The organism is Nocardia sp. NPDC004573 (assembly GCF_053602135.1).
Map to the genome: position 1 here is coordinate 390534 of NZ_JBSGDA010000003.1, position 56254 is coordinate 446787.

The following is a 56254-nucleotide window of genomic DNA, read 5'->3' on the forward strand; positions in this document are numbered from 1 at the left end:
CCGACTACCGCGCCAGGGAAGTCGACATCGACGGCTGCGTCTATCGCGAGGGCCTGTCCGCGGTCCGGATCGAGGGCGGCGTGGCGGGCAACGTGGTACCGGATGCCGCCGAGTTGGAGGTCAATTTCCGTTTCGCTCCCGACCGCACCGTCGACCAAGCCGTGGAGCACGTGCGCGAGGTCTTCGCCGGGCTCGAGCTCTCGTTCGAGGTGATCGACTCGGCGCCGGGCGCACTGCCCGGGCTGACGGCTCCGGCCGCCAAGGACCTCATCGCCTCGGTACAGAGCCACGGCGGCGGTGGTGTGCGCGCGAAGTACGGCTGGACCGACGTCTCGCGTTTCGCGGCCCGCGGCATCCCCGCCGTCAACTTCGGGCCCGGCGATCCCAACCTCGCGCACAAGCGCGACGAGCACGTTCCCGTGGAACAGATCACCGCCGTCACCGCCATGCTGCGCAGCTACTTGAGCGGCGCTCCGGACTGAGCGGCTCGGCGCGGATACGCGCGGGCAGGGTCGCCGTATTCGATGCGGCCGGGTCCGCAACGATCCGGGTCGGTGCGCCGTCGTCCATGCCGCCGCCTCCGCGTCGACCGACGAGATCGCGCGTGCCGTCCTCGCCGCGCTGCCCGCGGATCCGAGCCGCGACGTGCGCGCCGACCACCGAGATTCCGACCGCGTCTCGTTCTTCCTTCCCCCGGCTGAACGCCGGACGACTTCTCCCATCCAGCCCGTGAGTCCTCCTTGCCGGACGGTAGCGTGGAACGCATGTCCACCGACGCCGCGGACCGTGAGGTCACCCACAAGCCGAAGTCGACACCGAAGTTCCGCGGGCCGATCATGTTTCGCCGCGACCGCGCGGACGGTGTGAGCACCGCCGACCGGAACTTGCTGGACAAGCGTGGCGATACCGACTGGGTGCACACCGATCCGTGGCGCGTGCTGCGGATCCAAGCCGAGTTCGTCGAAGGCTTCGGCGCGCTGGCCGAGGTGCCGCGGGCGGTGACCGTCTTCGGTTCCGCGCGCACGTCGGCCGACCATCCGGAGTACCAGGCCGGCCTCGCTATCGGCGCCGCGCTGGCGCGGGCGGGCTTCGCGGTCATCACCGGCGGCGGACCGGGCGCGATGGAGGCGGCCAACCGCGGCGCCTGCGAGGCGGGCGGCTACTCGATCGGCCTCGGCATCGAGCTGCCGTTCGAGCAGAGCCTCAACGACTGGGTGGATCTGGGCATCAATTTCCGGTACTTCTTCGTCCGCAAGACGATGTTCGTGAAGTACTCGCAGGCGTTCATCTGCCTGCCCGGCGGTTTCGGCACGCTCGACGAGTTGTTCGAGGCGCTGACGCTGGTGCAGACGCACAAGATCACCCGATTCCCCATCATCCTGTTCGGTACCAGGTACTGGTCCGGGCTGGTCGATTGGTTGCGCGATTCGCTCGGCGGCTCCGGCAAGATCTCCCCGGGCGACCTCGGCCTGCTGCATGTGACCGACAGCGTGGAGGAGGTCGTGCACATCATCCAGGCCGCCGCGGAGGCGGGCGGCGCCGAGGACGCGATCGGGACGGAGGATCAGTGGTGAGCGATCGGCCTTTCGCCGTCTGCGTCTACTGCTCGGCGAGCACGACCGACCAGGACTACCTCTCGCTGGCCGCCCGGGTGGGCACCGAGATCGCCCGGCGCGGTTGGCAGCTGGTGTCCGGCGGCGGGCACGTCTCGATGATGGGCGCGGTGGCCACCGCGGCGCGTGCGGGCGGTGCGAACACCATCGGCGTGATCCCGAAGCACCTGGTGCATCGGGAGGTCGCCGACGTCGACGCCGACGAGCTGGTCGTCACCGACACGATGCGCCAGCGCAAGCAGGTCATGGAGGACCGCGCCGACGCGTTCCTCACCCTGCCCGGCGGCATCGGCACGCTGGAGGAGTTCTTCGAGACCTGGACCGGCGGCTATCTGGGACAGCACGAGAAACCCGTCGTTGTGCTGGATCCCAACGGTTTCTTTCGCGGGTTGTTCTCCTGGCTGGACGAGTTGTACGAGCGGAAGTTCGTGCCCCAGACAGCCTTGTCCCGCATTACCGTGGTGACCGATCTCCCGTCCGCCTTCGCGGCACTGGAGGCGCCGCCGACCCAGTGAGGAGAGCTGAAGACGTGAGCACCGACGCCCGCTCGACGGTGAGTTTGTTCGACCTCGCCCGCAACCTGCCCGCGATGGCCCTGGACGCGCCCGGCATGCTCCGCAATGCCCTGAGCATGTTGGTGACGCCGGATGCCAAAAGCTCGGTGGGGTTGTATTTCCAGCGCAACGCCCACCGGCATCCGGAGCGCCTGTTCCTGCGTTTCGAGGGCGCGACCTACACCTACGGGGCGGCCAACGCGCAGGTCAACCGGTATGCGAGCGTGCTCGCGGCGCGCGGGGTGCGGCGCGGCGACGTGGTGGGCGTGCTGATGACCAACCGGCCGGAGACGCTGTTCGTCGTGTTGGCGACGGTCAAGCTCGGGGCCACCGTGGGCCTGCTCAATCACCATCAGCGCGACCAAGTGCTGGCGCACAGCCTGGGTTTGCTCGACAGCGTGCTGAACGTGGTCGGCGCCGAATGCTCCGACGCGGTCGGCTCGCTGCCCGAGCCGCCCACCAACGTCCTCGCCGCCGACGAACTCGATCGGGCGGCCCGCGACGCCGACGATGCCGATCCGGCGAGCTGCGCGGAAGTCACCGCGCGCGAGCGGGCTTTCCTCATCTTCACCTCCGGCACCACGGGATTGCCGAAGGCCAGCGTGATGACCCATCTGCGCTGGACCAAGAGCATGGCCGGACTGGGCGGCCTCGGAATCCGCCTGCGCGCCGGCGACACCCTGTACTGCTGCTTGCCGCTGTATCACAACAACGCGCTCACCGTCGCGTTGTCCGCGGTCCTGGCCTCCGGCGGCGCGCTCGCCCTCGGCCGGGCCTTCTCCGCGTCCCGCTTCTGGGACGAGGTCATCCGCGAGCAGGCGACGGCGTTCATCTACATCGGCGAGTTGTGCCGCTATCTGGTCAACCAACCGGCCAAGCCGACCGATCGGCAGCACTCGGTCCGGCTCGCCGTCGGCAACGGGCTGCGCCCGGAACTGTGGGACGAGTTCAAGTCCCGGTTCGGCATCGAGCGGATCGTGGAATTCTACGGTGCGAGCGAGGCGAACATAGCGTTCGTCAACGCCTTCGGCGTCGACCGCACGGCGGGCTTCGGTCCGCTGCCGTATGCCGTCGTGGAGTACGACGAGGAGACCGGAAAGGCCAAGCGCGACAAGGACGGACGCCTGCGCCGGGTCGGGACCGGTGGTGTCGGGCTCCTGCTGGCCAAGGTGACCGACCGCTCGCCGTTCGACGGTTACACCGACAAGGCCGCCTCCGAGGCCAAACTGGTCCGCGACGGCTTCCAGCGCGGGGACGTCTGGTTCGACACCGGGGATCTGGTCCGTGCGCAGGGCTGGCATCACATCGCGTTCGTGGACCGGCTGGGCGACACGTTCCGCTGGAAGGGGGAGAACGTGGCGACCACCGAGGTGGAGGGCGCGCTGAGCAAGGCGGAGTCGATTGCCCAAGCGGTGGTCTACGGCGTGGACATCCCCGGCGCCGACGGCAAGGCGGGCATGGCCGCGGTGACGCTGCGTCCCGGCGCGGAATTCGACGGGGCGGCGGTGGCGAAGCTCGCCTACGAGCAGTTGCCCGGGTATGCCGTCCCGCTGTTCGTCCGCATCGTCCACGAACTGGAGCAGACCTCGACGTTCAAGAGCCGCAAGGTCGAACTGCGCAAGCAGGGCTACACCCCGGACCCCGACAGCACGTTGTACGTACTCGCGGGCCGCACCGAGGGCTACGTCCCCGCCTACGACGACTATGCCGCAGACGTGGCCGCGGGCCGTGTGCCGAAGAGTTGACGGGCCATCCGCCGGGAGGGTTCGGGCGTAGGACTGCGCGCTGATCCCGCGTGACCGGACTGGTACGGTCTGGGCATTAGGAGATGCGGGAAGCCGACGCAGATCCCTGTCTCCTGATCTGTAGGGCCGGAATTCGCGGAGAGGCGGGAGAGCGACATGTTCAGCTCGACCGCGGCGCCGCTTCCCACACTGTGCGGGCGGCCGGTGGCGACGGATCGAGCGCTGGTGATGGCGATCGTGAATCGCACGCCCGACTCGTTCTACGACCGAGGCGCCACCTTCACCGACGCGGCGGCCATGGACGCGGTGGCGCGCGCGGTGGACGAGGGCGCCGATCTCGTGGACATCGGCGGCGTGAAAGCCGGTCCGGGCGATGCGGTGGACGCGGCGGAGGAGACGCGCCGAGTGGTGCCGTTCGTGGCGGCCATTCGCGCGAAGTACCCGGAGCTACTGATCAGCATCGACACGTGGCGTTCGGAGGTGGCGCAGGCGGCGGTGCGCGAGGGGGCGGACCTGATCAACGACACCTGGGCCGGCGCCGATCCCGATCTCGTCTCGGTGGCCGCCGCGCATGGCGCGGGTGTGGTGTGCAGTCATACCGGTGGCGCGGTGCCACGCACCAGGCCGCATCGCGTCCGCTACGCCGACGTGGTGGGCGAGGTCACCGAGACGCTGGTGCGCGCCGCGGAGAACGCCCTGGCGGCCGGGGTGCGCCGGGATTCGATTCTGATCGATCCGACCCACGACTTCGGGAAGAACACTTATCACGGTCTCGAACTGTTGCGCGGAGTCGAAGTTCTTGTAAAAACCGGATGGCCAGTCTTGATGGCGCTGAGCAACAAGGATTTCATCGGGGAGACTTTAGGTGTCGGTCTTTCCGAACGGCTGGAGGGCACATTGGCGGCGACAGCGTGGTCGGCGGCGGCAGGCGCCCGAGTCTTCCGTGTTCACGAGGTCGCCGCGACCCGGCGGGTCGTGGACATGATCGCCGCGATCCAGGGCATCCGGCCCCCCGCACGAACCTTGCGAGGTCTGGCATGACATTTCAACACCGTGAGCCCGCTTGGGCGACGACCAATACCTGGGATTCCCCCAACTGGCGAGTGGACGAACTCGTCGCCGCCAAAGCCGGGCGCACCGTGTCGGTGGTGCTGCCCGCGCTGAACGAGGAACGAACCGTGGCCGATGTGGTGGCCAGTATCCGGCCGCTGCTCGGGACGTTGGTCGACGAGCTGATCGTGCTCGATTCGGGGTCCACCGACGCCACCGCGGAACGGGCACGTGGCGCGGGCGCCGAAGTGATCAGTCGCGAGCAGGCGGTGCCGGAACTGGAACCGGTCCCCGGCAAGGGTGAGGTGCTGTGGCGCTCACTCGCGGTGACCAGCGGTGATCTGATCGCCTTCGTCGACTCCGACTTGATCGATCCGGATCCCGCCTTCGTGCCGAAATTGCTCGGGCCGCTGCTCACGGTCGATGACATGCATCTGGCCAAAGCCTATTACCGCAGGCCGCTGCGGCAGGGCGGTGCGGTGGACGCGCACGGCGGCGGCCGCGTCACCGAATTGGTCGCCCGCCCCCTGCTGGCCGCGCTGCGGCCGGAACTCTCGCAGGTGTTGCAACCGCTCGGCGGCGAGTACGCGGGCACCCGCGAACTGCTCACCTCGGTGCCGTTCGCGCCGGGCTACGGCGTGGAGATCGGGCTGCTGCTGGACACCTACGACCGGCTCGGCATGTCCGCGATCGCGCAGGTCAATCTGGGCGTGCGTACGCATCGCAATCGGCCGCTGGCCGACCTCGGCGTGATGAGCCGCCAGATTCTCGGCACCGTCCTCGGCCGCAGCGGCATCCAGGACTCCGGTGCGGCGCTGACCCAGTTCCCCTTGATCGGCGACGAGTTCACTGCCCACCGCACGGAGGTCTCCCTGGCGGACCGCCCGCCGATGAGCACGCTGCGGCCCGCATGCGCGGCGGCCTGAACCGCGCCACCACCGGGATGCGCGGCTCCGGTCAGGCCCCTTCGGGATGCGGATCGCGCATATAGCCGGCCTCGATCAGGGTGCGGAAGGCCGCGTACTTGTAGACGCATTCGGAGGGTTCGCAGATCCGGTGGCGCTGCATGAGTTCGTGGGCCTCCGCCACGGTCAGCGGCTCGACGGGCACGTGCTGTGGCCGGCCGATCGGGCAGGTCGGCAGCAGCGGCGCGGGCATCCGCTCCACGAGCGCTTGCTGGGCGACGCCGACCCGGCGTCTCCGGTTCGCCGGTCCGTAGAGCAACCCGATGGTGGCGACCAGGCTCGCTGCGCCGGCGAGCGAGCAGAGGACGGCGATCTGGGTGGCGGTCACGGCGCTTTCTCCTCTCGGTGGTACAGGCCGGGCGCAGCGTGGCGGGGCCGAAGCGCGAACGCACCGTCACCTACTCGTGGTTAATTTTTAGCAAATCAAGTGTGGGCCGCGGTGGCGCGTCGCGCAAGGGGAAAATGCGGGGTCCGCCACCGGATGTGTGGCTCTGTGGCCGGGTATTCCCGTCGGCCGATGGTCCAATCCGCTTGGATGGATAACTTCTAGCAATCAGCGGTGGATGGGGCCATTGATACGGTCGAGTGGCAGACCGGAAGCGCCGCCGCGCTCGGCCAGGATCTGCGCGGCGATGGAGATGGCGGTCTCGTCCGGCGTCCGCGCGTCGAGGTCGAGCCCCACCGGACTGCGCAGCCGGCCGAGCTGGTCTTCCGTGACGCCGGCGGCCCGTAGCCGCTCGACGCGCTCGGCGTGCGTCCGGCGGGATCCGAGGGCGCCGACGAAGCCGATGTGCGGGCACGACAGCGCCGTCAGCAGTGCGGGCACGTCGAATTTGGCGTCATGGGTGAGCACGCAGACCACGGTCCGCTGGTCGATCCGGCCCGACTGCTGCTCCTCGGCCAGATACCGGTGCGGCCAAGCCACGACGACCTCGTGGGCGGCGGGGAACCGAGCGGCGGTGGCGAAGGTCTCGCGGGCGTCCACGACGGTCACCCGGTAGCCGAGCGAACGGCCGGTGCGGCTGAGCGCACGCACGAAATCGTTCGCGCCCGCCAGGATCATCCGCGCCGGGGCGGCGAAGACCTGGACGAACGTCCGGGGTCGCGGTGAGCTGTCCGCCGCGCATTCGTCGGCGCCCACCACACCGCAGCGGCCCGCGTCGAGCAGCGCCCGCGCGTCGCGGTCGACGCCGTGCCAGGGTTCGCGATCGCCGGGGGTGAGCAACTTCCATTCGGGTGCGCCGTCCAAAGTGGTCGCCACGGCTACGGGAGAGCCTTCCCGGATTCGCTGCCGTAGCGCCGCGAGCAGCGGAAGCCGCTCGCCCGAGACGCGCTCGACGAACACTTCGATCTCGCCGCCGCAGGTCAACCCCACCGCGGGTCCGTCGGAGTCGGCGTATCCGAACCGATCGGTCACCGCGTAGCCGCCGTCCAACACCTCCCGCGCCGACGCGACGACGGCGGCCTCGACGCACCCGCCGGACAGCGAGCCGTGGACCTCGCCGGACTCGGTGACGATCATCGCCGCTCCCGGTTCCCGGGGACCGGGGCCGGTCGTGTCCACCACGCGGGCCAGTGCGACCGGGCCGTGCGGCAGCAGGGTGAGCAATTGCCCGAGGATCGCGCGCACCGGAACCGGTCCTTTCCCGAAAGGGTCCGGCCACAGCGCATCGGGCCCGAGACAGTCGGCGGATCCCCGCCGTACCGTCAGCCTAGTTACTTGAAAACTTTTCGGCGCGGCAACGACGACGCGGGGGCCGCGCCACGTTCGGTTCCGTCGTCGTCGGAAGCCCCGTCGTCCCGGGTGTCGTCGCGCTCGGGGTGGGTTTGCTCGACCTCCGGACCCGCGGAATCCGCCGCCTCGGCGCCGTCGGCGGGTGGCTCCTCTGGCTTCGGCTCGTCGTCCGGCTCGGGCGAGGTGGCCGATTCTTCGTCGGCGAGCCGGGCCTGCAGGTCGGCGACGGTCAGATGAGCCTTCGATCCCGCCGGCCGCAGCAGCACGCTGAGGAGCAGTCCGAGCAGGCCCAACGCCAGGACGGCGCCGCCGATGAGCAATAGTGGATTCACGATTCCTCCTTGCCGGACACCTCACGTGTCCGTTTCGCGGAGTTGTAGATGGGACGGGACGGCGTCGGTCTCGAAATACGCCGTGAAGATCTCGGCCGCCTGCTCGGCGGTGAACAGCTCGTCGGGATAGACGCGCGGGGTGGGCACGCAGGACGGGACCGGCACGTCGACCTCGGGCGGGCCGAGTCGGTCGCCACGCAGGCCCACGGTGAAGCGGTGCGACCTGCCGCCGACGGCGGTGCGCACTTCCAGGGTCAGCGCGTCCGCCGAGCCGGTGCACTGCAGATACTCCCGCCCCGGCGCCGAGCTGAGCGCCGGGTCGATGTCGGCGGGCCGCATCGGCTCGGCGAGCCGGGTCATGTTCATCGAGTAGCGGTGGAAGCCGTCCAGCCTGCCCAGTGGGCGCAGAAAGCTGTCGATGGCCTCGTCGCGGCCGACGAAGACGCGCAACCGGTCGCTGTAGGTCACCCGGTGGGTGGTCACCGCCGGATTACCGGTTCGGGCCGCGCGGCCGTGCGGCCGGTGCCGGAATACGGAGAGAAGGGACACGGAACTCGCAGACATCGACTTTCGATCACGCATAAGAGTTCACCTATCACATGCGGTTATCGTCCAGCTATTCAATCATCTGTGTATGAACCCGCTTGCGCGAGGTGTGGTGATCTGGGACACATAGGCGTAAGGCCGCGCGGCTGACGTGGCTCAGCCTTTGTGATCAGCTTTATCGGCCAGTGAGGTGGTTTCTCCGTTGGACGGCTCGCGCGGTAAGCGCAGCGCTGCCCCGCGGTGGTGCACCCGCTCCTTACGGTGTCCGATCATTTGCTGAATCCCGTTGTGCCGGTGCGACCGACGCGTCCCTGAGTGGAACCGTGCCGGCGGTCGAATCCCGCTGCTGGATAGTTCCGGAGCGGACGACCGAAGGATCAGCGGCTCGGACGAGCGAAACGCTGGGCGCGGGCGCGTTGCCTCTGCCGCACGGGAACCGGTTGTCCGCCCCGCGCGACACGCGATCCGCGTGAACCGATGCCGCCGCGTGTGAGGGGTCACTCGTAGGAGCCGAAGCTCAGCGGCGCACACCCGTTGCGGACGACCTGTTTTCGGGGTCGTGCCGATAGACCGGCGTGAGCAGTTCGGCCTCCAGGGGTTCGCCCGTGGCACGGTCGAAGCGACAGGCGATCAGGACCGAGAACAGGTGATTGCTCGCCCGCTCGTGCAGCGTGGCCAACCGGGTGGCGAGCAGCCGGATCGCGCCCAGCGAGCCGGGCGGATGCATGCCATCGATCATCAACACGCTGCCGCGCCCGTCGGGCCGGGGAAGCCTGCCCAGATAAGCGATGTCGTGCGGTTCGGGTCCACCCGGCCGGTACACCCGCCGGGCCGCCCGGTCCTCGATTCCCCGCCGCGCGTCACCCATCCTCGCCACCGCGCGGCGCAATCGCGGATCGGCGGCGACCAGCTGACGCAGACTGGGCGACAGTTCCGGGCCGCCGAGCACGATCAGACCATCCCGCCGCAGGTCGATCGGGCGGCCCGGTAGGAAATGCTCGACCGCGACACTGAAGCCGAGTTCGCGCAGGAGCTCGGCCAATCGCTGCGGCGCCGCGGGATCGGGCGCCCCGATCACCCGCCCGGCGCGCACCTCGGGGACGAGCACGGTGAGCGAACCGTGCCCGAAGAACAGTCCCTCCGGCGCTGGTCCCTGCGTACTCACCTGGTGGATGCGGGCACGGGAAAGGCCCGCCGCCGCACCGATTCTCGCGAACGTCCATCCTTCGGCATGGAGCTCTCGGATCACGGCACGCCGAATCCTGGTCAGTTCGTTGATGGTCTGCTGGGCCGCCGCCACCCCGTCGGTGGCCGCTTTCAGTCGCTCGACCTTGTCCTCGATCGCGAACACGCGCGCCACGTCATCGGCCGACATGTGCGAAGTCTAGACAGCTGAACAGCGCAATGCGTCTAGTCTTCTTGACGGCTCAGGTGGCATCGGTGTCGATCGGGGGACGTTCGTTGCGGTCCAACGGCTTATCCAGCTTGGGCATCGGATAGTCCGGCATCCCGCTGTTGGTGCTGTACAGGTCCTTCGGATCGGGCAGCGCGCTGTCCAAATTCCGGAGCAGCGAATCGTCGCCGTTGAGAAGGTGTTTGGTCACCATCGCCCGTGGTGTCATGCCGCGCAGTTCGTTCAAGTCGGCCAGCGGCTTGCGCAAGTCGTCGAACTCCGGCCCGAGCTCCTCACGTAGCTGCGAGGTGGCGCCACTCGCGTAATCGCGCACCTGCCGCAGGCTGCGCGTGGTCCAGCGCACGGCACCGGGCAAGCGCTCCGGGCCGAGGATCACGAGGGCGGCGACGAGCAGGATGACCATCTCGCTCCAGCCGATGTTGCTGAACACGTAATCAGGCTACCTGGCGATCCGACCTGCGATTCAGTCGGATTCCAGGGTCACCGGCACGTCCACCTGCCTGCCATCGCGGATCAACTGCACGTTCACCGTCTCGCCGATCTTGCGCGACTGCACCGCGACGACCAGTTCGTCCGGACCGGTGACCTCGCGATCGCCGACCTTCACGATCACGTCGCCCTCCACGATCCCGGCCCGCGCCGCCGGGCCGCCCGCCACGACGTCCGCCACCGCCGCGCCGCTCATCACCTCGTTGGCCACCTGCTTGGTGCGCGCGCTCAGACCGATGGTCGGGTGGTGCATGACGCCGTCGCGGATCAAGGTCTGCGCGACCTCGATCATCTTGTCCACCGGGATCGCGAAGCCGAGACCGACCGAGCCGCCGGTCTCGCTGCGGATGGCGGTGTTGATGCCGATGACCCGGCCGTCCATGTCCACCAGCGCGCCGCCGGAGTTGCCCGGGTTGATCGACGCGTCGGTCTGCACGGCGTCGATCACGGCTTTGGTGTCGCTGCCCTCGCCCTCCAGTTTCACCGGCCGGTGCAGGGCGCTGACGATGCCGGAGGTGACCGTCTTGCTCAGGCCGAGCGGCGAACCGATGGCCAGCACGTCGTCACCGACCTGCACGTTGCCGGATTTGCCGAGCTGGGCGACGGTGAGATTCTTCACATCGACCTTCAGCACGGCCAAGTCGGTCTTCGGGTCGCGGCCGACGATCTGGGCGGGCACCCGGGTGCCGTCGGAGAACTGCACCTGGATCGCGGACCGGTTGGACTTGTCCTGGGCGGCCATCGAGATGACGTGGTTGTTGGTGACCACGTAGCCGCCGCCGTCGATCACCACGCCGGAGCCGGTGGCGCCGTTGTCGCCGACGGTGACCCGGATGGAGACGACCGAGGGCAGCACGGCGTTGGCGACCTGCGCGATGAGGCCGTGCGGGCGGGTGCCGTCACCACTCTGCTCCAGTGTCACCTTGCGCGAGGTGAGGGTCGAGGCGGTATCCGCGGTCAATCGCCCGACCAGCCCGCCGAGCAGGCCGATGACGACGGCGACGAGCGCCAGCAGGGCCAGCGCCTTGGGGGCGACCCGGGAGCCGAACAGCACTTCGCGGGCGCTCAGCTTCGCGGCCTGCGGAAGCGTCTGCTGCTCGGGTGTGGGCACCGCGGGGGCGCCAAGGCGCGCGACCGCCTCGGGATCACGCCATGGATCGGCCGGTCCGGCCACCGTGGCCGGACCGCCGGCCGCGTCGGGATCGCGCTGGAGCAGTTCGCTGGAGCCTTCCGGGCGGCCGAAGGCCTCGGCCAGCACCGCGTCGGGCGGACGATTCTGCGGCTCGGTACCGGATTGCGATGCCGAACCGGACTTGCGCAGCGGCAGCGGCTCGGCGAACGAACCGGAGAGGCCGGACGGCCTGCGGAAGGCGCGCGCGGTGTGCGTGTCGACATGCGGCCGGTAGACCGGGCGCGGGCCGAGCACGGGTGCGTCCGGAGGACGGAGATTCCCGCGGTCGGCCGCCGAATCCGAGGTGTCGGCCGATCCGGAATTCGTCGATTCGGTGGTCACTCGGAAAACTCTACTTGCGCCACCACGTGGTCCACCGGGTCGTGGTGAACGAATCGGTGAGAAACCCGAAAACCGCCTCGTTGCGCCCGGACTGGCCGGTGGCCGGCGAGGGCGTTGTGCCGCTGGAGGCGCCGCCCGGCAGTTCCGCGAGCGGAATTCTGGTCAAGCTGTCGTGTAGTCCGGTCGGAATCGCGACCTGGCCCGCGTGCCGCAAGGCGATGCGCGCCTGTTGCTGGGCATCGACCTCCGCTGCGCACTCGGGGCACAGCGAGAGGTGCTGAGCGGCACGCAGATAGGCGTTCATCCGCAGCTCACCGTCCACGTACGCCGCGACCGCCTCACTCGCCAAATGCTCGGTGGGGCGAAAACGGGGCGGACGACGACCGGACGTGCTGGAGTCGCCACTCATTCGGTGCTCACCCTTTCAACCGACATCGACCGATGTTCGGGCGATGCCGGCGTCCGACGAATCACCCTATGTTCGCGTCAGCGGCGAACCGCTGCTCACTTCCATTATGCGCAAGGTAGTCGCGCAGAGCCTGGCGTCCACGGTGGATCCGACTGCGCACAGTGCCCAGTTTCACGCCGAGCGTAGCGCCGATCTCCTCGTAGGACAGCCCCTCGATGTCACACAGGACCACGGCCGCGCGGAACTCCGGCGCGAGCGAATCCAGAGCCGATTGCAGGTCCGGATCCAGCCGGGCGTCGTGGTAGGCCTGCTCCGGCCCTGGGCCCTCGGCGGGGACCCGGTCGTAGTCCTCGGGCAGCGCTTCCATCCTGATCCGGTTGCGGCGGCGGACCATGTCCAGGAACAGGTTGGTGGTGATGCGGTGCAGCCACCCCTCGAAGGTGCCCGGCTGGTAGTTCGACAGCGAACGGAAGACCCGGATGAAGGTCTCCTGGGTGAGGTCCTCCGCGTCCTGCGCGTCGCCGGACAGGCGGTAGGCCAGCCGATAGACCCGGTCGGCGTGCTCGCGCACGAGTTCATCCCAGGTGGGCATCGCCGCCCGGTCACCGGTGGCATCGAAGGCAGCGGTACCGGTCAGCTCGGCCGCGTCCTCGACGGAGTCGGCTTCGACCGGCAGGATCTGCTCGGGCAGGGTGGCGTATTCGCGCGCCGCATCGACCATGTGGATGGGGCTACCTCCTACTAGGGACCGCAAACGTCGGGACTCGCTCGGCCCGGATCTGCGGACCGTCACGTAGGGATACAACCGACAACTGGTATGTCGTTGTTCCCGCGTCCCGTGTAAACACGGTCGGTGGTCTTGCGTTGCCCATACTCTTTCTGGTCCTGATATGGCCGGGTTATGGAGATCCTGAGGGTCACCTGAGAAAACCGGCGGCGGAAATGGCGGGCGGCGCGTGTTGTCCGGAACGCCGAGATCACCCGCCCGGCGTTAGCCTCATACCCGTGGCATCGAATCTGGAGCGGAATCTCGCCTACGTGGAGGAATCCGTCGTGGAAGACGAAATCCTCGTCAGCGCGCGGGAACGGGCCACCGAACTCGGCGTGGTACCCGTGCCGCCCTCGGTGGGCGCGCTGCTGAGCATGTACGCGCAGCTGCTCGGCGCGCGGGCGGTCGTCGAGGTCGGCACCGGCGCGGGCATCAGCGGGTTGTGGCTGCTCGACGGCATGCGCGAGGACGGCACGCTGACCACCATCGATTCCGAGCCGGAACATCAGCGCGCGGCCAAGGAGGCATTCCGCGCCGCCGACATCCCGCCGGCCCGCACCCGGCTGATCAACGGGCGCGCGCTCGACGTACTGCCCCGGCTGGCCGACGGCGCCTACGACCTGGTCTTCATCGACGCCGCGCCGCTGGAGCACCCCGAGTACGTCGCCCAAGCGGTGCGTCTGCTGCGCGACGGAGGCGCGATTCTCCTGCACAACGCGCTGCTGGGCGGACGGGTACCCGATCCGGCGCAGCGTGATCCGGCTACCCAGGCGGTGCGCGCGGCGACCCGCGCCATCGCGGAGAACCCGGAACTCACCTGTGTGCTGATTCCGGTCGGAGACGGATTGCTGTGTGCCTCACGAGGTTAAGGATTCGCGCGCGAGTCTGATTCCACTCCGGAATCCGGGGTATGCGCTGAGAAAGAACTCAGTGAGGAAAACAGTTATGCGTGAATTGACTCCCATCGAAGTAGCGGTCATGGGGGACGTGGTGACCGAACGGCGAACGAGTTGGTTGCGGCCGACGATGTTGGCCCTGCTGTTCGTGATTCTGGGCGCCGTGCTGGTGATGGTGGTGGTGAGCAACACCGATTTCGACACCGGCCCCGAGAAGACCACTCCGCCACCGGGACCCTGCGAACCGTTCTGCACCCAGAACGTCGCCCCGCCCGCGCAGTAATCCCGCCGCCGACAGGGGCTCCCGGTGCGGCCGAATGGGCCTGGCACCGAAGTTTTTCCGGAATTCGAGCCGCCGTGCTCACTTCTCATCGCACACGTGCCCTCCGCCAGCGGCGGGCCGACTTCGCGAAAAAACCACCGAAAAGCCACGGTTCGGCGCAAGACGCAGCGAAACGCCGATGATCACCGATACTGGTGAAGGCATGTTCCGAGTGGATCCGGAAGCGGGTGCGACATGGTGATGATGATGTTCCTCTGGGACGAAGACGAGCGTCGCCCCAAGCCGCTCCATTGGGGCCGGACCATGATCGCTTTCGCCGGGGTGCTGTTGTTCGCCGTGCTGATGGTCTATTTGGTGAGCACCGCCGATTTCGGCAAAGACTCGAAAACGACCGTGCCGCGCACACCCGGCCCCTGCGCGCCGTTCTGCATCGGCTCTCCCGTACCCGAGCCGGGCGCGCCCTGAGACCGCGCGACTAGACCCAGACGCCTTTTCCGACCGTGACGACCCCGCCGTTGCTCACGGCGAAGCGGGTGCGGTCGCGCGCCAGGTCCACTCCGATGATCTCGCCCTCGCCGACGACCACGTTCTTGTCCAGAATCGCGTGCCGCACCACCGCGCCGCGTCCGATCCGCACGCCGGGCATGAGCACGCACCCTTCTACGGTGGCCCCGTCGTCGACCACGACGTTGGCGCTGAGCACCGAGTTGCGGACGGTCGCGGCGGACAGGATGCTGCCCGCGCCCACGATGCATTCCTGCGCAAGCCCGCCCTGGGCGAACTTCGCGGGAGGCAGGTTCTCGGCCGCCCCGCGGATCGGCCAGTGACGGTTGTAGAGGTTGAACACGGGGTGCACCGAGACCAGGTCCATGTGCGCGTCGTAGAACGCGTCGATGGTCCCGACATCGCGCCAATAACCACGGTCGCGGTCGGTGGCGCCGGGCACCTCGTTGTCGGCGAAGTCGTAGACGCCTGCCTGCCCGGACGCGACGAGGGCCGGGATGATGTCGCCGCCCATGTCGTGGTCGGAATCGGCGTTGTCCGCGTCGGCCCGGATCGAGTCCACCAGCACCTTGGTGGTGAAGACGTAGTTGCCCATGGACGCGAACGTGACGTTGGGGTCGTCCGGGGTGCCGGGCGGATGCGCGGGTTTCTCCAGGAACTGCGTGATGCGGCCGGAATCGTCGCTGTCGATGCAGCCGAACGCGCTCGCCTCGCTGCGCGGCACCCGGATCCCCGCCACGGTCACGCCCGCGCCGGAATCGATGTGGTGGCGCACCATCTGCTCCGGATCCATCCGGTAGACGTGATCCGCGCCGAAAACGACGATGTAGTCCGGGTCCTCGTCGTAGATCAAGTTCAGCGACTGCATGATCGCGTCCGCGCTGCCGGTGTACCAGCGCGGCCCGAGCCGCTGCTGGGCGGGCACCGGGGTGATGTACTCGCCCGCGAAACCGGACAGCCGCCAGGTCTGTGAGATGTGCCGGTCGAGCGAGTGCGACTTGTACTGGGTCAGTACGCACAGCCGCAGGAAGCCCGCGTTGACCAGGTTGCTGAGGACGAAGTCGATGAGGCGGTAGGCGCCGCCGAACGGGACGGCGGGCTTGGCGCGGTCGGCCGTGAGTGGAAAGAGTCGCTTGCCCTCGCCACCGGCGAGCACGATCCCGAGTACGTGCGGCTGGCTCCTCACACCTGCCAAACTACCGGGTGGAACGCCTGTGAGTGGCCGCCGCGGAGCCGAACGTCTACTTTGAATCGGTGAGTTTCGGCACGGATGGCGGACGTTCGGCGGTGGATTCCGACGAGCGGGACCGGCTTCGCGTCGCGATGCTGACCCGCGAGTATCCCCCCGAGGTGTACGGCGGCGCGGGGGTGCACGTCACGCAGCTGACGGCGCATTTGCGTCATCTGTGCGAGGTGACCGTGCACTGCATGGGGGTCGAGCGCGCCGACGCCGTGGTCCACCAACCGGATCCGTCGCTCTACGCCGCCAACGCCGCGCTGCAGATGATGTCCGCCCAGCTCCGCATGGCCGACGCGGTGGGCGATGTGGACGTGGTGCACTCGCACACCTGGTACAGCGGTTTGGCCGGGCATCTGGCCGCGACGCTCTACGGCGTCCCGCACGTGCTCACCGCGCATTCCCTGGAGCCGCGCAGGCCGTGGAAGGCCGAGCAGCTCGGCGGCGGCTACCGGCTGTCGTCCTGGTCGGAGCGCAACGCCGTCGAGCACGCCGACGCCGTCATCGCCGTGAGCGAGGGCATGCGCCGCGACGTGCTCGACGCCTACCCCGCGGTGGATCCCGACCGGGTCCACGTGGTGCACAACGGCATCGATGCTACGGTCTGGCATCCCGGCCCGGTGACCGGTGACGAGCCGTCGGTGCTCGACCGGCTCGGTGTCCGGGCGGATCTTCCCATCGTCGCCTTCGTCGGCCGCATCACCCGCCAGAAAGGCGTCGGCCACCTCCTGGCCGCCGCCCGCCACTTCGACCCCGGCATCCAGCTCGTGCTGTGCGCGGGCGCCCCGGACACGCCCGAGCTGGCCCAGGAGGTCACCGCGGCGGTCCAGGAGCTGCGACAGCGGCGCGGGGACGTGTTCTGGGTGCGCGAGATGCTGCCGACCGAGCAGATCCGGCAGATCCTCGCCGCCGCGTCGCTGTTCGTGTGCCCGTCGGTGTACGAACCGCTGGGCATCGTCAACCTGGAGGCGATGGCCTGCGGCACCGCCGTGGTCGCCTCCGACGTGGGCGGCATTCCCGAGGTGGTCGACGCCCGCAACGGACGCCTCGTGCACTACGACGCGGGCGCTGCGGAGGACTACGAACACGGGCTGGCCGCCGCCGTGAACGAGGTGGCGGGCGCCCCGGAACTGGCCGCGCGGCTCGGTGCCGCGGGCCGGGCGCGGGCGATCTCGGAATTCGACTGGTCGCGCATCGCCGCGCGCACGGTCACGGTCTACGACGCGGTCAGGAAAGGCTGAATCCGGCGATCAGGCGGCCGGACGGTAGGTGCCGACGACGACGGACGCGGTCACCTCGACGGACTCCGGCAGCCGCGCCAGACGCTCACCTCCCGCGGCCGCGTGATGCGCGGAGGGGCCCATGCCGACCACGTGCGCGACATCGGTTCCGGCGAGCGTCATCGGATACTCCACGAGCGTCCGGTCGACCGGCTCGAAATGCCCCGCCATCGCGGCGTCGAGCCTGCGGTCCTTGTCGGGATCGACCCGGACCATGTCCAACGGCTCGATCAGCTCTCCGAGATGGCGCTCGGTGGGAGTGACGACGACGAAGCCGCCGTCCGCGGCGAGCACCCTGGCGATCTCGCCGGGATTGCGCGGGGCGAAGACGGAGAGTACGCAGGCCAGCGCGCCGTCTCGGATCGGCAACCCGCGCCAGGCGTCGGCCAGCACCGCCGCCGCGCGCGGGTGGGCGCGCGCGCACCGCCGGACGGCGGGTTTGGCCACGTCCAGTCCGATGCCGACCGCCGGGGGAGCGGCGTCGAGCGCACGGGCGAGGTAATAGCCGGTACCCGCGCCGATCTCCAGCATCGGGCCGTCGCAGCGGCGCGCCGTGGCGGCGCGCGTCACCGCGTCGGCGATCGGCGCGAAGTGGCCTTCGCTCTGAAAGGCGGCGCGCGCGTCGAGCATGGCCGCGGTGTCGCCGGTCATTTTGGTCGACGCACCGGTCAGCAGGCTGACATAGCCTTGCCGGGCGATGTCGAAGCTGTGACCGCTACCGCAGCGCAGTGCTCGATCTCGCGGTTCGAGCGCGAGCGGCGCGGCGTCCTGGTGTGCCCGGAGGCATTCCGGGCAAGCCAGGACGTCGGCCGCGACGGCGAGAGCCGAGTGCTCAGCCGGGGCCACTCAGCTCGTGACGCTCTTCAGTTCGTCACCGAGCGCCGCTGCCTCGTCCGGCGTGAGTTCGACGACCAGACGCCCGCCACCCTCGAGTGGAACCCGCATCACGATTCCACGCCCTTCTTTGGTTGCCTCGAGGGGACCGTCCCCGGTGCGGGGCTTCATGGCCGCCATCCTCTGCTCCCTCCAGATCTGCGCGGTCTGCTGCGCACTTTCTTGGAACTCCAGTTGTCACCAACCAGTGAGCTCGCCGGCGTTTGGCGAGCTACACCCGTCCCATTCTTCCCTATCGCCGATGTGGACGGATAGCTGAGTTCAAAAAGTGACCGGTCGGCCCGTGTCGAGCGAGTCGCTGCCCACCCAGCAATCGGCCAAGTGGTCGTCGACCATTCCGGTCGCCTGCATCAGCGCATACGCCGTGGTGGGGCCGACGAACCGGAATCCGCGCCGTTTCAATTCTTTTGCCAGCGCGACGGATTCGGGGGTGGTCGCGGGCACGTCGGAGCCGGAGCGCGGGCGCGGGCGCGGCGGCGGGGCGAACGACCAGAGCAACTCGTCCAAGCCGATGTCGAGATCGCGGGCGACACGGGCGTTGGCGATCGCCGCGTCGATCTTGCTGCGGTTGCGGACGATGCCCGCGTCGGCCAGCAGCCGGGCGACGTCGTCGTCGCCGAACTCCGCGACGCGCTCGATGGAGAAGCCGGCGAAAGCCGCGCGGAAGGCCGGACGTTTGCGCAGGATGGTCAGCCACGACAGGCCGGATTGGAAGGCCTCCAGGCAGAGGCGCTCGAACAAGGCGTCGTCACCGTGCAGGGGCTTGCCCCACTCGTAGTCGTGGTAGTCCCGGTAAAGCTGCGAGTCCAGTGGCCAAGCGCAGCGGATCAGCCCGTCGTCGGCGGGAGCGCTCACTTCGACTCCGGCGCGATCGGTGTCTGCCAGCGCGCGGCCTGCGCCTCGGCCAGTTGGTGCTGGAGTTCATCGATCCGCGCGGCCAGTCGCGCCAGCGCCCAATCCACCTCTCCGGCTTTGTAGCCGCGCACCACTTGCTGGAAACGCAACGCGCGCACGTCCGCCCCCGTGATCCCGTGCACCGGCAACACGGTGGCCGTCGTCCCCTCCGGCAGCGGCCCGAGCTCCTCCGACCGCCCGAACACCGCACTGGCGAGCAGGAACAGCACCGCGGCGACCAAGCCGACGATCAGCACGTACAGCAGCATGGTGAGCATGGCACGAGCTTATGCGGGGTTACAGGTGACGGGTGGTATCGATGCCGAGTGACATGCCTGCCAGGCCGCGGCGGCGGACGGCGAGTTTGTCGGCGACTTCGAGCAGCGCCTTGGCGGCGGAGTTCTCCGGATCGCGCAGCACGATGGGGGTGCCTTCGTCGCCGGCTTCGCGCAGAGCCTGTTCGATGGGGATCTGGCCGAGCAGCGGCACAGTGGCGCCCACGGCGCGGGTGAGCCGGTCGGCGACGGCCTGGCCGCCGCCGGAGCCGTAGAGGTCCATCCGGGTGCCGTCCGGCAGGTCCAGCCAGGACATGTTCTCCACCACGCCCGCGATGCGCTGGCGGGTCTGCAGCGCGATCGCGCCCGCCCGTTCGGCGACCTCCGCTGCCGCCGGCTGCGGTGTGGTGACCACCAAGATCTCGGCGTTCGGGATCAGCTGCGCGATGGAGATCGCGACATCGCCGGTGCCCGGCGGCAGGTCGAGCAGCAGGATGTCGAGGTCGCCCCAGAACACGTCGGCGAGGAACTGTTGCAGCGCCCGGTGCAGCATCGGGCCGCGCCACACCACGGGCGTGTTGCCCTGGGTGAACTGCGCGATGGAGATCATCTTCACGTCGTGCGCGGTCGGCGGCATGATCATCCGCTCGACCTGGGTGGGCCTGGCGTCGGTGCCGAGCATCCGCGGGATGGAATGGCCGTAGATGTCCGCGTCCAGCACGCCGACCGACAGGCCGCGCGCGGCCATCGCGGCGGCCAGGTTCACCGTGACGCTGGACTTGCCGACGCCGCCCTTGCCGGAAGCGACCGCGTAGACCCGGGTCAGGGAGCCGGGCTGGGCGAACGGGATGACCGGATCGGCCGAGTCGCCGCGCAGCTGCTTGCGCAGTGCGGTGCGTTGCTCGTCGTCCATCACATCGAGGTCGACGGTGATGGCGCCCACGCCGGGCACGTCGGCGACGGCCTTGGAGACCCGCTGCGTGATCTCGGTGCGCAGCGGGCATCCCGCCGTCGTCAGATAGATCTCTATATGGACATCGCTGTCGGCGCCGATCACGACGCTTTTCACCATGCCCAGCTCGGTGATCGGCTTGCGGATCTCCGGGTCGTCGACCTTCGCGAGGGCACCCCGCACATCCGATTCCGTAACGACTGGCATGGCAGGAATTTTAGGCGTGTCAAATTTTGGGCAAGTCCGCGGCCCGGGGTGCGACCCCCGTGCTGTAGGAAGTCTCCCAGGCCATGACGTTCGCGACGTACGCCATCGAGTGGTTGTACCGCAGGATCGCCTTGGACTGTTGCGCCAGGTCGCGCATGTTCAGGCCGCCGTCGCACAGGTACTTCCCGGCCGTCAGAGCGGCGTCGAACAGGTTCTGCGGATCGGCGATGCCGTCGCCGTTGCCGTCGGCCGCGTAGCGCTTCCAGGTGTCGGGCAGGAACTGCATCGGTCCGATCGCGCGGTCGTAGCCGTCCAGGCCGTCGAGCGCGCCGTCGTCGGAGTCCCGGACGACGTGGTTGCCGGTGAGCGAGCCGTCCAGCACGGGGCCGTAGACCGGGCTCAGCGGATTGCCGTCGGCGTCGGCTTTGCCGCCGAACGCGTGGGTGGACTCCACCCGTCCGATCCCGGCCAGCAGCGACCACGGCATGCCGCACACCGGGTTCTCGGCCGCCAGGACGCGTTCCGCGTTCTGGTACGCCGCGACGGCCACACCGGGGACGCCCAACGGCCCGGTCGGCATCGCGGCCCGTGGCCGGCCATTCGGCAGCGCAACGGTTTTCACCAGCGGTGTCGCGGTGGGCGCGGCCTTGGCCATGGCGTGTGCGACGAATTCGGCCGCGGCGACGGGCTCGGCGGCCGCCTGCGGCCGGGCCCCCTGGACGCTCTGGTCATCCGGCGTCTGGACCGCGGCTGCGAGGGGTACGGCGTCGCCGACCTCGGAGGCTGCCGTGACGGATACCAGCCCGGCGGGAACCAGTCCGGTCAGCGCGATGACGGAACTCCGTCTGGCGGTGGCAGGCGGTTGTTTTCGATGACGCCCCACGGTGTGGTGACCCTCCCATGACTCGTTGTGAGCCGTTTGTTACGGACCAAGGGAGAGGCTACCGCATCCGAGACCTTTTTGTTACTGCTTCGTGATCTGATACCAGGTTTGAATCACTGCTGGGGAGACGGTGGGGTGGGAAGCGGGATGACGATGCCGAAAGGCAGGGTTATCCCTGGTTGCGGCGTGGGCGTGGGCGCGGCGTCGGGCACCCGTTCTGGTTCCGGCGCGGGCGGTGTGGCGGTGGCGGGCTCGGTATCGCCTCGGGGTGCGGTATCGGGAGCGGGCTGATCGCCAGGGAGCGGGACGGATTCGGTCGTGGCGAGCGTGGTGTCGGGCTGTGCGCATCGGGCGGCCGCCTGGTCCGGAGCGCCGGGCCGACCGGCGGTTACGGCATCGGCGGGCTCGGCTCCAGGGCCGGGTCCGGCCGGGCGGGGGGTTTGGGCCGGTGCGGCGCCATAGGGCTGCTGCGGGGCCAGTGGTACGCGCGCTGTCCCTGGTAGGTCGGGGAACGGCATCGGTGCGGGAATCGCCTGTCCCACACACGGATCGACCGGTGGAGGCGGGCAGAAGATTCCGCACGGGATCGGCGGCAGGCCCGGGATCGTGATCATCACCGTGGTCGGCGCGGGCCGTGGCCGCGGCCTCGGAGCCAGGCCCGCCGCGCGCGCCTGCTCGTCCGGATCGATGGACGGCGTCTGGGTACGCACCGCGCTCATGTCCGGACTGGGTGAGAGCGTGCCCGGCGCCACCAGATCCGGCGAGATCCGCACCTGCGTCGGCGAACCCCCCGTCCGATACGCCGCCGACCAGCTCAGCACATTCGCCGCGTACGCCATCGAGTTGTTGTACCGCAACACCGCCCGCAACTCCTGGGACCCCTCCCGTAGATCCGAACCCCCCGAACACAGATACTTCCCCGCCGCCAACGCCGCATCGAACACATTGTGCGGATCGGCCACCCCGTCCCCGTTCCCGTCCGCCCCGTAAGCGTTCCAGGTCCCGGGCAGGAACTGCATCGGACCCAACGCCCGCACATACCCCCCGTCCGCCGCCTTGATCACCTCGTTACCCGGCAGACTCCCATCCAACGCCGGACCGAAGATCGGCGCCACCGTCGTCCCCGCCGCATCCGTGCGCCCACCACGAGCATGCCCCGACTCGATCCGCCCGATCCCCGCCAGCAAACTCCACGACAACCCACACCCCGGCGTCGAGGACGCCAACGCCAACTCCGCATTCCGATACGCCGCCAACACCACCTCGGGAATCCCCAACGCACCGCCCGCCGAGGGCAACCTCATCTCCTGCAGCGGAACCAGACCCGCGAACGGCGCCCCTCCGGGCGTCACCGCCCGCAATCGTCGTGGCCCCTCCGCCGTCACCGGCAACAACCCCACCACCCGCGACTCGGCACTCGCCGCCGCCAGCACCTCCGGTGCCCGCGGCGCCGGCTCACGCACCGGCGTCTGCACCCCCGAACCACTCACCACCGCACCAGCAACAACCAAAGCCGAGACCGTTATCGGAGCAGATACACGCATTCGGCCACACCCAATCCTCGACGTCGTGGGAGCGGCTGTCCGGGACATCCCCTGCCCTGGCCGCTCTGGACAACGTTGTCCAGGTTACCCACCAGTCAGGTCCTTATTCGGCATTTCTGGTTGATCATCGGTTACCGACGGTGAAACCGATGTCGGAGCGGGCATTCGGCCGGAGCTTTTCTTGCGGCCGCCCTTTCCTCCGCTTTCCGACCGGATCTCGTGATCAGGGGATTCCGTGGCCTCCATCCGGTCCAGAATCCCTTTCAACTCATCCAATTCCCGGCGCAGATAATCACGCGTGGCCACTTCACCGACCGCGATGCGCAGCGCCGCCAGTTCGCGGGCCAGAAACTCGGTGTCCGCCTTGGTCTGAGCGGCCCGCACCCGGTCCTCCTCCAGGGCGACCCGGTCGCGGTTGTCCTGCCGGTTCTGCGCCAGCAGGATCAGCGGCGCGGCGTAGGCCGCCTGGGTGGAGAACGCCAGATTCAGCAGGATGAACGGGTACGGATCCCAGCGCAACGCGACCACGAAGACGTTCAACGCGATCCAAACCAGCACCACGATCGTTTGCACTGCGAGATACCGGCCGGTCCCCAGGAATCGGGCCACCCGCTCGCTGCTGCGGGCCAAGGCCTCGGCGTCCCATTCCAATCGGAACCGGCCCTCCACCGGCGTCTCCAGGCGCTGGCGGGCCCTGCTGTGACCGAGCCGCACGCCCGGGTCGTTCTCGCTCACGGTCTGTCCTTTCGGGCGGGTGCGGGGCTCCGCGTGGTCACGCTCCGCCCCGCTCATCGGTCTCTTCCTGGTCGCGCCAGTCCTCCGGCAGCAGATGGTCGAGGACGTCGTCGACGCTGACCGCGCCGAGCAAGTGGTTCTCCTCGTCCACCACCGGTCCGCAGACCAGGTTGTAGGTCGCGAAATACCGCGTCACGGCGGCCAACGGGAGTTCAGGGCGCAGCGGCGAAAGATCGGTGTCGAGAATGCCGCCCACCAGGTGGGCGGGGGGTTCACGCAGCAATTGCTGGATGTGCACCGAACCCAGGTAGCGGCCGGTCGGCGTCGCGGTGGGCGGACGGACCACGAACACCATGGAGGCCAGCGCGGGCGTCAGGTCCGGGTTGCGCACCCGCGCCAGGGCTTCGGCCACCGTCGTGGAGGGCGTCAGGATGACCGGTTTCGGCGTCATCAGACCGCCCGCGCTGTAGGGCGAGTGCTCGAGCAGCCTGCGCACCGGCTCGGACTCCTGCGGGTCCATCAGGGCGAGCAACGATTCGGCCTCGCCTTCGGGCAGCTCGCCCAGCAGGTCGGCGGCGTCGTCGGGGTCCATCGCCTCCAGCACGTCGGCGGCCCTGCGCACCTCCAGATGACCGAGCAGCTCGACCTGCTCGTCGTCGGGCAGCTCCTGCACCACGTCGGCCAGACGTTCGTCGTCAAGCGCGACGGCCACCTCGATCCGCCGTTTCTCCGGCAGCTCCCGCAGCTGCTGCGCCACGTCGGCCGCGCGCATGCCCTCGAACCCTTCGAGCAGTTGCGTGACGTCCTGTCCCGGCCTGCCGATCTCGTAGGGCGTCAGGCCGGAGACCCTGGTCCAGTCCACCACGTGCACCGTGCGCCTGCGGCCGAGCCGCCGGTGCCCGCGCACCGCGACCCTGCTGACCAGCCAGTCCCTCGAACGGGTCTGCTCGATGCCGAGATCGACCACGTGGACGTCCACGCCCGTCAGATCCGGCAGGTCCGGGTCCTCGACCCGCACCACCGAGTCGACGATCTGCGCCAGCGCGAGCATCTCGCCCGGACGCTGGGTGAACCGCCGCAGGCTGACCGTGCCGGTGTTCAGCGTGACCACGCCGGGTTCGATCGCGGTGATCCGCAGGATCGGCACGAAAATGCGCCGCCGGGTGGGCAATTCGACGACCAATCCGTGCACGCGGGGCTGCTGGCGGTCGGAGCGGACGGCCACGACGACGTCACGAATCCGGCCGATAGACTCGCCGTCCGGTCCCAGCACCGCCAAACCGGCCAGCCTGGCGACGTACACCCTGGTAGCTGCCATGCTGCCAGGCTAGATGTTCGCGGGCGGGCGTTCGCACCCCGCCACGATCGACGGGAGTGATCATGAAGCCGCGCCGTTCGGTGCTCGCCTGCCCGGGCAGCAACACGAAGATGATCGAGAAAGCCAAAACCCTGCCCGTCGACGAGGTGTTTCTCGATCTGGAGGACGCGGTCGCCCCGGTCGCGAAGGCCGAGGCGCGGGCGAACATCGTCGCGGCGCTGAACGACTCCGGATGGGGAACGCAACTGCGCGTGGTCCGGGTCAACGACTGGACCACCGAATGGACCTACGCGGACGTCATTTCCGTGGTCGAAGGCGCGGGCGCGGCGCTGGACGCGATCCTGCTGCCCAAGGTGACCGACGCGGGGCAGGTGCGCGCGCTGGACCTGCTGCTCACCCAGTTGGAGAAGACCTGTGGCCTGGACGTCGGCCGGATCGGGATCGAGCCGCAGATCGAGAACGCGCTGGGGTTGCGCAACATCGACGCCATCGCCACCGCAAGCCCCCGGGTGCAGACCCTGGTCTTCGGCCCGGCGGACTTCATGGCCAGCATCAACATGCGCACCCTGGTGGTCGGCGAACAGCCGGAGGGCTACGACACCGGCGACGCCTACCACCACATCCTGATGACCATCCTGCTCGCCGCCCGCGCCCACGGTCTGCAGGCGATCGACGGCCCGTACCTGCAGATCCGTGATGTCGAGGGCTTCCGGCGGGCCGCCGCGCGCACGGCCGCGCTGGGTTTCGACGGCAAGTGGGTGCTGCACCCAGGCCAGATCGAGGCGGCGAACGAGATCTTCAGCCCCCGCCAAGCGGACTACGACCGCGCGGAGGAGATCCTCGACGCCTACGCCTTTCACACCTCGTCGGCCGGCGGCGCGCGCGGCGCGGTGATGCTCGGTGACGAGATGATCGATGAGGCCAGCGCCAAAATGGCCGCCGTGATAGCGGAAAAGGGCCGCGCGGCCGGAATGACGCGCACCACGCGTTTCACACCACCGCAGGATGCGCCGGAATAGCAGAATGGAACTATGACGAATCCCTTGGGGAACTCGAGCCGTGCGCGGCCAGGCCTCCCGACGCCACCGTCGGGCTGGCCGGTCGGCTCGTATCCGACCTATGTCGAGGCGCAGAAAGCGGTCGACTATCTGGCCGACAACCAGTTCCCGGTGCAGGACGTGACCATCGTCGGCGTCGACTTGATGCAGGTGGAGCGGGTTCTCTACCGGCTGACCTGGGGCAAGGTGATCGGCGGCGGCGTGGTCTCGGGCGCCTGGCTCGGACTGTTCCTCGGCCTACTGCTCAGTCTGTTCACCACCAGCGGCGCGCTGGGTCCGCTGCTCGTCGGCCTGGTCGGCGGCGTGATCTTCGGCGTCATCTCGACCTCGATCCCGTACGCCGCGACCAGGGGGCAGCGCGATTTCGCGTCCACCATGCAACTGGTGGCGGGCCGCTACGACGTGCTGTGCGATCCGAAGTCGGCCGAGCAGGCGCGGGACATGCTCGCGCGGCTGGCGATCTGACGCATGGAAGTGCTGGAGAAGGTCCGCACCGAGGTGCTGGGCCATTTCGGCGTGGACGCCGCGCAGGTGGACGCCGCGTCGGTCACTTTCCTGGGTCTGGAGCCGATCGAGATCCTGCGCATCGCCGAGGGCGATCTGGTGCACTACGTGACACTGGGCGGCAGCAGGCATCCGATGGGCGATCCCGCGGCGGTGCACGCCGATCCGGTGCGCGGGCCGCGCGCGGAACTGGTGCTGACGTTGCGCTCCGGGGTCGGCGCCAGCTCGGGCCTGGCCAAGTCGCTCGGTGTGCTGGCCGCGGCGCCGGTCGTGGAAGGCGTTGTGCTGCAAGCGGACGCGCTGCTGGATCTGGGTGAGCCGATGTGGCGCGACGCACCCTTCACCGCGGTTCTGCTCGGCGACAGCGATATTCCGGCGGTGCCGCTGCCCGACCCGGCCGAGCCGGTGCGGTATTTCGCGGTGACGCCGGTGACCGCGACGGAGGCGGCGTGGGTCCGGGTCCGTGGTGCGCAGGCGCTGCGGGAGGCGTGGCAGGAAGCCGGGATCGACGTGCGCGACCCGAGACGCGGCGCCGCCAGTTTGTGATCCGCCGCCCCGCTAGAGCCACTTGTTGCGGCGGAAGGTGAAGAACAGGCCGGTGCAGATGGCGAGAATGAGCGCCCAGACCATGGGGTAACCCCAGACCTGGTGCAGTTCGGGCATGTGGTCGAAGTTCATTCCGTAGATGCCCGCGATCATCGTCGGCACGGCAGCGATCGCCACCCACGCCGAGATCTTGCGCATGTCGGTGTTCTGCTGCACGCCGATCCGGGCCAGCGCGGCGCTGATCAGCGCGCTGAGCGCCTCGTCGAAGTCGTTGATCCGTTCCGCCACGGCGGCGTGCTGGTCGGCGACGTCGCGCAGATAGCGCCGGACCTCCTTGGGCACCGGCAGATCCGGTTTGTGGCTGAGCAGTTCCAGCGGTGCGGCGAGCGGATTCACCGCGCGCCGCAACTCGACCACCTCGCGCTTGAGCTGGTAGATCGACTCCACGGTGACCTTGCTGCGCGGGGTGAAGATCTCCTCTTCCATCTCGTCGATGTCGTTCTCGACGGACTGGGCCACGTCGATGTAGGAGTCCACCACCCGGTCGGCGATCGCGTGCAGGACCGCGCCGGGGCCCATGGCCAGCTGCGCGGGGTCCTCCTCCAAGGCCTTGCGTACCTCGGCCAGCCCGGAATGCTCACCGTGCCGGACCGCGACCACGAAATCCGGACCGGTGAACACGATGATCTCGCCGGTCTCCACGATCTCGCTCACGCTGTCGATTTCGTGCGGGACGTAGCTGACCGTGCGCAGCACCAGCAGCAACGAGTCGTCGTATCGTTCCAACTTGGGCCGCTGGTGGCGCTGTAAGGCGTGTTCGGTGGCCAGTTGGTGCAGCCCGAACGTCTCGGCGATGTCGGCCATCTGCGCGGCATCCGGATCGTGCAGACCGAGCCAGACGAAGCCGGTGTCCTCCTCGCGGGCTCGGGCGAGTGCCGCCTGGTGGGTGAACCGGCCGGGCAGGCGTTCGCCGTCCACGTACACCGCGCAGTCGACGATCGCCTGCGCTGTCGGCACCGGGATGAACCGCTGCTCGGCCTGCGCTGGTGACCGGCCGGATCCACGGAACGAGGAAAGCGGGGAGAAGGACGGCACGGTGACGATGCTACGTCGCCGCGGTCTGCCGGATGATCGCCTGCGCGTGCGGGACGACGCCACCGCACTGTAAGACTTGAAGGCGTGCGCATCGACCTGCATACCCACTCGACCGCGTCCGACGGCACCGACACACCGGCCGAACTCGTGCGGAACGCGGCCGCGGCGGGCCTGGACGTCGTCGCGATCACCGATCACGACACCACGGCCGGATGGGCGGAAGCGGTCGACGCGCTGCCGAAGGGGATGAGTCTGGTCCGCGGCATGGAGATGTCGTGTGTGGGTCTGGGCGAGGACGGCTGGCCGGTGCCCGTGCATTTGCTGGCGTACTTGTTCGACCCGACCCATCGCGGGTTCGCCGACGAACGCGAGCGGTTGCGCGCCGAACGGGTGGAACGGCTGCGCGCGATGGCCGAGCGGATGGCGGCCGACGGACTGCCGATCGACCCGGATGCGGTGCTGGCCTCGGCGGGCCCTTCGGCGGGACGTCCCCATCTGGCTCGCGCGCTGGTCGCCGCCGGTGTGGTGCCCAGCGTGGACGCGGCGTTCGATGAATTGCTCGCCCCGCACGGCCGCTACTACGCCGAGAAGGCCGACACTCCGCTGCGGCGTGCGGTGCAGATGATCGCCACGGCCGGTGGGGTCAGCGTCCTGGCGCACACCAGGGCCCGCAAGCGGGGCAGGCTGCTGGCGGTCGACGACATCCGGGAGCTGGCCGGCCTCGGGCTCGGCGGCTTGGAGATCGACCATCCCGACCACTCCGCGGCCGACCGCGCGCTGCTCACCGATCTCGCCGCCGAACTCGGCCTGCTCACCACCGGTTCGTCGGACTACCACGGCACCAACAAGACCATCCGGCTCGGCGAATTCACCACCGATCCCGCGCAATTCGAGAAGCTGGCAGGCAAGGCTTCCGGCGTGCCGGTGATCGCCTCGTGAGATTCGTGCGTGGACTCAGCGGCGTGGTCGCCGGGGGGACCGTGGTGGGCATGCTGATCGTGGTCGGCGCCGCCGTCCTCGCCGACCGGCGCGGGTTCCCCGGTCCGGGCGGTGAATCGGTCGCCTGGCATGTGGGGGCCGCGACGGTCGCCCTCGCGGCGCAGGTCTACGCGGATCGGCATCGCGGTGGGGCCGCCTTGACCGCGTCCATAACGGTTTTCCTGGCTGCTGGATTATTGCTCTGGACCCAATGGTGGAGCTGACCCCAGCGCTTTGGTTGCGGGCGGATGAATTGTGCCCGAATATTTTTCCTTATGACCGAATTCGAGACGGATGTACTGGTAATCGGCGGTGGTCCCGCCGGTGCCTGGGCGGCCGTCTCGGCCGCCGCGGCGGGCGCCACGGTCGTGCTCGTCGACAAGGCGCGCTCCGGGGCCTGCGGCCCGACCGCCCACGGCGCGATCTCGTTGTGGCACCTTCCGCCCGGCCCCGCGCGGGACGAGGCGGTGCGGCGCGGGCACGCGCACGGCGGTGGGCTGGGCGATCCGGACTGGATGCACCGGGTGCTGGAGGAGACCCAGCAGCGGGTCGAGCAATCGGCTCGGTGGGGTTATCGCATCGCCGCTGACCCGGCGGGCCCGGCTCGGCGGCGGATCCATCTCGACGGCGCCCGCTACCTGCGGCGGATGCGCCGCGCGGTGCGGGAAGCCGGGGTGCGCGTCCTCGATCACCATCCGGCTCTGCAATTGCTCGTCGACCGTGACGGTGTGGTGGCGGGCGCGACCGGGCTACATCACCACGACGGCTTCCCGCGGTGGACCGTGCGTGCGGGCGCGGTCGTGGTGGCCACCGGGGGCTGCGCGTTCCTGTCCGGCGCCGCGGGCACCGACGTGGACACCGGCGACGGTCTGCTGCTCGCCGCGGAGGCCGGGGCCGAGCTGTCCGGCATGGAGTTCTCCTGCGCCTACAGCCTGATGCCGTCCGGGACGGCGAAGCCGGCCGCGCTCCGGAGCCTCGCCTTGCGGTTCGCCCCGCTCTACGACGAATCCGGCGCCGAACTGTCCGGCCACCGCTCGGCGGCGCTCGCGGCCATCGCCGATGGTCAGCGGGTCTTCGCCGCCTTGGACGACGTGCCGGTCGACCGCCGCTCCCGACCGGAACGCCAGGGCGTGGGCGGCCGCGCCGAGCGGGTGCCGCTGCGCGCCGTGCTGGAGGGCACCGTGCGCGGTACCGGGGGACTGCGAGCCACCGGATCGGATTGCGCCACGACCGTCCCGGGCCTGTTCGCCGCGGGCGATGTCGTCAGCCGCGAGGCGATCAGCGGCGCGGTGAGCGGATCCGGCTGGCTGGGTGGAGCGTGGGCGATCGCCTCCGGTGTCTGGGCGGGCACGGGCGCGGCGAAATTCGCCCGCACGGTGGATCGGCGGGCTCCGGTGCGCGAGGTCCCGGGGGCCGGGCTCAACGCCGTGGCCCGGATCGATCCGCGGGCGGTGATCGGCCTCGTCCAAGAGCACACCTTGCCGTTGCGGCGTAGCTACTGGCGCAGCGCGGGCAGCCTGCGTGACAGCATCGGCGAGCTCGACGGGATGTGGCCGGGCGCGGAATTCGACCTCGGCGGCAGCGGCGCCGACCTACTGCGCGCCCGGCAGGCCGCGGCGCTGCTGGCGGTGGCGCGCTGGACGAAATACAGTGCGTTGTTGCGTGCGGAGAGTCGCGGCATGCACCGCCGGACCGATCATCCCGGCGCGTCCGACACTTGGCGGATGCGGCTGATGACAGGTGGCGTGCGCAACGTATGGGTGCGGGCGGACGCGCCGCATCCGATGTCGGAGCAGGCCCGCGATATCGTCGCATGAGCCGCGTCCACGGCGTCGTGCCGGAGCCTTCCGGCCGCTGCGACGGACTCACGACCTCGCAGCCCCGAACAGTGCGGTCGCTCACCGGGCCACGCTCGTGAACGGGGAGTTTCCGCTTACCTGAAGGTAATTCCCGGCCCATACCGTTGGGTGATGGAGCGCGACACGGCCCAGGGGGTTACCGGTTTGGCAACTGGCCTACCGGACTGGCAGAATGTGTCGGATTCCTTACCTCCGCCACCGCCGGGTGAGGGAATCACGGAGGTCTCCGCCTCGCCGACGTACCGTCGCGACCCGCGAGATCGCACCGCATGTTCTGTCCGGGCCCACCCGTCCGGTTCTGTTTCGCGGATCAGTGCCGCGCCGCCCTCGAGATACCGGCAAGTCGTGTTCGCTCGCTCGCAGCCGCCTCGAAACATACCGGCCAGCGTGCCCGATGAGCCCAGTGAAACGACTTATACCCATTACCCAGTGGTAACCGTCCCCCGGTTTAGCCCGACCCGAGCAGGAGTGAAATCGTGTCACCTGTGACTGACGCACCGAATTCCACCGCAAGCCTGTCCGAAATCACCAACGACGAAATCTTCGCGGGACATCTCGGCGGCAAGCTCTCGGTCGAACTCAGTGCGCCGCTGGAGACCCAGCGTGACCTCTCGATCGCCTACACCCCGGGCGTAGCCCAGGTCAGCCGCGCGATCGCCGAGGACGCGGCGCTGGCCAAGCGCTACACCTGGACCGATCGGCTGGTCGTCGTGGTCAGTGACGGCACCGCCGTGCTCGGCCTCGGTGACATCGGCCCGCGTGCCTCGCTGCCGGTGATGGAGGGCAAGGCGGCGCTGTTCAAGAAGTTCGCCGGGCTGGATTCGATCCCGATCGTGTTGGACACCAAAGACGTCGACGCGATCGTCGAGACGCTGATCCGCCTGCGGCCGAGCTTCGGCGCGGTGAACCTGGAGGACATCTCCGCGCCGCGTTGCTTCGAGATCGAGAAGCGCGTCATCGAGGCGCTCGACTGCCCGGTGATGCACGACGACCAGCACGGCACCGCCATCGTGGTGCTCGCGGCGCTCAACGGCGCGGCCAAGGTGCAGGGACGTGGCATCGACGGCCTGAAGGTCGTGGTGTCCGGCGCGGGCGCCGCCGGTGTGGCGTGCACCAACATCCTGCTCGCGGCCGGTGTCCGCGACGTGACCGTGCTCGATTCGAAGGGCATCGTCAACTCCGAGCGCGGCGACCTCAACGAGGTGAAGGCCGAGCTGGCCACCCGCACCAATCCGCGCGGCCTCACCGGCGGCGCGGCCGAGGCACTGGCCGGCGCGGACGTGTTCCTCGGGCTGTCCGCCGGTCTGATCGCCGAGGAGCTCATCGCGTCGATGGCGCCGGAGTCGATCGTGTTCGCCATGTCCAACCCGGACCCGGAGATCCACCCGGAGGTGGCGCGCAAGTACGCGGCGATCGTGGCCACCGGCCGCAGCGATTTCCCGAACCAGATCAACAACGTGCTGGCGTTCCCCGGTGTCTTCAAGGGCGCTCTGGACGCGGGGGCCCGGCGGATCACCGAGGGCATGAAGATCGCCGCCGCCGACGCCATCCTCAGCGTCGTCGCGGACGAGCTGGGTCCGGACAAGATCGTCCCCAGCCCGCTGGACCCGCGGGTGGCCCCGGCCGTCGCCGAAGCGGTCGCGGCCGCCGCCCGCGCCGAGGGCGTCGCGTAACGCTGTCTCCGCATCGACAGGGCGCTCCGTTCACTGGGAACGGGGCGCCCTTGTCGTGGGAGCGGGGTTCAGTTCGGCGTTGGGTGTCCCTACGGTGCGCGGCGAACGGCGCAACCGGCCCGTGCCCGGCGCACCGGCCCACACCGCGAAGGCCAGCAGCCCGTCCAGCAGCATTGCCAGCAGTGCTACCAGCAGCGCGCCCACCAGCACCCGGTCGTAGCGGTAGAGGCTGATGCCGTCGAAGATGTAGCGGCCGAGCCCGCCGAGGTTGACGTAGGCCGCGATCGTCGCGGTGGCCACCACTTGCAGGGTCGCGCCGCGCAGTCCGGTGAGCAGGATGGGCAGCGCGTTGGGCACTTCCACCCGGAACAGGATCTGCCGCTCGGTCATGCCCATGGCGCGGGAGGCGTCCACGACATCGGGGGGCACGTTGGCGATTCCGGCGTACGCGCCCGCGAGCAGCGGGGGAATGCCGACGGTGACCAAGGCGAGCAGCGGCGGAATCAGCCCGAGGCCCAGCAGCAATACCAGGAAGGTCAGCAAGCCGAGGGTCGGCAGCGCGCGCATGGCATTGGCGAAACCGACCAGTACCGCCGCCCCGCGCCGGGTGTGGCCGATGAGCAAACCCAGCGGTACCGCGATGACCGCCGAGACGGCCACGGCCAGAAAGCTGTACCAGAGGTGCTGGAGGATGCGGGTCTCGATGCCGGACGGCCCGCTCCAGTTGGCGGAGTCGGTGAAGTAGTGCCAGGCGTCGAGGAACAGGTTCACGATGCGGCGCCTTTCGCCTGTACGGCCCGGGCGTCCGCGCGCACCCACGGCGTCGACCAGCGGCCCAGCGCGTACACGACCCGGTCGGCGATCAGCGCCAAAGCGAGCGTGACGAGGATGCCCGCGACGATCTCGTCCGGATAGTCGCGCTGGTAGCCCTGGGTGAACAACTTGCCGAGCCCGCCGACGCCGATCAGCGCGCCCACCGACACCATCGCGATATTGGTGACCACCACCACCCGCAGGCTGGACACGAAGACCGGCACGGCCAGCGGCATGTCCACGGTGAGCGTGCGGCGCAGCGGGCCGTAGCCGACCGCGTCGGCCGCGTCGAGCACGGCGACGGGCACCGAATCGAGTGCGGCCGGGACCGCGATCACCAGCAGTGCCGTGGAATAGACGGTGAGCGCGATGATCACGTTCAGCGGATCGATGGCCGAGATCCCCACCAGCGGAGGAATGATCACGAACAACGCCAGCGAGGGGACGGTGTAGGCCAGGCTCGCGGCGGTCACCGTGACCCGGCGCAGCCACGACACCCGCCGCACCAGCGCACCGACGGGAATCGCGATCACCGCGGCCAGCAGCAGCGGCACCAGCGCGAGGTAGAGATGGGTTGCGGTGAAACCCATGATCTCCGGAAAGTTCTCCACGAGATAGCGCATTGCCGCTCAGCGCACCTGTTCTTCGAAGAAGTGCCGGTTGCGTGCGGCGTCTTCCCGCGTGCGTTGCCGGGCCAGCTGCTCGAGCACGTCGGTGGCCAGCACGCCGCCGCATACGGCGCCGGAGTCGTCCACGGCCACGCCGACTCCGGCGGGCGAGGAGATCGCGGCGTCGAGTGCCTGGCGCAGGTCGCCTGCCGGGGTGAACAGCGAGCCGCCCGCCGACATGCTGTCGGCCAGGGCGCGGCCCGCGCGGAAGCCTTCGACTCCGGTGACGTCCATCCAGCCGACCGGCTTGTTCGCCGCGTCCACCACGAGCACCCACTCGCCCGCGTCCAGCCGCAGCCCCTCGACTTCTTCCGCCACGGCCGTCCGGATCTCGTGCAGGGGAACGTCGGTCGCGGGCCGGAAGGACAACCCGCGGTAACCGCGGTCGCGGCCGACGAAGTCGGCGACGAAATCGGTGGCGGGCTGCGCCAGCACGCGCTGCGGCGGGTCGTACTGCTGGAGCACCCCGCCGCGGCCGAACACCGCCACCCGGTCGCCGAGGGTGATCGCCTCGTCGATGTCGTGCGTCACGAACACGATGGTCTTGTGCAATTCCGCTTGCAGTCTCTGCATTTCGACCTGCAATTCGGCGCGCACCACCGGGTCGACGGCGCTGAACGGCTCGTCCATCAGCAGGATCGGCGGGTCCGCGGCCAGCGCGCGGGCGACCCCGACGCGTTGCTGCTGGCCACCCGACAGCTGTGCCGGGTACCGCCGGGCCAGCGAGCGATCGAGGCCGACCCGGTCGAGCACCTCGAGCGCCGCGGCGCGGGCGGCACGCCGCGAGTCACCGCGCAGCACCGGAACGGTCGCGACATTGTCCAGCACCGTCCGGTGCGGCAGCAGCCCGCCGCTCTGGATGACGTACCCGATCCCGAGGCGGAGCCGAACCGGATCGATGGTCGAGATGTCTTGTGCGCCAACGGTGATCGTCCCCGAACTCGGCACGATCATACGGTTGATCATCCGCATCGAAGTCGTCTTCCCACAGCCGGAAGGGCCGACGAAGACGGTGAACGACCCGGATTCGATCCGCAGATACAGGTCGGTGACGGCATGGGTGCCGTCCGGATAGGTCTTGCTGATACCGGAGAATTCGATATCGGACAACGAATCTCTCCTCTAGCCGACCGGCTTGTTCAGCCCTTTGGCGGCGACCCACGCCGCGGCGGCGGCCTTGGGCTCGGTCTTTCCTTCGCCGGACACGGCCTTGTTCAGCTCGAGCAGCTCGGCGGTGGTCAGCTGCGCCGACACCGCGTTCAGCGCCGCGAGCACCTTGTCCGACTTCTTGCTCGCGTTGAGCAGCGGCACCACGTTCTGCGCGGGGAAATTGTGCTTCGGGTCTTCCAGCACCACGAGGTCGTGCTGCGAGATGGCCGGTGAGGTGGTGAAGATGTCGGCCGCGGTCACCTGGCCCTCGACCAGCGCGCGCACCGTGGCGGGACCGCCGCCGTCGGCGATCGGCACGAAGTTGTTCGCGGCGATGTCCAGGCCGTAGTTCTTCTTCAGGCCGGGCAGGCCGCCGGCCCGCTCCTGGAATTCGGCGGGCGCACCGAATTTCACCTCGGCCGAGTGCGCGGCCAGGTCCGCGATCGTGCGCAGGTTCCAGCGCTGCGCGGTGGCGCGGGTGACCACGACGGCGTCCGAATCCGCACCGGGCGCGGGCGTGCCGATCGCGAGATCGGCGCCGAGTGCCTTGCCGAGCGCGCTCTCCACATCGGCGGCGCCGGTGGCGGTGGCGTTCTTGTCCAGATACTGCAGCAGGTTGCCGGTGTAGTCGGGGATCACCGAGATGGCGCACTGCCGCAAGGCGGGAACGTAGGCTTCGCGACTGCCGATGTTCAGCTTGGTCTCGACGCTGAAGCCATTGGCGCGCAACACTTCCGCGTATACCTCGGCGACGGTCTCGGACTCGGGGAAATTCGCCGAACCGACGATCAGCCCGTCTCCCGAGCAACTGCCGCCGGTGGCGAGCGGATCGGAATCGCCACAAGCCGACAGGGCCATCGCGACGGCCAGTGCCGTCGCGGCGGCGAGGACGCGCGCCGCGCGCAGCGCGACGCGCACGGCGGGCCGCCGCGCGGCGGCATGGGGGGTGCGGGTGGATTTCACGAGAGTCCTTCCGACAGGACGGCGGGCGCGGTCTCGGCACCGAGCGGCCGCCGGTACATTCTGGGTGTCCATACTGCCCGCTTCCGGATTTTTCCGTTGGCTGTGTCGATTCGTCGGAGAGTTGGTGTCGCCGCATGGTGTTGGCCGCGTCACAGCGGGTGCTGGCTCGGTTGCTGGTCGTCGCTTCCGTCGCCCTGGTCGCTTCCTGCGGGAACGACGAGCCGGGGCCGTCCATCACTGTCGGCGCGGGTGACTCGATCGAGTCGTCGGTGCTCGCCGAAATCTACGCGGGGGCACTGGCGCGCACCGGTGCGCGGACCGCCGTCGCCCCCGAGCTGGGCAGCCGTGCGGACTACCTCGCCGCCCTCGACGCGGACCGGGTCCAGGTGGTCGGCGAGCACACCGGCGCGTTGCTGGCCCATTTCGATGAACACGCGACGGATCGGCTGCCGAAGAAGGTGGCCGAAGCGGTGAGCGCCGTACTGCCCGAAGGGCTGGTCGTCTCCGATCTCGCCGACGGCGCCGATCTGCGGCCGCGGGTGCTGCTCACCGAGCAGATGGCCGCGCAGGACAAGCTGCGTTCGGTGGGTGATCTCGCGCCACGCTGCGGCGGGCTGACCGCCGGCGTGGCGATCCCACCCGGCCTGCTGCCCTCGGCTGGGCGCGACCGCGTCGACGGATGCGACTTCGCGGCCGTCGTGGCCTTCCCGGATCCGGCCGCGCTGCGGACAGCGCTGCTGGAGGGACGGGTGCAGGCCGGTCTGCTCGACGGTCCCCCCGAGCTCGCGCCCGGTGCGACCGACGGATTGACCGTGCTGACCGATGACGACTACGCCGTGCGCGCCGAGAACGTGCTGCCGCTGTTCCGCAAGGGGCTGCTCGACCAGCGGCAGATCAAGAAGCTGAACTACGTCGCGGGCGAACTGACGACGGACGAGTTGGCGGCCATGATCCGCAGCGTCCGGGACGAAGGCGCCGCACCGGGCGAACTCGCGCGCGCCTGGCTGGACAAGCACTCTTTGTAAGCGGTCGGCCGGAGCCCGAGCCCAGGGCGATATGTCGGAAACCGAGCGATAGATGTCGCATCCGACACTGCCGTTGCTATGAGCTGCGACATAGTGTGGCAGCTGGGCCCGCTCAGGGTCCGCCCGCGCACGCTGGGTCGTCCTGCGCGGTCCCGCAGCAGCAACGGCGCTGGAGAAGGTCGCCGACGTCGCCGACCTCCGGCGGGACCGACACCGAGAGGCCATCGAGAACGCACATCTCGATGGCCTCTCGCCGTGTACCGGCCGGCCTCTCGGGAACGCGAATACCAGAGCTCGGCGAATGTGTGGCTCGTCACGGGCCGGTCCGCCTTGCCGCCCGATCATTCCGCGCCGTATATTCCACGCAGAATATTTAGCGTGGAGCATGTCGGCGTCCGGGGATAGCGTGCCGGTCGGCGGGAGGCTCCCGGCGTCGATGGCCGAGCGGCCGGGACGCTTCGGCAACGGAGGTGATCAAGCAATGGGGCAAGGGCAGGCGCATCCACCGGTGACGCCGTTGGCCATCGCCGTGCTCGCGCTGCTCGAGGAGCGGCCCATGCATCCGTACGAGATGTTCCAAACGCTGATCGCCCGGCGGGAGGACAGGCTGGTGAAGGTGCGGCCCGGCTCGCTGTACCACACCGTGTCCCGGCTGGCCGACCAGGAATTGGTGCGCGCCGATGGCGTCGACCGAGCGGGCAACCGGCCGGAACGCACCACCTACCGGATCACCGGGCGCGGACGGGACGCGTTACGCAACCGGATCGCGGAGATCGTGCGGCGGCCGGTCCCGGAGTATCCGATCTTCCCGGTCGCGCTGGGCGAGTTGCACAACCTGCCGAAGCCGGAGGCGCTCACGCTACTGCGCGAACGAATCGGCGTGCTGGAAACCGAACTGGCCGACGCCGACATGCTGAGCGCGTGGGCTGAAGAGCACGTCGTCCCGCGCCGCTATTGGATCGCCCTGCCCTACCTGCGGGCGCTCCTCGCCGCCGAACTCACCTGGGTCAAGGAGTTCACCGCCGAATTGGCCAGCGGCGCACTCGATTGGGAGGACTTCGACCCCGAGACCGGCGCACGCGCCGGAGCCGAGCCCGGCGCGGGCTCGGCGGTGTCGCCACCGGTGCTGCCCGGCGCCGCGGCGAACCCTATCCCGAGTTTTTCGGATAATCCGAGTTAGGAACGAAAGAGATGTCCACCGAACGTAATCCGTGGCCGGCGCTGCTCGCGCTGGTCGTCGGCTTCTTCATGATCCTGCTGGACATGACGATCGTCGCGGTCGCCAATCCCGCGATCATGACCAGCCTGCACGCCGACATCTCGCAGGTGATCTGGGTGACCAGCGCTTACCTGCTCACGTACGCGGTGCCGCTGCTGGTCACCGGGCGGCTGGGTGACCGGTTCGGCCCCAAGAACATCTATCTGATCGGCTTGGCGGTCTTCACCGCGGCATCGCTGTGGTGTGGCGTGTCGGGCACCATCGGCATGCTGATCGCCGCGCGCGCCGCACAGGGCGTCGGCGCCGCACTGATGACGCCCCAGACCATGGCCGTGATCACCAGGACCTTCCCGCCGGACCGGCGCGGCGCGGCGATGGGCCTGTGGGGTGGCGTCGCGGGGTTGGCGACGCTGGTCGGCCCGATCCTCGGCGGTGTGCTGGTGGACGGTCTCGGCTGGGAGTGGATCTTCATCGTGAACGTGCCGGTGGGCGTCGTCGCCTTCGCGCTGGCGGTCTGGCTGGTGCCCGCGCTGCCCACCCACGAGCACAAGTTCGACATCCCCGGCGTGCTGCTCAGCGGCATCGGCATGTTCCTGCTGGTGTTCGGCATCCAGGAGGGCAACAGCTACGACTGGTCGTTGCGGATCTGGCTGTTGATCGCCGCGGGCGCGGTGGTGCTGGCGGTGTTCGTGGCCAACCAGGCCAGGAACAAGGGCGAGCCGTTGCTTCCGCTGAGCCTGTTCCGCGACCGCAACTTCGCGCTGTCCAATGCCGCGATCGCCGCGATGGGCGCGGCGGTGACCTCCCTGATGGTGCCGACGTACTTCTACCTGCAGGCGGTGCGGGAGATGTCGCCGACCGAGTCCGCGCTGGTCTTCGCACCCATGGCGATCGTGACCGGTTTCTCGGCACCGCTGGTCGGCAAGTTCGCCGACAAACTGCATCCGCGGATCGTGCCCACCATCGGCTTCGGGCTGTTCGCGCTGTCGGTGTTCTGCTTCGCGGCGCTGATGGAACCGGACTCCTCGCTGATCTGGTTCCTGCTCGCCGCGGCGCTGGCCGGCTTCGCCAATGCCTGCATCTGGGCTCCGCTGGCGGCGACCGCGACCCACAATCTGCCGGTCCAGCAGGCCGGTGCGGGCGCGGGCGTCTACAACACCACCCGTCAGGTGGGCTCGGTGCTCGGGAGCGCCGCGATCAGCGCACTGGTGGCGGCCAGGATGACGGCGAACGGACTGGGCGGCGGCCCGGTCGCCGAAGGAGGTGCGGGCCAGGGCCCGATCCCGGAGTTCGTCAAGGATTCCTTCAGTACCGCACTGAGCCAGGCCACGCTGCTTCCCGCCGCGATCCTGCTCATCGGCGTCGTCGCCTCGGTGTTGTTCATCCGCCACGGCGCGAGCACCCCGGCGCGACCGGAGAACGAACGGGTCGAGGTCGACTCCGTAGCGAGCTGACATTCCGAACACTGTGCCCCGCAGAAGCATTCTTCTGCGGGGCACGTTCGTCGGCGCAACCGGCTCGGCAGCACGTGGGTAAGCCATCGAAGGAAGCGATCCGGCGGTGGTGGGAGGGCCGCGCTCAGGCGACCTGCACGGTGACCGAGGGGTAGCCGGTGGCGCCATCGGGGATGACGTCGCGGCGTTCGGCGGTCTGGATTTCGCCCGCGCCGTCGGTGGCGCGGGCGCGGAGCGTGTGCGGGCCGGAGGTGGCGTCCCAGTCGAAGACCCATTGCCGCCAGGTGTCGATGGATTGTTCTTCAGAAAGGCGGGCCTGCTGCCAGGGGCCGTTATCGATCTGGACTTCCACGGCGCGGATACCGCGATGCTGTGCCCACGCGACTCCGGCGACCGGGATGCGGCCGGGCTGGAGGCGGCCGCGGGCGCGGGGAGTGTCGATGCGGGTGCCGGTCTTGATCGGGCCGCGTGCCGCCCAGCCGCGGCGGGTCCAATAGGCGGTGGCGCGGTCGAAGCGGGTGACCTCCAGTTCGGTCACCCACTTGGTCGCCGAGACGTAGCCGTAGAGGCCGGGCACGACCAGCCGGGCCGGGTAACCATGCTGGACCGGAAGGGGTTCGCCGTTCATGCCGATCGCGAGCATGGCGTCGCGTCCATCGGTGAGCACCGCCAGCGGAGTGCCCGCGGTCCACCCGTCGGCGCTGTGCGAGAGCACCATGTCCGCGTCGGGGTGCGGCCCTGCCTCCGACAGCAGCTGATCCACGCGGTAGCCGAGCCAGCGCGCGTTCCCGATCAGGTCGCCGCCCACCGGATTCGACACGCAGGCCAGCGTGACCAGATGCTCCTCCACCGGACGGCGGGCCAGTTCGGCCCAGTCGAGCCGGATCTCGCGGTCGACCATGCCGTGGATGCGCAGTGACCAGCCGTCCTTGGACACCTGCGGCACGATCAGCGCGGTATCGATCCGGTAGAAGTCGTCGTTCGGGGTCAGGTACGGCGTCAACCCGGGTACGCGGAGATCCACGCCCGGCGCGACCGGCTCGGCGGGGGCGGTCGGTTCCGGCAATCGCACGGCGGCTCGCTCACCGGAGACATCTGTGCGGCGTGCGCCGAGCACGCGTCCGCCGACGCCGGTGACCACGGCCAATCCGCCTGCCGCCAGCAGCCCCTGCAAGACGCGCCTGCGCTCGGGGGCCGGGGATCGCCTGTTGTCGGCGACCGCCGACGGCGACGCTGCCGATGCGGTCGCGTCCGTCGTCCCGGCCGATCCGGTTCGATGCTGTTGTGCGTCAACGTCTTTGGTGTTTCCACCGGCTCCGGGCACGTTCGGAGCCGAACCGGAGCCCGCGCCGACCCCCGCATCGGAGGTATCGCCGATGTCTGATGCACGCCGGCGCCCACCTCCGTTCCCGCCGCCGGCGGTGGACGCCGACCCATCGGTCAGCGCTGCGGAGTTGCCGGTCGACGGAGTCGCGCCGACCGGCGTGTCAGCGACAGATTCTGTTACCGCCGCGTCGATGCGACGAGTCAGCGCGCGCAGCGCGTAGATGCCGACGGCGACGCCGACGACGGTCGGCAATGCGGCGGTCAGACCGGCGCGCGCCACCGCCACCCATGCCGTGATCACCCCGAACACCGCGAACACCCACGACCCGGCCGCACGAGTGGTCCGTTCGATCGCTCCCGCCACTCCGGCCACCACCAGCGCGAGCACGCCCATGATCAAGTACAGCGCCGCTTTGTCGTTGGTTCCGAAGCTGGTGATGGCCCACTCCCGCAACCCGTCGGGGGTGTGGTCGACGACGGCGGAGCCGAGCAGGTGCAGCGGCGCGCTGTCGGGGCCGAGGAACGCCGCGAGCAGTTCGGCCACGCCCAGCGTGAGGCCCGCCGAGACGATCCCGGCCACCACGCGCAATCGCAATTCGGCCATGCGAACGAGACTACTGCCGGTCGGCCGCGCTGACCGGGGTGTTCCCGGCAGTGCGGGCACGGAACGAACCGTGATAAGCGAAAGGCGCTGTCCGCGAAGGTCCGCGGGCAGCGCCTTTCAGCGATCAGCTCAGTTGTAGATGCTCGCCACGTCGTCGGCGTGCTGCTTCATCACGACCGCGCGCTTCAGCGACATCTTCGGGGTGAGCTCGCCGGTCTCCTGGGTCCAGTCGATGGTCAGCACCCGGATCTTCTTGATCTGCTCGGCGTGCGAGACCTTCTTGTTGGTCTCGGCCACCGCGGCGTTCACCTCCGCCAGCAGATCCGGGTTCTCGATCAGCTTCTCGATCGGTGTGTCGGCGGGCAGGTTGTTGCGTTCCTTCCAGCCGGGCAGCGACTCCGGATCCAGCGTGATCAGCGCGCCGATGAACGGCCTGCTGTCGCCCACCACCATCACCTGGCTGATCAGCGGGTGCGCCCGCAGCGAGTCCTCCAGCAGCGCGGGGGAGACGTTCTTGCCACCGGCGGTGACGATGATCTCCTTCTTGCGGCCGGTGATGGTGATGAATCCATCGGCGTCGATGGCGCCGAGGTCACCGGTCTTGAACCAGCCGTCCTCGAAAGCGTCCTCGGTCGCATCTGTGTTGCCCCAGTAGCCGTTGAACACGACGGAGCCGCGCAGCAGCAGTTCGCCGTCCTCGGCGATCTTGGCGGCGTGGCCCTCGATCGGCCGCCCGACCGAGCCGACCCGGATGTGCTCCGGGGTGTTGACCGAGATGGCCGCGGTGGTCTCGGTGAGGCCGTAGCCCTCGTAGATGGTCACGCCGACGCCACGGAAGAAGTGACCCAACCGCGCGCCGAGCGGACCGCCGCCGGAGACGGCCGCCTCACACTGGCCGCCGAGCGCGGCCCGCAGCTTGCTGTAGACCAGCTTGTCGAACAAAGCGTGCTTCAACTTCAGCCCGATGCCAGGTCCGCCGTTGTCGAGCGCCTCGCTCCACGCGATGGCGGTGTCGGCGGCGGCGTCGAAGATCTTGCCCTTGCCGCCGTCGTGCGCCTTCTGCTTGGCGCTGTTGAACACCTTCTCGAACACCCGGGGTACCGAGAGGATGAAGTGCGGCTGATAGCTGCCGAACTGCTCGACCAGGGTGGACCAGTCGGCGGTGTGCGCGACGACCACCTTCGCGTCGAACGCGGCCAGCGCGACGGCGCGGGCGAACACGTGCGCCAGCGGCAGGAACATGAGGGTCTTCTTGCCCTCGGTGACGTACTTGTGCAGCGCGATCCGGTCGGACTTGGACTCCGCGTACAGGTTCGCGTGGGTCAGCATGACGCCCTTGGGGCGGCCCGTGGTGCCCGAGGTGTAGATCAGGGTGGCGGGCGACTGCGCGCCCACCTGGGCGCGGCGCTCGTGCACGATCTGGTCGTCCAGGTCGGCGCCGCCGGCGATCAGCTCGTCCAGCGCACCCTTGTCGATTTGCAGGGTCTGCCGCAGGTCCGGCAGCGACCCGGTCTCGATCTCGTCGATCACCTTGCGGTGTTTGTCGCTGTCGAGGATCAGCAGCTTGGTGGCGGAGTCCTGCAGGATCCACTTGGCCTGCTCGGCGGCGGAGCTGTCGTAGATCGCGACGGTGCAACCGCCCGCAGCCCAGATCGCGAAGTCGAGGACGGCCCACTCGTAGCGAGTGGGGGCCATGATGGCGACGCGATCGCCGAGTTCGAGACCCGATGCGATCAGGCCTTTCGCCACGCCGGTGACGGTTTTCGCGAACTCCGCGGCGGTGACATCCCGCCAGCCGCCACTGCCGTTCGGCACGTTGAACAGCACCGCGTTCGGCGACTGCTCGGCGTGGCGGAAGACGTTGTCGGAATTGTTCGCGTCATCCGGAATGGTGTAGGAAGCCGGGACTTCGAACTCTCGCATCAGTGCCCTTCCACGTGGGTTTACTCGCCAGTAATCTACGACACCTGCGCCAGGGTCGTGAGGTCGACCACCGCCAATCGCCTCCGTACATCACCGCAGACGGGGGACCCGCTCGGTTTTCATCCTAGTTCGCGCAGGTCCGCCGGTTGAATCGCTTCGCGCAGGAACTCGGCGAGTTCGCGCAGCGCGGCCGCGGCGGGCGCCGCCAGCGCGGCCTGTAGCTGAGCGACGTGCCACAAGCCCTTGCTCTCGGTGAAGCGCACGTGTACCCCCGCCTCGCGCAGTGCCGCGACCAGCGCGACGCACTGCCGGTGCAGCAGCTCGCTGACGTCCACCTGCACGTAGGTCGGCGGCAGGCCGCTCAGTTCGCCGGTCAGCGGGGCGTAAGCCGGATCCGCGGAATCGCCGTCGCCGAGGTAGGCGGCCGCGCAAGCGCGCGACCAGGGCCTGTTGATCACCAGATCGCGTTCCCGCTCCGGCATCTCGTTCGGGTCCGCCCACGGCGCGATCAACCCGAGCGCGGCCGGGGTCTGCCCGTGCCGGGCGATCAGTCGCTGCGCCAGCGCGAGCGAAAGACCGCCGCCGGCGGAGTCGCCGGAGACGGCGATCCGGTCCGGCCGCAGGCCCGTCGCCACCAGTTCCAGGAACGCCGCCTCGGCGTCGTCCAGCGCCGCGGGGAAGGGGTGCTCCGGCGCCAGCCGGTAGTCCAGCACGTAGACCGGGCAACCGGTGTCCACCGCCAGCCGGGCCGCCAGCGAGCGGTGCGTGGCCGGCGAACCGACCGCGTATCCGCCTCCGTGGAGATAGAGGACGGCGCCGTGCTCGGAGGTGTCCGCGAAGTCGATCCGCTCGGCGGGCCTGCCGCCCAGGCGCACGGGCCGCACGACGGCGCCCGCGGGCAGCGACTGTGCCCGCGAAGTCACGTCGAGCAGCCTGCGTTGCGCCGCGAACGGCAATCGTTTGTTCAGTGTGACCCGGAAGATCGGATTCAGTATTGCCCGTGCGAGAGGCAGCGGAAGGTCGATGTCCCGCATTCGTCGTTCCTCGGCTCCCGGCTCAGGGCAGGAAGCGGCGTTCGACATTGGCCGCGATCCGCTGGTAGCCCGACGCGGTGACCCGGACGAACAGATCCAGCAACTTGGCCTCCCAGCCGATCAGCACGCGGCCCTGCCCCTTGCGCACGCCCTCGACAATGGTCTGCGCCGCCATTTCCGGGGTGTGGATGGCCAGCTTCCGATCGAACATCGACGCGGCGGACTTGGCGTCGATGCCTTCGGCGTAGGTGGCGTTGCGGGCGACGGCGGTCTTGATGCCGCCGGGATGCACGCAGGTGACCTTGACCGGGTGCCGCGCGACCAGCATCTCCTGGCGCAGCGACTCGGTGAAGCCGCGCACCGCGAACTTCGCCGCGTTGTAGGCGCTCTGTCCGGGGATCGCGATCAGGCCGAACAGGCTCGACACGTTGACGATGTGGCCGTCGCCGGACTCGATGACCATCGGCAGGAACGCCTTGGTGCCGTTGACCACGCCCCAGAAATCGACGTCCATCACGCGCTCGAAGTCCTTGTACTCCGAGCGGATGACCTCGCCGTGGTGGGCGATGCCCGCGTTGTTGTACACCTGGTGCACGGTGCCGAAGTGCGCGTGCACCGCGTCGGCGTAGTGGATCACCGCCTCGCGCTCGACCACGTTCAGGCGGTCGGACTTGACCTGCGCGCCGAGCTGCTCGCAGCGGCGCACGGTCTCGGCCAGACCCTCGACGTCGATGTCCGACAGCGCCAGCTTGGCGCCGCGCCGGGCCAGATTCACCGCCAGCGCCCGGCCGATCCCGGAACCCGCTCCGGTGATCACACATACCTTGTTCTTGAAGTAAGCGTCACTGCTCACGATGCCACTGCTTTCAGATCTTCTCGGGAGATGGAGATGTCGTACGCCGCCACGTCGAAATTTCTGGTCAGCCTACGGAATTCGAACGTGAAGTCCGGCCACAGCGTGGTGTTGTTGCCGTGCTTGTCCAGGTACCAGCTCGAGCACCCGCCGGTGAGCCAGACGCTTCCGGCCAGCTTCGCCTGCAGGTCGGCGTTGTAGGCATCCTGCACGTCGCGGCGCACTTCCACGGTACGCAGGTCGAGGCGGTCAACGGTAGCCAGTGCGTCGGCTATGTAATTGATCTGCGACTCGATCATGTACACCATCGAGGTGTGCCCGAGCCCGACGTTCGGGCCGAGCAGGAAGAACATATTGGGGAAGTTCGCGATCGAGGAGCCCTTGTAGCCCTGCTGGCCGATCTCGTCGAACACCTCCGACAGGGTGCGTCCGTCGCGGCCCGCGATCGTGTCGTAGGTCGGCGAGTCGGTGACGTGGAAGCCGGTCGCCACGATAAGCGCGTCGATCTCACGCTCGGCGCCGTCGGCGGTGACGATCGAGTGCGCGCGCACCTCGGCGATGCCGTCGGTGACCACGTCGACGTTGGGCCGCGACAGTGCGGGGTAGTAGTCGTTGGAGATCAGCATGCGCTTGCAGCCGATCCGGAAGTTCGGCGTGACTTTGGCCCGCAGCTGCGGATCGCGGATCTCGTAACGCAGCTTGGCCTTCGCGACGGCCTCGAACACCTGCATGAGGGCGGGCACCTTGGCCAGCCCGACCACCTGGGTCTCGCGCGCGGCGTAGATGGCCGCGCGGGATAGTCGCTGCAGACCCGGGACGTGCCTGAAGGCGAGCCGCTCCGCCTTGGTGTACGGACGGTCCAGGCGCGGCAGCAGCCACGGCGCGGTGCGCTGGTAGACATCCAGGTGGCCGACCTTCGGGGCGATGGCGGGCACGATCTGGATGGCCGAGGCGCCAGTGCCGATGATGGCGACCCGCTTGCCGGTCAGGTCGGCGTCGTGGTTCCAGCGCGCGGAGTGGAAGATCTCGCCCTCGAAATCGTTGATGCCTTTGATGTCGGGCAGCGCGGGCTCGCACAGCGCGCCGACCGCCGAGACCACCGTGTTCGCGGTGAAGCTGCCCTTGCTCGACTCGATCTCCCACAGGGCGGTCTCGTTGTTCCAGCGGGCGCTGGTCACGTCGCAGTCGAAGATGTGCTTGTCGCGCACGTCGTAGCGCTTCGAGACCTCCTCGATGTAGCGCTGGATCTCGCCCTGCCGGGAGAACGACCGCGACCAGTCCGGGTTCAGCGCGAACGAGTACGAGTACAGGTGCGAGGGGACGTCGCAGGCCGCGCCGGGGTAGGTGTTGTCGCGCCAGGTGCCGCCGACGTCGCTGCCGCGCTCCAGCACGAGGAAATCGTGGCGACCCTGCTGGGTCAGCCGGATGGCCAGACCCAGACCCGCGAACCCGCTGCCGATGATGATCGTCCTGGCGTGGCGCGTGGGTCGGCCGGCGACAGCTTTGTCTGTGACCTTGCGACTCATATAACCGAGCCTACGGCCCTATTGAGCGCTAGTCAACAGTGTATTGACTGGCGTTCAGTAGGATTGGCGGGTGACCAGAACCCAGACAGACGCCCCCAAGCGCACGCGGCTGAGCCCGGACGAGCGCCGCGAGCAACTGATCACCTTGGGTGCGAAGATGCTGGGCGAGCGCTCCATCGAGGACATCTCCGTCAGCGAGATCGCCGCCCAGGCCGGTATCTCGCGCGGCCTGCTGTTCCACTACTTCCCGACCAAGCAGGACTTCCAGCTCGCGATCGTGCACCACGCCAACGCCGAACTGCTCGAGCGCGTCACCCCGGACCGCAGCCTCGGCCTGTTCGAGATGCTGCGTGATTCCATCGCGCGCTACATCGAGTACGTCACCGAGAATCGCACGTCCTACCTCGCGCTCCTGCGCGGCCCCACCAGCGTGAGCCCCGAGCTGGCCCCGCTGGTCGATCAGACCCGCGACGCCATCATCGGCATCATCCTCGCCGAGACCCCGGTGCCGATCGCCGAGGCCGGCCATCCCCGCCTCATGCTCGCGATGCGCGGGTGGATCGCGTTCGTCGAGGAATCCACGCTCACCTGGCTGCGCTCCGAGCCGATCTCCCGCACGGACCTGATCGACCTGCTGGTCGAATCGTTGATTGCCATCGCGTTCTCGGTGGACCCGGATCTGGCCGCCGCGCTGCGGGGCTGAGGAGTGCCGGCTCGATCTGCCGGATTCGTCAGGCTCACGGAGTGGTCCACAGTGCGCTGATCGGAAGGCAGGACAGCCCGTCGCCGAAGGGAAGCTGCTGGTCACCGCAGTAGAGGACGAATCCGGCGTGGAATCGGTCACCCAAGCGGCGCTGCAAGAGTCGTAGGGCTCGAAAATCCTCGGTGCGTATGGTTTCGGCCGCTTTGACCTCGATGGCGACGATGCGGCCCACGTTGTCCTCGAGGATCGCATCCACCTCGTAGCCGTCGCGGTCGCGGTAGTGGTGCAACCGGGCCATGGTCTGACTCCAGGTCAGCTGGCGGGTGAGTTCACCGATGACGAATGTTTCCACCAGGCCGCCGGTGGTCGCATCGTTGGTGATTCCGGTCAGGAGGTGCGCTGCGAGGCCCGAGTCGTTGAAGACGAGTTTCGGTGTCGCGATCGCCCGCACGGTCGCATTCGCCGACCAAGCTGGAATCAGCCGGATCAAGTAAATGACCTCGAGCAGGCCGATGTACTCGCGCACGGTCGTGACAGGAACGCCGAGATCGGAGGACAGTCTCCGGTAGTTCAGCAATCCACCGCTCTGCGCCGCCGCCATCGCGACCAATCTGCGCATATCGGAAGTGCGCTGGATGTCGGCAACTTGTCGGACGTCGCGGCTCATGATGTCGTCGAGATAGGACTTGAAGAACTGTGAGCGGCGGCGCGGCATCGTGCGGCGGATGGCCTCGGGATAGCCCCCACGAGCGGCGAGGGCCAGGTAGTCGCGGCGCCGCAGGTCGGAAGGAGGCGTGCGCAGGCGGCTACCCTCGGCGAACGCGGCATCGACGAAACCGTCAGGTGTGCCAGTGATCTCGCCCTGTGATAGTGGGAATAGTTCGATAGTTTCCGAGCGGCCTGGTAGCGCGTCGGGAAGTTCGCTCAAGCCGAGCAAGCGGGCCGAGCCCGTCAGAAGAAATCGGCCGGGTCGAGGGTCGCGGTCGACGGTGTTCTTGATCGCCAGCCACAGCTCGGGAACGCGCTGCACTTCATCTATCAACATGGTGCCGGGATGATCGAGAAAGGCGACTGGATCCGCGGTGGCAGAGGCGCGGGTGCGTGGGTCGTCGAGGTACCGCTTGGCGACATTCTTCTGCTCGTTCAAACAGCGTTCGGCGAGAGTGCTCTTACCAGTTTGACGCGCGCCATTGATGATGACGACACGGGTGTCCGAGAGCGCCTCCGCTACCAGTGCGGATGCTCGACGGGGGAGGTAGTCCACGGCTTCGCGCATGAGGCTATTCTACGGGCCGGGTCGTCGATCTGCCGAACACCACGGCGTCGATCTGCCGAATAATGCGGCGTTGATCTGCCGAATAATGCAGCGTTGATCTGCCGAACTAACTTCCGACGATCTGCCGAGTGCGTCGGCGTCGATCTGCCGGTTGTGTCGGCAAGGGCTATGGCTGGTTGGTCGCCAGGGGCTGTGAGGCACGCCCGATGTGGCCCGAGTGCTGTGTTGCTGCGGACCGCCCTCCCGATACCGCTCGGGTTTGCGACCCGGGCGGATCTCTGGAGCCCGCCTCGCCGGACGGTCGACGGGGTCACGACTGTGGCGCTGCCCACACGCCGCACTCCACATGCCCTTGTGCTGCCAATGCCGTGCTCTTCCAGTGCCTTTCGATTTTGTGTCGGAAATTTCGGCGCATACCGTTGTGTCGTCGATGGTGTGGGACGGCGATGGAGGCCGCCGATGTTGGTCATCAATGAACGAACGACGGCGCCGCGATCCGAACAGCGCGTGCTCGACTGGATGCGGACCTGGACCGGCCAGTACGTCATTGTGGGACTCGCGATCTCGGGGTGTTACCTACCCGACCGCGAGCGCAAGGACGAAACACAGGAAGCCGATCTGGTGGTGATCACCCCCAGAGCCGCGGTCGTCGTCGAGGTCAAGGGCACCGTCCCGGAGGCGACGAGCGGCGTCCTGTCGGTGCAGGCGAACGGCCGCTGGCGGCTGTCCGGCTACGCGGGCGACCCGATCCACGTGCGCGACCACGACAGCAGCCCGTTCGACCAGGTGACGAACAACGTCTTCAACTTGAAGGCGCTGGTGCGCAAGCACAACGCGGAAGCCTTCGTCGACGGCCTGATCGTCGTGGTGCCGCCCAAGGACTCGAACCTCACGCTGAACATCGAGTCCCGCAGGCGCGGTTGCGCAGTGGTGCTCGGAGCCGGGCAGGCCGACCTGCGCGCCTGGTTCCACCGCACCGCGAGTCGCAAGCTCATCTGGACCGCCGAACGCACGCACGCCCTGCTCACCGATTTGAACCTGGGCGATCAGATCACCGTCGACGACTTGGCGGCGGACGGTTTCCCGCCGGAGCAGAAGTTGCGGGCCGGGACGCTGGCGGCGCTGGAGAGCGTCACGCGAAAGACTCCTGAGCTCGAGGACAGGACGGCTACCGAAGCGATCGGCGGGTCCGCTGATACGGACGCGTCACCGGTGGGTGCCGCGCCCGAGTCGTCGGACGCCGTTCCGGATGCAGCGCGGGTCACCGCATCGACATCAGCCGCCGGAAAGCCTGACGATGTCGACCGCCAGGACTCGGAGGAAGATCGGACTGTCACGCTGTCCGTGCCGGAGCGGACCGACGCCGCGGACGCTGGTATCGGGGGGCGCGTGGGTTCGGAGGCTGTGCCGCTGGCGTGGTCGGGTGTCGGAGCTGGTATCGGGGAGTGCGTGGGTTCGGAGGCGGTGCCGCCGACGTGGTCGGGTGCTGAAGCTGGTACTGGGGAGCGCGTGAGCGCGGAGGTTGTTTCGCCGACGTGGTCGGGTGCCGAAGGAGCATCGCGAGTCGACCTGCCATCATCGACGGCTCCGCAGCCGCTCGAGAACGCGGCTGTTCCAGACGGTGGCCAGGACGCGTTCGAGTCGCATCCCCCGGAGGTGCCCGCTTCCCTGGCGGGGACGCGACCTGCCGAATCGGATCCTTTTGCACCGGAATTCCTCGCGCCGGAGCCCCCACCGATGCACGCGTCGTCGGACGCGACAGCGCATTCATATGCCGGCGAAGGGGAGCATCAATCGGCATCCGCTCGCGCGGACGCCGAGCCCGACGTGCCAGAAGATCATCATCCGGAGCCGCCTCGCTTCGAAGGCCGCCTCGCGGCGAGGTTCGCACAGGAAGACGCCGAGCCGAATTCCGCTGTGCCGGAACGCTTCGCGACCGGGTACGTGGCATCGATACCCCCCGCCGCAGCTGAGCCCACTTCACCGGAACGAACTGAACCCGAACTCCCTCCCGCCGAAGAGGATTTCGATCCGGCCGCGCGATCGGCCCCCGCACCGTCGTCGTTCACGGACAGTTGGTCGTCGTGGATCGAGCCCGCCCCCGCCCGCCCGGCCCTGGAACCTCAGCCGAGCCGGTCCCGCCCGCCGCGCCCACGCCCGACCCCCGAACCTCAGCCGAGCCGGTCCCGCCCCCTGCGCCCGCGCCCGGCCCCAGAACCTCAGCCGAGCCCGCCCGCAGCATGGTCCACACCCACCCCCGAACCCCAGCCACTGCGCCGCCCCACACCGACCGCGGTGCTAGAGCGTCCACGGACAGCGGTTCGCGACCAGATCACCGCACTGTCCGCACATATCCCCGGCCGCAATACCGAGAAATCGAAGCCACGCGGCCACCGCTCACAACAGATCGCCGCGGTGGCACTGATCGTGCTCGTCATCGGCGTGATCTGGATCCTGGCGGCCTCCTGCTCGCCCACGGGCGGCGCTGTGCAGCCGACGCAAGCTCCCGAGCCCACCACCGAGGCAGTTCCGCCACCGCCACCGGTCACGGAAACCCCAGGCCGGATGAACCTTTTGCCTTTGTGCACGCCGCTCCACCCCAAGTGCTGACGCGGCCGACATGAGGATCAAGGCTCCCGTGACGTTCGGAATGCGACCGCGAACGCGACGCTTGGACACGCTTGACCCTCGACCGCCGCAACCGGCGTCATGGTCGGCACCCCTCGGTGAAATCGGCTGCGCCGCAACGGGCCGTGTCCTGGGCGGATCGGCCGGAGCCACCATCGCCTCGGCCACGATCATCGGCCTGTTCGGCCCCCTTCCCCCTCCGTCCTCCTCGGCTGCCTCGGCGGTGTCACGGCGCTGGATCCCCTGGGCACCGTCGCCGGCTAGCCACTGGCCTCGGCCCCGATCGCAATATTGGCCGCGGTGCAGTACTTCACCACGAGCACCCGCACCCCTACCCACCCGACGACGCTCGGTCGGCACGCCGAACCATCGGCGACGTGCCGACTGACGTCAGTGGGGAAGAACGGAAATGCGGCTCTCAGAGACCGCAGACAAGTGCAATCGCTGAGAATGCAACTCCTGCCGCTCCGAATGACCAAGACCAATTCCGAGCACTGACATACGGGTACTCGCGGTGTCGCCCATGGCTTCCACGCAGGCGAGTCCGGTACCGGCACGGGCACAGGGGTTCGCATCCGCTCGAGCATGTCGATGTCGGGGGTCGGACCCGGATGGAACCGGCTGAACGTTGAGTTCGTCCTACTGATCAGCCTCACCTCGAGCGGGTAGGTGGTGAGGCGACTCGGTCCAATTTGATTCGGGACGGCGAGAAAAGGAGAGTCGCGGTATGACAACTGAGGGGACGACACCCTTCGCGGTGGTGCCGGAGCACGTTTCGGATGCGGGCCGGTACGTCTACGACACGGCGCAAACGCTGATCGCTGGAGTGCGGTCGACCGACACCGAAGTCGAAGCCCTGCTGGCCGCTTGGCGCGGCCCCGCGTCGGATGCATACGCGGCGGGCTGGAGCGAGGTCCGGCAAGGTGCGGTGGACGTGCTCGAAGCGTTGTCGGAGATGGCCGAAGCGCTCGGGGTGGTGAGCGCCCGGCTCGATGTGGTCGATCAGACCCGCGCCACGAACTTTTCGCTTGATCTGCCCGCCGTCTGAAGAGAAGGACACTGTGGAGTACAGGGTGAATTTGGGGTACTTGGACGCGACTACGGTGCGGATTGATGCATTGCGGGGATTCCTGGAACAGAGCTTGATCGAGATCGACGAGCGGATCGCGACGGTTCAGCAGACCTGGACCGGTGCCTCGGCCGACGCCTACGCCGACGCGCACGCGGACTGGATCGCCGGAGCGCAGAAGGCGGCCCGCGGCATCGAGAAGATGAGGGCCGCCGCGCGGGCCGCGCACGACGCCTACAGCGCGACCGTGACAGCGAATTTGTCGGTGCTCGGACGCTCTGGGCAGGACGGGAGCCCGGCGCGGTGACTGTGATCGATGTCGATACCGAGGTCTACACCAACTCCGGACGTGCGCTGATCACCGCCGCCGAGGCATGGTTCCGCGCCGTGGACACCCAATGGTCCACCCTGGCAGGTTGCGGGCAGATGTGTGGGTCGTATTCGGAGGCGGTGTCCTGGGGGCAGTCCTACGACATTCGCGCCGACGAGCTCATCAGAGGCGCACGGCAGATCGCCGAGGCCGCCGACAACTACGGCCGCATTCTGATCGAACTCGGCCATAATCACGCGATCGGAGACTATTTCGCCACGATGGGTGCCGGTGGGCAATTGCCTGCCGCGCCGACCATGCCGCCGCCAGCGATGTTCGTGTGCAAAGTTCCGCTTCCGGCGGCGGGTGGGCCGGGGCAAGGGCTGGTCGACGGCGCTATCGGCTTGGTGGAAAAGGTCGGCATCGTCATCCCGGACGGTGACGCCACCAAGCTGAAAACGGCTGCGGATGCGTGGGCGCAGTTGGCCGCGGCTCCCGAGGTCACAGGATTCGTCGCGGAGTTGGAGCGCATCGCGGGTCTATTCGCACCGATCACCGCCCCTGAACTCGATCATGTGGACGAGGACCTTCGCGCGTTGCGCGCAGCGGCTGAGGATGTACTCACCGGGTTCGGCGAACTGTCCGCATCGACCGCCGAGCACCGTGACGCGCTCGTGGAAATGCGGAACCGGATCGCCGGTTTCCTCGACCAGTTGGTCAAGGACATCGCGGTCGAGATGGCGATCAGCGCCAGTATCACGATCGCTGCGTCGCTGGTGACCTTCGGCGCCGCCGCCGCCGGGGGCGCGGCGATCGGCGCGGCACGGGTCGCGCACATCGTGTCGCGTTATGGGCCGAAGATCCGGCTGCTGGTCGATGCGTTCAAGGTGCGCGGGCTCGGGCGCGGGTTCTCCGCGGTTCCCGATTTCTCCCGACACCGCCAGGAGATGCAGCGCTTGCTCGACCTCGGCGCCAAAAACAGGGCGCGGGCCAAGCCCACGAGCTGGGTGAGCGACCTCACCGCCCGGGATCGCCACGTGCTCGAGCTCGGCCCGGCCGACAACCGGAGCAACAACCTCACCGAGCTGCTGCGCCGTGGCGATCCGCTCACCCCAGAGCAGCAAAGGCACGTCGAGGACCTGAATACGGCGCTGTCCAAGTTGCCCGCGCACGAGGGCCCGGTGTTGCGGCATACCAACCTGACTCCCGAGCAGCTCGCCCGCTACGAGCCGGGCAAACCGACAACGGAGCTGGGGTTCACATCAGCATCGAACAAGCCGAGCGGCGTCAATGACGTGTTCGTACAGAACGCCGAGGTCGAGATGCAGATCATCAGCAAGAACGGACGAGTCTATGGTGAGTACGGAACCCCCGACGAGGTGCTGTTCCCTTCTAATACAGAGTTCTTCGTACACAACAAGTTCGGCGATCCCGTCACGGGCAGGATCATCATCCAAATGTCGGAAGTCTAGGAGTGGGAATCCATGCCGAGGAAGTTCGCAGGCAAACTCTTCTACAGCAACGCCGAAGCTGCGGCGAGGAGGCCCAGCGACGAGGAAATCGAACGTACCCGCCGACAGCTCGAGGCGTTCAACACCGAACTCCGAGCGACGGGTCCTTCCAGCGATGGGCATGTCGGTGGGTTCGGCGGTCGCTTCTCCGATGACCTGTCCGGAACCGAGTTTCAAGGCTGGACCCTCGACGCAGGCACGTGGCGCGACGCGAATGGCGAAGTTGTCTACACGCGCGGCGCGGACGGCGGGTGGTACGACGCTGCCGGGCGCTTGGTGTTCGACGCCCTCGGTAACCGGCCGCACTGACGGCACCAGCACGGAAAAAGTTCGAGTCATCAGAGCCCGGAGGGTTTCCTAGCGCGGTGATCCGCTGAGTCATTCAGCCGCGGGGTAGTGGCAGTGGCAACCGTATGAAGACCCCGGCGGATAGGACTGGTGTGCTTAGGACGCGCCGGACAGCCATTTTCGAACGCGAGGGAACGCGGATTTCTTGCGTCGTGTTCGAAGGGGCGGGTTGAACCAGCCGGGCAATGGTTCTCGGGCGGCAAGCCAGGCCTGCGGCACCCCGGCGATCGGATCGGGGCGGGTACCGATGCCCGTGTAGGCGGCGACGATCCCGCCGACGATGGCGCTCGTGGTGTCGATATCTCCGTCCGCCGCGATACAGGTGGCGATTGCGGCCGGGTAATCGGCCAAATGCGTTGCCGCGACCCACATCGTGAACGGGACCGTGTTCTGTGCGGTGACCAACGACCCGTTGCCGAGTTCCTGCGCGACCTCCTCAGCCGAGGCGCCGAGCAGGGTACGAGCACGGCGGATCAGTCGAGTGGTCTCACCGTCGTCGAGGTGGTCGAGGACGGTGGTGAGAAATTCCTCTGGTGTCGGCCGACTCCCGAGCAGACGGGCACGAGCGGCCTGACCGGCCGCGAGTGCCACCGCGACCGCGCCGAGGACACCTTCGGGATGCAGATGTGTCACCTGCGCCGATCGCGCCGCTTCGGCGGTGATCTTCTCCGGATCGCCGGCGTAGAAGGCGCCCAGTGGGGCAACACGCATAGCCGCACCGTTGCCACAGGATCCCTGGCGATCGAACGCGGCTCCCGCTGCCTCCCGCCAGTGCACGCCGTTGCGGATTCGACGCAAGGTGTCGACCGCCAGGAAGCCGTAGTCGCGTCGCGGGTCGAACTGTCGCGCGAAGGCGGCGGCAAGTCGATCCTGGTCGATCCTGCCGTGACTGGAGAGATGGGCGACCACCGTGCAAGCCATTTCGGTGTCGTCAGTCCACCCCAACTGTCGCGCAGGGAGTTTGCCCGCGCGAAGATCCGGAAACGACCGGCCAATGATGGGGAACTCCGCACCCAGCGCATCCCCTACGGACAGACCATCAAGAGAATCGAGCATCAAGTCGACGTGCATCGCGTCCGATGGTAGTCATGCCAGAGTGGGCG

57 protein-coding genes (1 of these 57 running past the window's edge) are annotated in these 56254 nt (G+C 68.7%); 26 read left to right on the forward strand and 31 right to left on the reverse strand.

All coding sequences use genetic code 11. The features are described 5' to 3' along the window. The 6 genes from dapE to ACWEKR_RS07430 form a co-directional block, all read left to right on the forward strand. Nucleotides 1-482 carry the end of a succinyl-diaminopimelate desuccinylase gene (gene dapE / locus ACWEKR_RS07405; RefSeq protein WP_452353752.1) on the forward strand. It extends 622 nt beyond the left edge of the window, so only the last 482 of its 1104 coding nucleotides appear in the window; its start codon lies off the left edge, out of view; its stop codon occupies nucleotides 480-482. A gap of 282 nt (nucleotides 483-764) precedes the next feature. Then, the gene (locus ACWEKR_RS07410) at nucleotides 765-1574 is read left to right on the forward strand and encodes an LOG family protein (protein ID WP_195085905.1); all 810 of its coding nucleotides are present in this window, start codon (nucleotides 765-767) and stop codon (nucleotides 1572-1574) included. After that, nucleotides 1568-2128 (forward strand): LOG family protein, encoded by a 561-nt coding sequence (locus ACWEKR_RS07415; RefSeq protein ID WP_063024025.1) that lies wholly within the window; start codon nucleotides 1568-1570, stop codon nucleotides 2126-2128. The genes ACWEKR_RS07410 and ACWEKR_RS07415 overlap by 7 nt, the downstream gene beginning before the upstream one ends. A gap of 14 nt (nucleotides 2129-2142) precedes the next feature. Continuing rightward, complete coding sequence (locus ACWEKR_RS07420) at nucleotides 2143-3912, forward strand: long-chain-acyl-CoA synthetase (protein ID WP_452353753.1); 1770 nt, start codon at nucleotides 2143-2145, stop codon at nucleotides 3910-3912. Nucleotides 3913-4068: 156 nt separating this feature from the next. Continuing rightward, complete coding sequence (gene folP / locus ACWEKR_RS07425) at nucleotides 4069-4953, forward strand: dihydropteroate synthase (RefSeq protein ID WP_452353754.1); 885 nt, start codon at nucleotides 4069-4071, stop codon at nucleotides 4951-4953. Next, nucleotides 4950-5888 (forward strand): glucosyl-3-phosphoglycerate synthase, encoded by a 939-nt coding sequence (locus ACWEKR_RS07430; protein WP_195085902.1) that lies wholly within the window; start codon nucleotides 4950-4952, stop codon nucleotides 5886-5888. Before folP ends, ACWEKR_RS07430 begins: the two co-directional genes overlap by 4 nt. A 31-nt stretch (nucleotides 5889-5919) precedes the next feature. Here ACWEKR_RS07430 and ACWEKR_RS07435 read toward each other — a convergent pair whose 3' ends face one another. From ACWEKR_RS07435 to sigE, 9 genes are all read right to left on the reverse strand, one after another. Further along, complete coding sequence (locus ACWEKR_RS07435; protein WP_159848367.1) at nucleotides 5920-6255, reverse strand: hypothetical protein; 336 nt, start codon at nucleotides 6253-6255, stop codon at nucleotides 5920-5922. A 225-nt stretch (nucleotides 6256-6480) separates the two neighbouring features. Then, entirely contained in the window at nucleotides 6481-7557 is a 1077-nt protein-coding gene (locus tag ACWEKR_RS07440) for an XdhC family protein (protein ID WP_452353755.1), read from the reverse strand. 86 nt (nucleotides 7558-7643) lie between these two features. Further along, nucleotides 7644-7994, reverse strand: coding sequence for a hypothetical protein (locus tag ACWEKR_RS07445; RefSeq protein ID WP_452353756.1), 351 nt, complete (start codon nucleotides 7992-7994; stop codon nucleotides 7644-7646). A 21-nt stretch (nucleotides 7995-8015) separates the two neighbouring features. After that, complete coding sequence (locus ACWEKR_RS07450) at nucleotides 8016-8477, reverse strand: hypothetical protein (RefSeq protein ID WP_452353757.1); 462 nt, start codon at nucleotides 8475-8477, stop codon at nucleotides 8016-8018. A 580-nt stretch (nucleotides 8478-9057) separates the two neighbouring features. Continuing rightward, nucleotides 9058-9915, reverse strand: a complete 858-nt coding sequence (locus tag ACWEKR_RS07455; protein ID WP_195085898.1) for a hypothetical protein — start codon at nucleotides 9913-9915, stop codon at nucleotides 9058-9060. A gap of 52 nt (nucleotides 9916-9967) precedes the next feature. Continuing rightward, on the reverse strand, nucleotides 9968-10384 hold the full coding sequence (gene tatB, locus ACWEKR_RS07460) for a Sec-independent protein translocase protein TatB (RefSeq protein WP_195085897.1): 417 nt from the start codon (nucleotides 10382-10384) through the stop codon (nucleotides 9968-9970). A gap of 33 nt (nucleotides 10385-10417) precedes the next feature. Then, entirely contained in the window at nucleotides 10418-11956 is a 1539-nt protein-coding gene (locus ACWEKR_RS07465; RefSeq protein ID WP_452353758.1) for a trypsin-like peptidase domain-containing protein, read from the reverse strand. A 10-nt stretch (nucleotides 11957-11966) separates the two neighbouring features. Continuing rightward, complete coding sequence (locus ACWEKR_RS07470; protein ID WP_452353759.1) at nucleotides 11967-12365, reverse strand: hypothetical protein; 399 nt, start codon at nucleotides 12363-12365, stop codon at nucleotides 11967-11969. Between the two features lie 61 nt (nucleotides 12366-12426). Next, complete coding sequence (gene sigE / locus ACWEKR_RS07475; protein WP_452353760.1) at nucleotides 12427-13086, reverse strand: RNA polymerase sigma factor SigE; 660 nt, start codon at nucleotides 13084-13086, stop codon at nucleotides 12427-12429. 284 nt (nucleotides 13087-13370) lie between these two features. Between sigE and ACWEKR_RS07480 the strand changes: the two genes are divergently transcribed. The 3 genes from ACWEKR_RS07480 to ACWEKR_RS07490 all read left to right on the forward strand — a co-directional run bounded on the left by ACWEKR_RS07480 (nucleotide 13371) and on the right by ACWEKR_RS07490 (nucleotide 14778). Next, nucleotides 13371-14003, forward strand: coding sequence for an O-methyltransferase (locus ACWEKR_RS07480; protein WP_416382560.1), 633 nt, complete (start codon nucleotides 13371-13373; stop codon nucleotides 14001-14003). A 76-nt stretch (nucleotides 14004-14079) separates the two neighbouring features. Continuing rightward, nucleotides 14080-14313 carry a hypothetical protein gene (locus tag ACWEKR_RS07485; RefSeq protein ID WP_159848390.1) on the forward strand — a complete coding sequence of 78 codons (234 nt, stop codon included), beginning with the start codon at nucleotides 14080-14082 and terminating at the stop codon, nucleotides 14311-14313. A 234-nt stretch (nucleotides 14314-14547) separates the two neighbouring features. Then, the gene (locus ACWEKR_RS07490) at nucleotides 14548-14778 is read left to right on the forward strand and encodes a hypothetical protein (protein WP_452353761.1); all 231 of its coding nucleotides are present in this window, start codon (nucleotides 14548-14550) and stop codon (nucleotides 14776-14778) included. 10 nt (nucleotides 14779-14788) lie between these two features. On the opposite strand, the gene glgC is transcribed toward ACWEKR_RS07490, so the two are convergent. Further along, nucleotides 14789-16003 carry a glucose-1-phosphate adenylyltransferase gene (gene glgC, locus ACWEKR_RS07495; protein WP_195085893.1) on the reverse strand — a complete coding sequence of 405 codons (1215 nt, stop codon included), beginning with the start codon at nucleotides 16001-16003 and terminating at the stop codon, nucleotides 14789-14791. 137 nt (nucleotides 16004-16140) lie between these two features. Here glgC and glgA point away from each other — a divergent pair, with 137 nt between their 5' ends. Next, a complete protein-coding gene (gene glgA, locus ACWEKR_RS07500; protein WP_452353810.1) occupies nucleotides 16141-17295 on the forward strand; it encodes a glycogen synthase in 1155 nt (384 codons plus the stop codon). Nucleotides 17296-17304: 9 nt separating this feature from the next. Here the strand turns inward: glgA and ACWEKR_RS07505 are convergent, their stop codons facing one another. From ACWEKR_RS07505 to ACWEKR_RS07545, 9 genes are all read right to left on the reverse strand, one after another. Then, nucleotides 17305-18180, reverse strand: coding sequence for a putative RNA methyltransferase (locus ACWEKR_RS07505; protein ID WP_452353762.1), 876 nt, complete (start codon nucleotides 18178-18180; stop codon nucleotides 17305-17307). Beyond that, entirely contained in the window at nucleotides 18181-18348 is a 168-nt protein-coding gene (locus ACWEKR_RS07510; RefSeq protein ID WP_011211259.1) for a DUF3117 domain-containing protein, read from the reverse strand. A gap of 141 nt (nucleotides 18349-18489) precedes the next feature. After that, nucleotides 18490-19083 carry a DNA-3-methyladenine glycosylase I gene (locus ACWEKR_RS07515; protein ID WP_452353763.1) on the reverse strand — a complete coding sequence of 198 codons (594 nt, stop codon included), beginning with the start codon at nucleotides 19081-19083 and terminating at the stop codon, nucleotides 18490-18492. Beyond that, complete coding sequence (locus tag ACWEKR_RS07520) at nucleotides 19080-19400, reverse strand: DivIVA domain-containing protein (protein ID WP_452353764.1); 321 nt, start codon at nucleotides 19398-19400, stop codon at nucleotides 19080-19082. Before ACWEKR_RS07520 ends, ACWEKR_RS07515 begins: the two co-directional genes overlap by 4 nt. 19 nt (nucleotides 19401-19419) lie before the next feature. Next, nucleotides 19420-20556, reverse strand: a complete 1137-nt coding sequence (locus ACWEKR_RS07525) for an Mrp/NBP35 family ATP-binding protein (RefSeq protein ID WP_452353765.1) — start codon at nucleotides 20554-20556, stop codon at nucleotides 19420-19422. A gap of 19 nt (nucleotides 20557-20575) precedes the next feature. Beyond that, a complete protein-coding gene (locus tag ACWEKR_RS07530; protein WP_452353766.1) occupies nucleotides 20576-21439 on the reverse strand; it encodes a lytic transglycosylase domain-containing protein in 864 nt (287 codons plus the stop codon). Nucleotides 21440-21552: 113 nt separating this feature from the next. Beyond that, nucleotides 21553-22983 (reverse strand): lytic murein transglycosylase, encoded by a 1431-nt coding sequence (locus ACWEKR_RS07535; protein WP_452353767.1) that lies wholly within the window; start codon nucleotides 22981-22983, stop codon nucleotides 21553-21555. A gap of 84 nt (nucleotides 22984-23067) precedes the next feature. After that, nucleotides 23068-23718 carry a DUF1003 domain-containing protein gene (locus tag ACWEKR_RS07540; protein WP_452353768.1) on the reverse strand — a complete coding sequence of 217 codons (651 nt, stop codon included), beginning with the start codon at nucleotides 23716-23718 and terminating at the stop codon, nucleotides 23068-23070. 37 nt (nucleotides 23719-23755) lie between these two features. Beyond that, nucleotides 23756-25036 carry a magnesium transporter MgtE N-terminal domain-containing protein gene (locus ACWEKR_RS07545; protein WP_159847046.1) on the reverse strand — a complete coding sequence of 427 codons (1281 nt, stop codon included), beginning with the start codon at nucleotides 25034-25036 and terminating at the stop codon, nucleotides 23756-23758. A gap of 62 nt (nucleotides 25037-25098) precedes the next feature. On the opposite strand from ACWEKR_RS07545, the gene ACWEKR_RS07550 reads away from it, so the two are divergent. The 3 genes from ACWEKR_RS07550 to ACWEKR_RS07560 are packed head-to-tail and all read left to right on the forward strand — an operon-like array spanning nucleotide 25099 to nucleotide 27144. Then, nucleotides 25099-26055 (forward strand): HpcH/HpaI aldolase/citrate lyase family protein, encoded by a 957-nt coding sequence (locus ACWEKR_RS07550; protein WP_452353769.1) that lies wholly within the window; start codon nucleotides 25099-25101, stop codon nucleotides 26053-26055. A 12-nt stretch (nucleotides 26056-26067) separates the two neighbouring features. After that, nucleotides 26068-26559, forward strand: a complete 492-nt coding sequence (locus ACWEKR_RS07555) for a general stress protein (protein WP_159847049.1) — start codon at nucleotides 26068-26070, stop codon at nucleotides 26557-26559. 3 nt (nucleotides 26560-26562) lie between these two features. Beyond that, nucleotides 26563-27144 carry a suppressor of fused domain protein gene (locus tag ACWEKR_RS07560; RefSeq protein ID WP_195085886.1) on the forward strand — a complete coding sequence of 194 codons (582 nt, stop codon included), beginning with the start codon at nucleotides 26563-26565 and terminating at the stop codon, nucleotides 27142-27144. A 12-nt stretch (nucleotides 27145-27156) separates the two neighbouring features. Here the strand turns inward: ACWEKR_RS07560 and ACWEKR_RS07565 are convergent, their stop codons facing one another. After that, entirely contained in the window at nucleotides 27157-28239 is a 1083-nt protein-coding gene (locus ACWEKR_RS07565; protein WP_452353770.1) for a magnesium and cobalt transport protein CorA, read from the reverse strand. Between the two features lie 84 nt (nucleotides 28240-28323). Between ACWEKR_RS07565 and ACWEKR_RS07570 the strand changes: the two genes are divergently transcribed. The 4 genes from ACWEKR_RS07570 to ACWEKR_RS07585 all read left to right on the forward strand — a co-directional run bounded on the left by ACWEKR_RS07570 (nucleotide 28324) and on the right by ACWEKR_RS07585 (nucleotide 32749). After that, complete coding sequence (locus ACWEKR_RS07570) at nucleotides 28324-29178, forward strand: PHP domain-containing protein (RefSeq protein WP_452353771.1); 855 nt, start codon at nucleotides 28324-28326, stop codon at nucleotides 29176-29178. Beyond that, nucleotides 29175-29441, forward strand: a complete 267-nt coding sequence (locus tag ACWEKR_RS07575) for a hypothetical protein (protein WP_452353772.1) — start codon at nucleotides 29175-29177, stop codon at nucleotides 29439-29441. Before ACWEKR_RS07570 ends, ACWEKR_RS07575 begins: the two co-directional genes overlap by 4 nt. Before the next feature lie 51 nt (nucleotides 29442-29492). Then, nucleotides 29493-31034: an FAD-binding protein gene (locus tag ACWEKR_RS07580; protein ID WP_452353773.1), complete on the forward strand. Its 1542-nt coding sequence runs from the start codon at nucleotides 29493-29495 to the stop codon at nucleotides 31032-31034. 518 nt (nucleotides 31035-31552) lie between these two features. Further along, a complete protein-coding gene (locus tag ACWEKR_RS07585) occupies nucleotides 31553-32749 on the forward strand; it encodes an NAD(P)-dependent malic enzyme (RefSeq protein ID WP_416382558.1) in 1197 nt (398 codons plus the stop codon). A gap of 30 nt (nucleotides 32750-32779) precedes the next feature. Here ACWEKR_RS07585 and ACWEKR_RS07590 read toward each other — a convergent pair whose 3' ends face one another. Genes ACWEKR_RS07590 through ACWEKR_RS07605 form a run of 4 tightly spaced genes read right to left on the reverse strand, consistent with a single transcriptional unit; the run spans nucleotide 32780 to nucleotide 36237 of the window. Next, the gene (locus ACWEKR_RS07590) at nucleotides 32780-33520 is read right to left on the reverse strand and encodes an ABC transporter permease (RefSeq protein ID WP_452353774.1); all 741 of its coding nucleotides are present in this window, start codon (nucleotides 33518-33520) and stop codon (nucleotides 32780-32782) included. Further along, nucleotides 33517-34185: an ABC transporter permease gene (locus ACWEKR_RS07595; protein ID WP_195085882.1), complete on the reverse strand. Its 669-nt coding sequence runs from the start codon at nucleotides 34183-34185 to the stop codon at nucleotides 33517-33519. Before ACWEKR_RS07595 ends, ACWEKR_RS07590 begins: the two co-directional genes overlap by 4 nt. A 6-nt stretch (nucleotides 34186-34191) precedes the next feature. Further along, nucleotides 34192-35340, reverse strand: coding sequence for an ABC transporter ATP-binding protein (locus tag ACWEKR_RS07600; RefSeq protein ID WP_452353775.1), 1149 nt, complete (start codon nucleotides 35338-35340; stop codon nucleotides 34192-34194). A 12-nt stretch (nucleotides 35341-35352) separates the two neighbouring features. After that, nucleotides 35353-36237, reverse strand: coding sequence for an ABC transporter substrate-binding protein (locus tag ACWEKR_RS07605; protein ID WP_452353811.1), 885 nt, complete (start codon nucleotides 36235-36237; stop codon nucleotides 35353-35355). 239 nt (nucleotides 36238-36476) lie between these two features. Here ACWEKR_RS07605 and ACWEKR_RS07610 point away from each other — a divergent pair, with 239 nt between their 5' ends. From ACWEKR_RS07610 to ACWEKR_RS07620, 3 genes are all read left to right on the forward strand, one after another. Further along, the gene (locus ACWEKR_RS07610; protein ID WP_452353776.1) at nucleotides 36477-37367 is read left to right on the forward strand and encodes a glycine betaine ABC transporter substrate-binding protein; all 891 of its coding nucleotides are present in this window, start codon (nucleotides 36477-36479) and stop codon (nucleotides 37365-37367) included. Between the two features lie 481 nt (nucleotides 37368-37848). Next, a complete protein-coding gene (locus ACWEKR_RS07615; RefSeq protein ID WP_452353777.1) occupies nucleotides 37849-38547 on the forward strand; it encodes a PadR family transcriptional regulator in 699 nt (232 codons plus the stop codon). An 11-nt stretch (nucleotides 38548-38558) separates the two neighbouring features. Continuing rightward, nucleotides 38559-40040, forward strand: a complete 1482-nt coding sequence (locus ACWEKR_RS07620) for a DHA2 family efflux MFS transporter permease subunit (RefSeq protein ID WP_452353778.1) — start codon at nucleotides 38559-38561, stop codon at nucleotides 40038-40040. Nucleotides 40041-40164: 124 nt separating this feature from the next. Here the strand turns inward: ACWEKR_RS07620 and ACWEKR_RS07625 are convergent, their stop codons facing one another. From ACWEKR_RS07625 to ACWEKR_RS07645, 5 genes are all read right to left on the reverse strand, one after another. Then, nucleotides 40165-41970, reverse strand: a complete 1806-nt coding sequence (locus tag ACWEKR_RS07625) for a molybdopterin-dependent oxidoreductase (RefSeq protein ID WP_452353779.1) — start codon at nucleotides 41968-41970, stop codon at nucleotides 40165-40167. A 129-nt stretch (nucleotides 41971-42099) separates the two neighbouring features. Further along, entirely contained in the window at nucleotides 42100-43893 is a 1794-nt protein-coding gene (locus ACWEKR_RS07630; protein WP_452353780.1) for an AMP-dependent synthetase/ligase, read from the reverse strand. A 119-nt stretch (nucleotides 43894-44012) separates the two neighbouring features. Next, nucleotides 44013-44927 carry an alpha/beta hydrolase gene (locus ACWEKR_RS07635; RefSeq protein ID WP_452353781.1) on the reverse strand — a complete coding sequence of 305 codons (915 nt, stop codon included), beginning with the start codon at nucleotides 44925-44927 and terminating at the stop codon, nucleotides 44013-44015. A gap of 22 nt (nucleotides 44928-44949) precedes the next feature. After that, entirely contained in the window at nucleotides 44950-45780 is an 831-nt protein-coding gene (locus tag ACWEKR_RS07640; RefSeq protein ID WP_452353782.1) for an SDR family NAD(P)-dependent oxidoreductase, read from the reverse strand. Next, nucleotides 45777-47306 (reverse strand): flavin-containing monooxygenase, encoded by a 1530-nt coding sequence (locus ACWEKR_RS07645; RefSeq protein WP_452353783.1) that lies wholly within the window; start codon nucleotides 47304-47306, stop codon nucleotides 45777-45779. Before ACWEKR_RS07645 ends, ACWEKR_RS07640 begins: the two co-directional genes overlap by 4 nt. A 70-nt stretch (nucleotides 47307-47376) precedes the next feature. Between ACWEKR_RS07645 and ACWEKR_RS07650 the strand changes: the two genes are divergently transcribed. Beyond that, nucleotides 47377-48009: a TetR/AcrR family transcriptional regulator gene (locus tag ACWEKR_RS07650; RefSeq protein WP_452353784.1), complete on the forward strand. Its 633-nt coding sequence runs from the start codon at nucleotides 47377-47379 to the stop codon at nucleotides 48007-48009. Nucleotides 48010-48043: 34 nt separating this feature from the next. On the opposite strand, the gene ACWEKR_RS07655 is transcribed toward ACWEKR_RS07650, so the two are convergent. Beyond that, on the reverse strand, nucleotides 48044-49285 hold the full coding sequence (locus ACWEKR_RS07655) for an ATP-binding protein (RefSeq protein WP_452353785.1): 1242 nt from the start codon (nucleotides 49283-49285) through the stop codon (nucleotides 48044-48046). 459 nt (nucleotides 49286-49744) lie between these two features. Here ACWEKR_RS07655 and ACWEKR_RS07660 point away from each other — a divergent pair, with 459 nt between their 5' ends. From ACWEKR_RS07660 to ACWEKR_RS07680, 5 genes are all read left to right on the forward strand, one after another. Further along, nucleotides 49745-51895: an NERD domain-containing protein gene (locus tag ACWEKR_RS07660; protein ID WP_452353786.1), complete on the forward strand. Its 2151-nt coding sequence runs from the start codon at nucleotides 49745-49747 to the stop codon at nucleotides 51893-51895. A 745-nt stretch (nucleotides 51896-52640) separates the two neighbouring features. Further along, nucleotides 52641-52961: a WXG100 family type VII secretion target gene (locus tag ACWEKR_RS07665; protein WP_452353787.1), complete on the forward strand. Its 321-nt coding sequence runs from the start codon at nucleotides 52641-52643 to the stop codon at nucleotides 52959-52961. A gap of 13 nt (nucleotides 52962-52974) precedes the next feature. Continuing rightward, the gene (locus tag ACWEKR_RS07670; RefSeq protein WP_452353788.1) at nucleotides 52975-53289 is read left to right on the forward strand and encodes a WXG100 family type VII secretion target; all 315 of its coding nucleotides are present in this window, start codon (nucleotides 52975-52977) and stop codon (nucleotides 53287-53289) included. After that, entirely contained in the window at nucleotides 53286-54764 is a 1479-nt protein-coding gene (locus ACWEKR_RS07675) for a hypothetical protein (protein WP_452353789.1), read from the forward strand. Before ACWEKR_RS07670 ends, ACWEKR_RS07675 begins: the two co-directional genes overlap by 4 nt. 12 nt (nucleotides 54765-54776) lie before the next feature. Next, entirely contained in the window at nucleotides 54777-55112 is a 336-nt protein-coding gene (locus tag ACWEKR_RS07680; protein WP_452353790.1) for a hypothetical protein, read from the forward strand. A 135-nt stretch (nucleotides 55113-55247) separates the two neighbouring features. On the opposite strand, the gene ACWEKR_RS07685 is transcribed toward ACWEKR_RS07680, so the two are convergent. Then, nucleotides 55248-56222, reverse strand: a complete 975-nt coding sequence (locus tag ACWEKR_RS07685; protein ID WP_452353791.1) for an ADP-ribosylglycohydrolase family protein — start codon at nucleotides 56220-56222, stop codon at nucleotides 55248-55250. Nucleotides 56223-56254 lie beyond the last annotated feature (32 nt).

Coding starts and splice junctions, on each gene's coding strand:
- sigE (WP_452353760.1), bottom strand. CDS start 13,086: ATGGTCGATGCGGCGCGCGAATACGCCACCCTGCCCGAGCAGATCCTG.
- ACWEKR_RS07645 (WP_452353783.1), bottom strand. CDS start 47,306: ATGAGTCGCAAGGTCACAGACAAAGCTGTCGCCGGCCGACCCACGCGC.
- folP (WP_452353754.1), top strand. CDS start 4,069: ATGTTCAGCTCGACCGCGGCGCCGCTTCCCACACTGTGCGGGCGGCCG.
- ACWEKR_RS07635 (WP_452353781.1), bottom strand. CDS start 44,927: ATGCGGGACATCGACCTTCCGCTGCCTCTCGCACGGGCAATACTGAAT.
- ACWEKR_RS07615 (WP_452353777.1), top strand. CDS start 37,849: ATGGGGCAAGGGCAGGCGCATCCACCGGTGACGCCGTTGGCCATCGCC.
- ACWEKR_RS07620 (WP_452353778.1), top strand. CDS start 38,559: ATGTCCACCGAACGTAATCCGTGGCCGGCGCTGCTCGCGCTGGTCGTC.
- ACWEKR_RS07555 (WP_159847049.1), top strand. CDS start 26,068: ATGACGAATCCCTTGGGGAACTCGAGCCGTGCGCGGCCAGGCCTCCCG.
- ACWEKR_RS07410 (WP_195085905.1), top strand. CDS start 765: ATGTCCACCGACGCCGCGGACCGTGAGGTCACCCACAAGCCGAAGTCG.
- ACWEKR_RS07510 (WP_011211259.1), bottom strand. CDS start 18,348: ATGGCGGCCATGAAGCCCCGCACCGGGGACGGTCCCCTCGAGGCAACC.
- ACWEKR_RS07685 (WP_452353791.1), bottom strand. CDS start 56,222: ATGCACGTCGACTTGATGCTCGATTCTCTTGATGGTCTGTCCGTAGGG.
- ACWEKR_RS07520 (WP_452353764.1), bottom strand. CDS start 19,400: ATGCTCACCATGCTGCTGTACGTGCTGATCGTCGGCTTGGTCGCCGCG.
- ACWEKR_RS07525 (WP_452353765.1), bottom strand. CDS start 20,556: ATGCCAGTCGTTACGGAATCGGATGTGCGGGGTGCCCTCGCGAAGGTC.
- glgA (WP_452353810.1), top strand. CDS start 16,141: ATGCTGACCCGCGAGTATCCCCCCGAGGTGTACGGCGGCGCGGGGGTG.
- ACWEKR_RS07580 (WP_452353773.1), top strand. CDS start 29,493: ATGACCGAATTCGAGACGGATGTACTGGTAATCGGCGGTGGTCCCGCC.
- ACWEKR_RS07655 (WP_452353785.1), bottom strand. CDS start 49,285: ATGCGCGAAGCCGTGGACTACCTCCCCCGTCGAGCATCCGCACTGGTA.
- ACWEKR_RS07550 (WP_452353769.1), top strand. CDS start 25,099: ATGAAGCCGCGCCGTTCGGTGCTCGCCTGCCCGGGCAGCAACACGAAG.
- ACWEKR_RS07560 (WP_195085886.1), top strand. CDS start 26,563: ATGGAAGTGCTGGAGAAGGTCCGCACCGAGGTGCTGGGCCATTTCGGC.
- ACWEKR_RS07490 (WP_452353761.1), top strand. CDS start 14,548: ATGGTGATGATGATGTTCCTCTGGGACGAAGACGAGCGTCGCCCCAAG.
- ACWEKR_RS07680 (WP_452353790.1), top strand. CDS start 54,777: ATGCCGAGGAAGTTCGCAGGCAAACTCTTCTACAGCAACGCCGAAGCT.
- ACWEKR_RS07535 (WP_452353767.1), bottom strand. CDS start 22,983: ATGCGTGTATCTGCTCCGATAACGGTCTCGGCTTTGGTTGTTGCTGGT.
- ACWEKR_RS07595 (WP_195085882.1), bottom strand. CDS start 34,185: ATGCGCTATCTCGTGGAGAACTTTCCGGAGATCATGGGTTTCACCGCA.
- ACWEKR_RS07455 (WP_195085898.1), bottom strand. CDS start 9,915: ATGTCGGCCGATGACGTGGCGCGCGTGTTCGCGATCGAGGACAAGGTC.
- ACWEKR_RS07545 (WP_159847046.1), bottom strand. CDS start 25,036: ATGGCAGCTACCAGGGTGTACGTCGCCAGGCTGGCCGGTTTGGCGGTG.
- ACWEKR_RS07605 (WP_452353811.1), bottom strand. CDS start 36,237: ATGGCCCTGTCGGCTTGTGGCGATTCCGATCCGCTCGCCACCGGCGGC.
- ACWEKR_RS07470 (WP_452353759.1), bottom strand. CDS start 12,365: ATGAGTGGCGACTCCAGCACGTCCGGTCGTCGTCCGCCCCGTTTTCGC.
- ACWEKR_RS07610 (WP_452353776.1), top strand. CDS start 36,477: ATGGTGTTGGCCGCGTCACAGCGGGTGCTGGCTCGGTTGCTGGTCGTC.
- ACWEKR_RS07430 (WP_195085902.1), top strand. CDS start 4,950: ATGACATTTCAACACCGTGAGCCCGCTTGGGCGACGACCAATACCTGG.
- ACWEKR_RS07625 (WP_452353779.1), bottom strand. CDS start 41,970: ATGGCCGAATTGCGATTGCGCGTGGTGGCCGGGATCGTCTCGGCGGGC.
- ACWEKR_RS07485 (WP_159848390.1), top strand. CDS start 14,080: ATGCGTGAATTGACTCCCATCGAAGTAGCGGTCATGGGGGACGTGGTG.
- ACWEKR_RS07665 (WP_452353787.1), top strand. CDS start 52,641: ATGACAACTGAGGGGACGACACCCTTCGCGGTGGTGCCGGAGCACGTT.
- ACWEKR_RS07630 (WP_452353780.1), bottom strand. CDS start 43,893: ATGCGAGAGTTCGAAGTCCCGGCTTCCTACACCATTCCGGATGACGCG.
- ACWEKR_RS07660 (WP_452353786.1), top strand. CDS start 49,745: ATGTTGGTCATCAATGAACGAACGACGGCGCCGCGATCCGAACAGCGC.